This is a genomic window from Achromobacter insolitus (genome assembly GCF_002209555.1).
Taxonomy (GTDB): domain Bacteria; phylum Pseudomonadota; class Gammaproteobacteria; order Burkholderiales; family Burkholderiaceae_B; genus Achromobacter; species Achromobacter insolitus.
In genome coordinates this window covers 112,636-168,609 of the sequence record NZ_NJIF01000012.1, presented here as the reverse complement: position 1 = coordinate 168,609, position 55,974 = coordinate 112,636, and the positions used below count along the sequence as shown (strand labels likewise).

Here is a 55,974-nt window from a genome sequence, read left to right as displayed (position 1 = left end):
CGCTGCTGGCGTACGCCGTGGCCACCGGCAATGCCGGCTTTCGCTACACGCAGGCCGCGGTGCTCAGCGTCGCCTTCCAATCGGTGGTGGTGGCGCTTTCCAGCTATCTCGCGTGGTTCTGGCTGCTGCGCCGTTACCTGGCGTCGCGCCTGTCCATCCTGTCGTTCATGACGCCGCTGTTCGGCGTGAGCTTCGGGGTGATCATCCTGGATGAATCCCTGGACGCCGGCTTCGTGCTGGGCGCCCTGCTGGTGCTGGGCGGTATCACTCTGGTGAGCGGCGCCGAGCTGCTGCGCGAAAAACTCCGCCGCCTGCGCTGACCCGCCAGTCCGCTGCGCCCGCTCAGCGCTGTGTTCGCTGCGCGGGCGCAGCGCCCAGGTTCAGCACGATCAGCGCCGCGCCGCTCAAGACGAGGCCGAAGCCCCACCAGTCCATGGCCGCGGGCCGGTCACCCACCAGCGCCATCGCGCCCAGCACCCCCACTACCGGCACCATCAGGGTGGTCAGGGCGGCCACCGTGGCGCTGACGCGCTCGCTCAGCACGAACCATAGCCAATACGCGACGGCGGTGCCCAGGATGATATGGAACGACAGCGCCGCCACCACACGGCCGTTCCAGCCCTGCGTCGGAAACGATTCGCCCGCGATCAGCATGCCCACCAGGGCGCAGGCCGCACCCACGGTCAACTGCCAGGCGGTAATAACGATGCGGTGCCCGGCCACGGGCCAGCCTTTCAGGTAGACCGTGCCAGCGGCCCAGCCAAAGGCCGCCACCAACGGAAAGACCAGGCCCTTGGCCGCGGCCAGGTCGCGTTCGCCAAACACCGCGCGCAGCACCGGCCAGGCCAGGATGGAGACCCCTGCCGCGCCCAGCAGCAGCGCCAGCGCCCGGCGCCGGTCCAGGCGTTCGCCCAGCACCGCCCAGGCCAGCACGGCCGACATCATGGGCATGGTGAAGGTCAGCACCGCCGCGCGCGACGTGCTGGTGCTCAGCTGTGCCCAGGCCACCGCCAGGTTGAAGACCGCCACGGCCAGCAGGCCGCCCACCACGATGCCCGGCCACGACTCGCGCGGCGGCAACAAGGCCACCCGTTTGGCGCGCGCCAGCAGCAACAGCAGCACCGCGCCGCTGCCCAGGCCAAGCAGGCGCAGCGTGAATGGCGGGAAGATCGACAGGATGATCTTCACCGCCGGCCAGTTCAGGCCCCAGAACAGGGCCAGCGCTACCGGAATCAGGCGCACGCGGACCGGGCCTGCGCCGTCAGTTCGGACAAGCCCTGGCGCTGGCGGCCTTGCGCATCGAAATTGTCCGGGCTCAGCCAGCGTTCATAGGCGGCGCGCAATACAGGCCATTCGCCGTCGACGATCGAGAACCAGGCCGTATCGCGGCTGCGGCCCTTGTACACGGTAGCCTGGCGGAAGATGCCCTCGAACTGGAAACCCAGACGGGCGGCAGCCGCGCGCGACGGGGCGTTCAGGCTGTCGCACTTCCATTCGTAGCGGCGATAACCCAATTCATCGAAGGCCCGGCTCATCAGCAGGAACTGCGCCTCGGTGGCGATCCGCGTGCGCTTGAGCTGGCGCGAGAACGACACGAAGCCCACTTCGATCACGCCGTTGGCCGGATCGATGCGCATCAGTGCCAGCGTGCCGATGGCCCGGCCCGATTCCAGGTCGATGATGGCGTGGTGCAAAGGGTCGTGCCCTGCCTGCGCCTTCTCCGCGAACTCGCGGTAGGCCGCAAGGTCCGCGAACGGGCCCACCGACATATACGTCCAGTCGCTGTCATCCGGCGCCAGGCTGAAGGCGTGGTACAGGTCCTCGGCGTGGCGCTCGGCCGACAAGGGCTCCAGCCGGCAATAACGGCCAACGATCGGAGTCAGGGGCGGACGCGGGCGCGGCGTCCAGCCCGTCATGTCCGGGCCGATGGGTTGCTGGAAAGCGTTGACGCGGGGTTGCATGCGACGGAGCCTCATCAGGGTTGGCGCGCCGCCCACACAGGCGGACGCAGGATGCATGCCCTCACGATATCGGAATCGTGGCATCATAAAAAGCACCACGATCATAGATTTTAATAGGGCCATGACAACCCCGACCGCCCTGCTGTCCAGCCCGCTCACGCGCGGCCCCGGCGCCCTGCCGCGCCAGCGCCAACTGATCCAGCGCCTCAAGCAGGCCATCCTGGCCGGCCAACTGCCCGCCGGAGGCAAGCTGCCTTCATCGCGGGCGCTGTCCGAGGAGCTCGCCATCTCGCGCAATACGGTGCTGATCGCCTACGAACAGCTCACGGCCGAAGGCTATGTGATCGCCGACCGCCAGGGCACCCGCGTAGCCCCATTGTCCGCCGCCGCGGCCATCGCCGCCAAGCGCGCCGCACCGCCCGCCCCCCAGCCATCGCTCACGGCCAAGCGGCTGACACGCATCGTCTCCACGCGCTACGCGCACGATGGCTCGCTGCCCATGACGCCCGGCACACCGGCGCTGACGCAGTTCCCCATCAATGCCTGGCGCCGCGCGCAGGACCGCGCGCTGCAGGCCGCGCCGGCCACCGCCTTGGGCTATGGCCATCCGGTGGGCGAGCCAGCCCTGCGCGAAGCCATCGCCCAATACCTGCGGGTGTCGCGCGGCGTGCGCTGCGACGCCTCGCGCATCGTCATCACCGAAGGGGCACAGGGCGCGCTGGCGCTCTGCGTGCAGCTTCTGACCAACCCGGGCGACACCGCCTGGCTGGAAGACCCGGGCTACCGCGGTGCCAAGTCGGCCTTTCACGGCGGCGACCTGGACGTGGTGGCCATGCGTGTGGACGCGGACGGCATCGTCATCCCCGAAAACGCCTGGCATGAACGTCCCCCCCGCCTCATCCAGACCACGCCCTCGCACCAATACCCCACCGGCGCGGTGCTATCCCTGCCCCGCCGCCTGGCGCTGATCGAACGCGCCCGGCAGGCCGGAGCCTGGATCATCGAAGACGACTACGACAGTGAATTCCGCCATCAGGGCGAGCCGATAGCCGCGATGCAAGGGCTGGTCGAGGACGCGCCGGTGCTCTATGTCGGCACGTTCAGCAAGACGATGTTCCCGGCGCTGCGCCTGGGCTTCCTGGTGTTGCCCGAGGCCATTGCCTCGCAGGCGATGCCGTCCATCATCGAAATGATGCGCGGCGGCCATCGGCTGGAACAGCTGACCATGGCCGCCTTCATGGAAAACGGCCAGTTCTCGCGCCACCTTGGCCGCATGCGCCGCCTCTACCGCGAGCTCCAGGCCGCCCTGCGCGAAGCGCTGGCCACGCACCTCGGTATCGAACATGAAGTGCTGGGCGGCCATTCCGGCCTGCACCTGACGGTGAGGCTGCCGGCGCAATACCCGGACAAAGAGATCGTGCAGCAGATGCGCAAGCTCGGCATGAATCCGGGCGCGCTGTCCTCGTTCGCGGTAACGCCTCGCACGGAGGACAACGGGCTGGTGATCGGCTACGGCAACACCGGGGCCGAGCGCTTTGCCGGCCTGGTACGGAAGATCGGCGAAGTGGCGCTGGGACTCAAGGGCTCCCGTAGCGCACCATGATCAGCCAGTCGGCATGCACCGACGGCCTGGGCGCGCCCTCGGCCTGGACTGCGACCTTCCAGGCGCAGCGGGCCGCGCCCGGGCCGGTCTCCACGACCTGCGCCAGGGAAAAGCTGGCCGCCACGCGCAAGCCGCAAAGCACGGGCGCCGTGAAGCGGACCTTGTCGAAACCGTAGTTCAGCAGCATTGCCGCCCCCGGAAAGGCGATGCAGCTTGTCTGCCAGTGCGTCAGCAAGGACAGTGCCAGGAAGCCGTGCGCGATGGTGTCGCCGTAAGGGGATTCCGCCTGCGCGCGCGCCTGGTCCACGTGGATCCACTGCCTGTCGAGCGTGACCTGCGCGAACCTGTCGATCATGTCCTGATCGATAAGCACTGCATCCGAAACAATGGGAGGCTGTCCCACGGCGTCCACGAGCGACTGGACCGATACGAACGAAAGGGGCTGGGAAACGGGATCTCGTGCCATGGATTCAAAGACGCTCGAAGATGACGGCAATGCCCTGCCCGCCGCCGATGCACATGGTGACCAGCGCGTACCGGCCCTGGATACGCTGGAGCTCATGCAAGGCCTTGACGGCGATGATCGCGCCGGTTGCGCCCACGGGATGTCCTAAGGCGATGCCTGAGCCGTTGGGATTGACCTTGGCCGGATCAAGATCGAGCTCGCGCGCCACGGCGCATGCCTGCGCCGCAAAAGCCTCGTTGGACTCGATCACGTCCATGTCGGCGGCCGACAGGCCGGCCTTGTCCAGGGCCGCACGCACAGCGGGCACCGGCCCCATGCCCATATAGCGCGGATCCACGCCTGCATGGCCATAGGCGACCAGCCGCGCCATGGGGCGCGCGCCACTGGCTTGCGCCTGCGCGCGATCCATCAGCACCAGCGCTGCTGCGCCGTCATTGATGCCGGACGAATTGCCCGCCGTGACCGTGCCCTCCTCGGAACCGAAGACGGGCATGAGACCGGCAAGATCGGGCGGCGCGATATCGGCGCGCACATGTTCGTCTCGGGCGAACACGATGGATTTGCGGCCCGGCGTCGTAATGGCCACGAGTTGCGCGTCGAAACGTCCCTCGGCCGCAGCCCGCGCGGCTCGGCGATGGCTTTCCAGCGCAAGCGCATCCTGCGCGTCGCGCGTAATGCCATAGCGCTTGGCGACGTTTTCCGCCGTGACGCCCATGTGGATGCGATGAAATGGATCATGCAGGGCGCCAAGCAGCATGTCCGCCATCGGCGCATCGCCCATGCGCGCGCCAAAACGCAGCGCCGACGTGGCGTACGGCGCGCGCGACATGCTCTCGGCCCCGCCCGCCACCGCGATACTGCAATCGCCAAGCAGGATGGACTGCGCTGCGGAAACGACCGCCTGCAATCCCGAGCCGCACAGGCGGTTGACGTTGAATGCCGGCGTGCCATCGGCGCAGCCGGCCTCCAGCGCCGCGACCCGGGACAGATACAGGTCGCGCGCCTCGGTAGTGATGACCTGCCCGAAGCAGACGTGCTCCACATGCGCAGGTGCGAGGCCCGCGCGCGCCACGGCGGCCTTCAGCACCTCGGCGGCCAGCGCGGTGGGAGGCACGTCCTTCAGGCTCTTGCCGAAACTGCCGATGGGCGTGCGCACGCCCGACAGGACTACAACTTCTCGGTTTGGCATGCCTGGGCCTTGGCGATCTCGTGGCGCAACTGGTCAAACCCAGTCGCGGGAACGGTTTCCTCCGCACGGTCGGAAACCTGATCCAGGCGGTCGATCAGGACATTGGCGGACAAGTCCTCGCCGTCCAGGTAGATGCCGCGGGTCATGGTGATGTTCGCCTGCTCGAAACTGCCGGCGCCCGCCATCAGGATGGTCCGGGTTGGCGCATTCTCCGACACCAGGGCCACCAAGGCGGGACTGACTGACCCCGGCGTCAGCAAGGCCAGCGACTGCTCATCGAGCAGGCCCTCGGTCATGGCCGTGGCGGCCGTGGGCGCCAGGCAGTTCACGCGCACGCCATAGCGCTCCCCCTCCAAGGCAAGGGTCTGCATCAAGCCGACCAGCGCCATCTTCGCCGCGCCGTAGTTGGCCTGGCCGAAGTTGCCATACAGCCCCGAGGACGAGGTGGTCATCACGATACGGCCGTAGTTCTGCTCGCGCATGGCGTTCCACACCGCTTGGGTGCAATGCACCGCCCCCATCAGGTGGACCTCGATCACGAGCCGGAAATCCTCCAGGCTCATCTTGGCGAAGGTCTTGTCGCGCAGGATGCCCGCATTGTTTACCAGGATGTCGACGCGCCCCCACCTTGCGGTAGCCGCCCGCACCATCGCCTCGACCTGCTGCGGCTTGGTCACGTCGGCGCCATGCGCCAGGGCATCGCCTCCGGCCGCGCGGATGGCGTCCACCACGGCCTGCGCGGGCGAATCCGGTTGGTCGGCGCCCATGTCGTTGACCAGCACCTTGGCGCCGTGTTGCGCCAGTTCGAGCGCATGCGCGCGGCCTAGTCCACGCCCCGCTCCCGTGACGATGGCGATGCGGCCTTGCAGAAGTTGAGTCATAGAATCTCCGGATATAGGGTTGTTCAGGGTATCAGGGGCAGGACCGCGTCGGCCTGGGTGCGCAAGACCCCGGCACGCTCGAGTTCGGCAATCGCCGCGTCGTCCAGGCCCACGCGTTTGAGCACCGCGCGCGTGCTCTCCCCCAGCGCGGGCGCGCCGGCCTGGGTTGGGCCACCGTCCTGTTCGAAGGCAAAGCCCAGACCATGCGTGCGCAGTTCGCGCCCGCCCTGCCGGAAGCGATGGTCGGGCAAGTTCACGCAACCCGTGGCGTCCGCCTCGTCCAGGAATTCCTCGAGCTTTCGGACTTTGGCCGCGGGCACGCGGGCCTGGCTCAGCAGCTCCTCGAGTTGCATCGCGCTACGGGTCGAAAAAGCGGTTCTCAGCTGTTGCACGACGTACTCGCGATCATTCGGCACCACGAATCCGTTGGGCAGGTTAAAGGCATCGAGATCCAGCGCCCGGGCGTCGCTGCACAGCGACTCGACACCGATGGCGGCCGTCAGCTTGCGGAACTGGTCCGGCGTGTTCGCCGCTACCGCCAGCCAGCCGTCCGCACAGCGATAGGTGTCGGCGGCGGGACTGCCGGTGTAGCCGCGGTTGCCCACGCGGCGCGTCGGCGTGCCGTCGCTCAGGTAGGCGCAAGTATTGGTGTACATCAGCGCCAGCGAGGCCTGAACCATGGACGCGTCGATGTATTGCCCCGCGCCCTCGCGCAGTCTGCGGTGCAACGCCGACACGATGGACAGCGCTCCCAGCATGCCCACGGCCACGTCAATCACGGGAAAACCCACTTTCAGCGGAGGCGCGTCATCGCCCTCGCCCGACATCATCATCATGCCAGTCATCGCCTGGACCACATGATCGTAGGCGCCGCGCTGCGACCATGCCCCTTGTTGGCCAAAGCCCGAGATGGAGCAATACACGATGTCGGGCTTGACCGCCTTAATCGACGCATAGTCCAAGCCATAGCGGGCCACCACGCCGGGCCTGAAGTTTTCGATGAACACATCGGCCGAGGCGGCCAGCGAGCGAAGCAGATCCGCGCCTTGCCGGGTCCGGATGTCCAGCGCCAACGATTGCTTGCCGGCGTTGATGGCCGAGAATCCGGTGGGCGTGTCGGTATCGACGCCATTTTTCATCGAACGCAGGACTTCGCCCGCCAGGGGCGGTTCGACCTTGATAACTTCGGCGCCCAGCTGGGCGAGATAGAACGAAGCGAGAGGACCGGCGATCACGTGCGACAGGTCGAGCACGCGTACGCCTTCGAGAGGCTTGGCCATAGATTTCCTGCGGGTCAGCCGGCAGTGATGCCGGTCAGTTTGATGATTTCAGCCCACTTGCGGGCCTCGCTGCGCACGAACGCCGCCGCGGCCTCCGGACTGTCGCTCTGGATCACGCTGACGCCAGCCGCACCAAAGCTGCTCTTGACGCCCGGGTCCTTGAGCGACGCCGTGGTCGCGCCATAGAGCTTGTCGACCACCTCGGCGCTCGATTTGCGCGGCAGCCAGAAGCCGAACCAGAATTCCTGAACCGCCAGATCGCTGCCCAGGATCTCGCGCAGCGTGGGAACGCCGGCAAGCTCCGCCAAAGGTTCGCGGCTGGTGACGGCCAACGCGCGCAGCCGGCCGCCTTGCACCTGCGGAACGGCGGTCCCGGCAATCGTAAAAGCGAAATCCGTATCACCGCGCAGCAGCGAGGTCGGGATCTCCACCGACCCTTTGAACGGCACGTGCGTCGCCTCCGCCCCGAGCAGCGTGACGAAGGTCGCCCCGCCCAGATGCGCTGCCGAACCGATCCCGCCGGAGGCGTAATTCATCTTGCCCGGACGCGCCTTCAATGCCGCGATGAGATCCTGTGCCGTCCGGTAGGGTGACTTGGCCGGGACAACCAGGACGCTAGGCGAAGCGCCGATGACAGTCACCGGGAGAAAGTCGTTCTCCGGATCGAACATCAGGTTGGGCTGCAGGGCCTTCTGGATCAGGTGCGAATTGGAGCCCAGCAGCACGGTATAGCCGTCGGCTGCCGCCTGGGCCACGTACTGCGCAGCGAGCACGCCGCCCGCGCCGACCTTGTTTTCCACCACGATGGGCTGGCCCATCCTGGTACTGAGCACCGGGCCGAACTGCCGCACCATGATGTCGGGTCCGCCGCCTGCGGCGTAAGGCACGACCACGCGCACGGCGCGCGACGGATAGATCTCGGCGGCGTTCACCATGGAACGGAACATCATGCCGGCGCCAAGGGCGCCCAGGCAGAAAGTGCGGCGTTGCATGTTGTCTCCTTGTAATGCGGGCAGGATAAGTGATCGCAGCTAATAGAAAAATTGATATATTTTGATATAGCGATAACTTAAAGTTTTATGTCCAGCGACCCGATGGAACCCGACCACCTCATATCCAAGCTGCGCTTTCGCCATCTCCGCATGCTGCAAGTAGTTCAGGCCACGGGCAGCCTGCGGGCCGCAAGCCAGGCGCTAAACCTGACGCAGCCCGCGCTGAGCAAGGCGCTGACGGAAATCGAAAATGCGTTCGGCTTTGTCTTGTTCCTGCGCACGGCGCGCGGCTTGAAGCCGACTTCGCAAGGCGAGGTGGTGCTGCGCGGCGCCGCCCTCCTGCTCCAAGAACTGGGCCACCTTCGCGCCGACGCGCAGACCGCCGATCGGTACGCGGCGAAGATCCGGATCGGCGCGCCTCCTTTCGTCGCGCAAACCTACCTGGGCGGCGTGGTCGAAAAGCTGGTGAACCATGCAAGGCCGATGCGCGTGCAATTGCTGGAGGAACGGGTGCCTGCACTCCTCCACGCCCTGGAACTAGGGGAAATCGACGCGCTGATCTCCACCTTTCCGCTGCAGATGCTGGAATCCGAGGCGGCCGCCTTTCAGTACATCAAGCTGTTTGAAGTGCAGTTCGCGGTGATCGCGGCGGCGGCTCACCCGCTGGTCCGCGCGCGGCGCGTGGACTGGGCCAGCCTGGCACGGGAACGTTGGGTCATGCCAGCCGAAGGATCCATGGGACGCAAGCTGATAGAAGACTGCTTCACCCACGCCGGCCTGCCCGCGCCGCTGCCCGTGGTGGAATCCACCAACCCTACGACCGGCGTTCAGTTCGTCGCCAGCGGCCTGGGCATCGGCATCGTGCCGGACATGGCGCTCATCCGCCGCAACGTGGTCCCGGCGGGCATGGTCAGGCAGATACGCGTGCAACCCGAGCCGCCTTCGAGCGTGGTGGCCTTGATCACCCGGAAGGGACCCACGAATGCCCGCGTCACCCACTTGCGGGAAGCGCTGGAAGAAGCGCTAGGCGCCCAGTCCGCCCAACAGCAAAAGGGCCACGACCAGCCAGAACAGGAAGCCGATGATTGAACGACGCAGCAGCGCCTTGACCGCGGCCCACAGGCACATCAGCCCCAGCGCCAACAGGATGAAATTGAATATCGACGGGTTCATGCCCATCGCGCCGGCCAGGCCCGAATAGAAATCCCCGAACGCCTTGCCCAGTCCGCCCAGCAACCACTTGAGCCCGGCCACGACGCTGCGCAGCGCCTCTCCGAGCATGCTGCCCAATGAAGCGAAGAAACCGTCCTCGGTCTGCATCAGCGGCGGCTATCCATCAGCATGCGCACCGCCAACCCGGCCAGCACCGTCCCCATCAGCCAACGCTGCACCACCATCCACACGGGGCGGCCCGCCAGGAAACCGGCGATGGATCCCGCCATGATGGCGATCAGCGCATTGACCGTCAGGCTGATCGCCACCTGGGTCATGCCCAGCGCCAGCGACTGCGTCAGCACGCTGCCACGCTCCGGCTGGATGAACTGGGGCAGCAGCGACACGTACATGATCGCAATCTTGGGATTGAGCAGGTTGGTCACCAAGCCCATTGTGAACAACGTGCGCGGGCTGCTCTTGGGCAGGTCGCGCACCTGGAACGGCGACCGCCCGCCCGGGCGCAGCGCCTGCCAGGCCATGTACAGCAGGTACAACGCGCCGCCGATGCGCAGCACGTCATAGGCGTAAGGCACCGCCATCAGCAGCGCCGTGATGCCGAACGCCGCGCAGAGCACATAGAAAACGAAGCCGACCGCCACGCCCCCAAGCGAAATCAGGCCGGCCTGCGCGCCTTGCGAGATGGAACGGGAGACCAGGTAGATCATATTGGGCCCGGGGGTGAGCACCATGCCCAGGGCAACCAGGGCGAACGTCATCAGATGGGTAAAGTCGGGCATGATGGGCCGGCGCGAGGACGCGCGGATCGTGGATTCGTGAATCCACACCTTAGCGCAAAACTGTATCGGAACAGGGAATTTTCCCGGACGGGCTTGGCGTACGAGTGGCGCCGGCGATACAGTTGTCCGGTTCCTCAGCCTGGAGAGCCCGGACATGCCCCAAGCTCATCCTCATCCGAAAGACGGCGCCATCCGCGTAGGCATAGGGGGCTGGACCTACGCCCCCTGGCGCGGCGCTTTCTACCCCGAAAACCTGCCGCACGCGCGCGAGCTGGAGTACGCCAGCCGCCAGCTCACCGCCATCGAGATCAACGGCACCTACTACAGCACCCAGAAACCGGCCACGTTTGCCAAATGGCGCGATGAAACGCCCGAGGGCTTCGTGTTCTCGCTGAAGGCTTCGCGCTATGCGACCAACCGCCGCGAGCTGGCCGGCGCCAAGGACTCGATCGAGCGTTTCGTACACAGCGGCATTGCCGAACTCGGCCCCAAGCTGGGCCCCATCGTCTGGCAGTTCGCGCCCACCAAGGTTTTCGACGCTGACGACTTCGGCGCCTTCCTGGACTTGCTCCCGGATCGGGTGGACGGCCTGCCGCTGCGCCACGTACTGGACGTGCGCCATGCGAGCTTTGCCTGCGAGGAATACCTGGAACTGGCCCGGCGCCACGGCGCCGCCACGGTCTACACGGACAGCGAGGACTACCCGTCCATCGCCGTCCGCACCGCCGATTTCGTATATGCGCGCCTGATGCGAGCCAGTACCGCCTACAAGGCCGGCTATGCGCCCAAGGCGCTGGACGCCTGGGCGGACCGCTTGCGCGCCTGGGCGCGCGGAAGCCATCCGGATGACCTCCCGCTGGCGGGGGCTCCAGCGAAAAAGGCGCGGCCGGGGGAGGTTTACGCCTTCTTCATCAACGGCGCGAAGGAACTCGCGCCCATGGCCGCGCGCGCCATGATCGAACGCCTGTAGCGGCGCCGGGGCTTACTGCGCAACCGGCGTGCGCAGGGTCACGAACTCTTCGGCGGCCGTGGGATGGATGCCAATCGTCTCGTCGAACACCTGCTTGGTCGCGCCGGCCTTCAGGGCGATCGCGATCCCTTGCACGATCTCCCCGGCGTCCGGGCCTACCATGTGCACACCCAGCACGCGGTCGGTCTTGGCGTCGACGATCAGCTTCATCAGCGTCCTTTCCTGCGACTCCGTCAAGGTCAGCTTCATGGGCCGGAAGCGGCTTTCGTAGAGTTTGACCTCGTGGCCGGCCGCCCGCGCTTCTTCGGTGGTCATGCCCACCGTCCCGATGTTGGGCAGGCTGAACACCGCGGTCGGAATCAACTGGTAGTCGACCTTGCGGTATTCCTCGGGGCGGAACAGGCGCCGCGCCACCGCCATGCCTTCGGCCAGCGCAACCGGCGTCAGCGGCACCCGGCCGATCACGTCGCCGATGGCCAGGATGGAGGGTTCGGCCGTGCGGTATTCGTCATCCACCTCAATGAAGCCGTCCTTGCCCAGCTTGACCGCGGTGTTCTCCAGGCCCAGGTTGTCCAGCATGGGCCGGCGGCCGGTGGCGTAGAAGACGCAGTCGGCCTGGATCACGGCGCCGTCCTTCAGGGTCGCGGCGAGCGTGCCGTCCGCCTGCTTGTCGATGCGCGTCACTTCCGAGTTGAAACGCAGATCGATGCCTTTCTTCGTCAGCTCGTCGCGCAGATGCTCGCGCACGCCCTGGTCGAAACCGCGCAGGAACAGCGGGCCGCGGTAGACCTGCGTGGTCTGGGCGCCCATGCCGTTGAAAATGGAGGCGAATTCGACCGCGATATAGCCTCCGCCCACCACCAGCACGCGGCGCGGCAGCTGCTTCAGGAAAAAGGCCTCGTTGGACGTAATGGCGTGTTCCTTGCCCGGAATATCGGGCACCTGCGGCCAGCCGCCCGTAGCCACCAGGATGTTGGCGGCGCTGTAGGCCTTACCATTGACCTCGACCTTATGGGGATCCAGGATGCGGGCGTGGCCCTCCAACAGGGTTACGCCGCTATTGACCAGCAAATTGCGGTAAATGCCGTTAAGACGCTCGATCTCCCGATTCTTGTTCGCGATCAGCGTGGGCCAGTCAAAGCTGGGTTCGCCCGCGTTCCAGCCGAAGCCTCGCGCCTGCTCGAAGTCTTCGCTGTAGTGCGCGCCGTAGACCAGCAACTTCTTGGGCACGCAGCCCACGTTGACGCAAGTGCCGCCCAGATAGCGGCTTTCCGCCACCGCCACGCGCGCACCGAAGCCCGCCGCGAAACGCGCCGCGCGCACGCCGCCGGAACCCGCGCCGATCACAAACAGATCAAAATCAAATGCCATGATGTTTCCTTCGCGTCCCCTTGCGGGCCCGCGTTCACTGTCCGGGAAAACCGTATTTAACACTACCCGGCACAAGCATCCGTCCGGCCGCTGTTTGCAGGCGGCCGCGATTGCTTTACAGTGGCCCGCAAGCTGGCTGCAATGCCCGGCCCTCTCCCTGGAGCAGATCCCATGTCGCTTGAAACCTGGCTGGCCTTCCTGGGCGCGTCCGCTGTCCTCGTGATGCTGCCCGGCCCCACGATACTCACGGTCATCAGCTATTCCATCGCGCATGGCAGGCGCGCGCGGCTGCCGCTGGTGCTGGCGGTGGCGCTGGGCGATTCCACTGCCCTGGTGCTGTCGTTGCTGGGCCTGGGTGCGCTGCTGGCCGCGTCGGCATTCTGGTTCACCGTGGTCAAGACGGCGGGTGGCCTGTATCTCCTGTACCTGGGCTTCAAGCTGCTGCGCGCTGGCGTCTCGCCTGCGGCCTTGCCCGCCACCGCCGCGTCCGGTTCGCGCTGGAAGCTGTTCGCCAACACCTACCTGGTGACCGCGCTCAACCCCAAGGGCATCATTTTCTTCGTTGCCTTCCTGCCCCAGTTCATCGACCCGGCCGGCGACGTGACCCGCCAGCTCTGGATCCTGTCGGGCACCTTCGTCGCCTGCGCCGGCCTCAACGCCACGGCCTACGCCGTATTCGCGGGCTCGGCCCGCCGCCTGCTGGCCTCGCCCCGCGCCCAGCGCGGCTTCAACCTGGGCGGCGGCGCACTGCTGTCTGCCGCCGGGGTCTGGGCCTTGCTGGCGCGGCGCGTCTAGCCTTACGGCAGGGCGGCCGAGACGGCCTGCGGATCGATGCCGTAGCGGGCAATAGCCTCGGCCGCGCGCTCGCGCGGAACCAGGCCGTCGTCCGCCAGGGCCTTCAGGGCAGCCAAGGCAATATGGTGACGATCCACGCCGAAATGGGCGCGCAGGGCTGCCCGCGTGTCGGACCGGCCGAAGCCGTCGGTGCCCAGCGTGACATAGCGACGGCCCGCCATGAACGGACGTATCTGCTCGGGCACCGTCTTCATGTAGTCGGTGGCGGCCACCACCGGACCGGCACTGCCGGCCAGGACCGTTTCCGCGTAGCCGCGGCGCGGATCCTCCAGCGGATGCAGGCGGTTCCAGCGCTCGGCCTCCTGGCCGTCGCGGCCCATCTCCGAATAGCTGGTCACGCTCCAGACGTCGGCCGCCACGCCGAAGTCCTGCTGCAGCAGGTCCGCGGCGGCCAGGGCTTCGCCCAGGATGGCGCCGCTGCCCAGCAGCTGCGCCCGCAGCGTGCCGTCCCCGCCTTCGCGCAGGCGGTACATGCCGCGCAAGATGCCCGCTTCGGCGCCTGCCGGCATCGGCGGATGCGCGGTCTTCTCATTGATCAGCGTCAGGTAGTAGAAGACGTCCTCTTCTTCCTGGTACATCCGGCGCATGCCGTCCTGCACGATCACCGCGATTTCGTAGGCATAGGCCGGATCGTAGGCCACGCACGAGGGAATGACCGAGGCCAGCACGTGGCTGTGGCCGTCGTCGTGCTGCAAGCCCTCGCCTTCCAGCGTGGTGCGCCCGGACGTCGCACCCAGCAGGAAGCCGCGCGCGCGGATGTCGCCTGCCGCCCACGCCAGGTCGCCCACGCGCTGGAAACCGAACATCGAATAGAAGATGTAGAACGGAATCGTAGTCACGCCGTGCGTGCTGTGGGCGGTGGCCGCGGCAATCCATGAGGCCATCGCGCCCGACTCGTTGATGCCTTCCTGCAGGATCTGACCCCGGCGGTCTTCGCGGTACACACTGAGCTGGTCGGCGTCCTGCGGCGTATAGAGCTGTCCCACGTGCGAATAGATGCCCACCTGCCGGAACATGCCATCCATGCCGAAGGTGCGCGACTCGTCGGGCACGATGGGCACCACGCGCTGGCCGATGCCCGGGTCCTTGAGCAATTGCGCCAGCACCCGCACAAAAGCCATGGTGGTCGAAAACTCCCTGCCGTCACTGCCCTTCAGGTGCGCGGCAAACGCTTCCAGCGCTGGCGTCGCCAAGGGGCCGGGACCCGCCGGCCGCCGGGGCAGATGGCCGCCGGCGCGCGCGATCGCGGCATCGAAGTAAGCGTGTTCGGCGCTGCCGGGCGCGGGTTTGATGTACGGAATCTCTTCGAGCTGCTCATCCGGCACCGGAATGGAAAAGCGGTCGCGGAACGCGCGCACCGCCGGGTCAGCCATCTTCTTCTGCTGGTGGTTGGTATTGGCCGCCTCGCCCGCCGCGCCCATGCCATAGCCTTTGACGGTCTTGGCCAGGATGACGGTGGGCTGTCCGCGATGGGCCAGCGCCGCAGCGTACGCGGCATAGACCTTGGCCGGATCATGCCCACCCCGGTTCAGCGCGCCGATCTCGGCGTCGCTCAGGTGCGCCACGCGTTCCAACAGCACCGGATCGGCGCCGAAGAAGTGTTCGCGCACATAGGCGCCGCCACGCGCCTTGAACACCTGGTACTCGCCGTCCACGCATTGCATCATGCGCTGGCGCAGCCGGCCGTCATGGTCCTGGGCCAGCAAACTATCCCAGCCGCTGCCCCAGATCACCTTGATGACGTTCCAGCCGGCGCCGCGGTACACGCTTTCCAGTTCCTGGATGATCTTGGCGTTTCCGCGCACCGGGCCGTCCAGGCGCTGCAGATTGCAGTTCACCACGAAGATCAGATTGTCCAGCTTTTCGCGGCCCGCCATGGCGACCGCCGCCAGCGTCTCGGGCTGGTCCTGTTCGCCATCGCCCAGGAATCCCCAGACCTTGCGGCCCTGCGCCGAGATCAGCTCGCGGTCTTCCAGGTAGCGCATGTAGCGCGCCTGGTAGGCCGCCATCAGCGGCCCCAGGCCCATCGACACCGTGGGGAATTGCCAGAATCCGGGCATGGTGCGCGGATGCGGATAGGACGCCAGCCCGCCGCCGCCCGTCTCGCGCCGGAAGCGGTCCAGCTCGGCTTCGGAAATGCGGCCCTCGAGATAGGCGCGCGCATAGATGCCGGGCGCGGAATGGCCCTGGATGTAGAGCATGTCCCCCGCAAAGTCCGGCGAGGCGGCGCGGAAGAAGTGCCGATAACCGGTTTCGTACAGCGTCGTGGCCGAAGCATAGGTCGCGATGTGCCCGCCCACGCCCGAGGTCTTGCCTGCGCGCAACACCATGGCCATGGCGTTCCAGCGCAAATAGGCATCCAGCCTCAGCTCGATGCCCATGTCTCCCGGAAACACGCCCTGCTCCGCAGGGCTCAGGGTATTGACGTAAGGCGTGGAGTTAGGCGCCGCATAGCCGCCGTTGCCAGCGCGGTCCTGGCCAATCAGCTGATCGAGCAAATAGTGGGTGCGTGGCCGGCCCTCGTGGGCCAGCACCGCCTGCATGGCTTCCAGCCATTCCTGGGTTTCCTGCGGATCGGCATCGCTCGGTTCTATCGGGGTGTCCATGGCGTCCTCCTGGTGGGCGCGAAGGCGGCATCCCCGTATACGGCGGCCGCCATTTCGCATTGTGAATTGCAATTGCATCATGTGCAATTGCAATCGTATGGAGGAATTTTAATAATTGCAAGTGCAACTATATTTTGGACGCCCCTGATGCTTCCCTAACCGCGTGCCGGCTTCGCCTGCAGGCGCGGCTCGGCCTGCGCGGGCTTGCCGCTCACGAGACCGAGGATCACCTGCGTCACGATGGCCAGCGCGCCCAGCAGGAATACGACGTCGCCGAAGGTGCGCCCCCAGCGCAGGTTCTGCAGCAGTTCCTGTTGCATGAAAGCTTCGCTGCGGGCGTACCACATGCCCTCGCTGATGCTGGCGTGGAACTGGATCAGCCCCACCGGCAGCAGGCTGGTGAAGATCATCAGCGCCAGGCCCAGGTTCATGCCCCAAAACGCCAGCTTCATCAGTCCGGGGCTCAGCGCGTATTGCGGACGGATGTAGCGCAGCACCAGCAGCGTGAAGCCCAGCGCCAGGAACCCGTACACACCGAACAAGGCCGCGTGCGCATGGACCGGCGTCGTGTTCAGGCCCTGGATGTAGTACAGCGATACGGGCGGATTGATCATGAAGCCGAAGACGCCGGCGCCCAACATGTTCCAGAAGGCCACGGCCACGAAACACATCAGCGGCCACTGCAGGTTTTCCATCCAGGGCGCGCGGGTCTTGAGACGCCAGTTTTCCCAGGCCTCGTGTCCCAGCACGATGAGCGGCACCACTTCCAGCGCCGAGAAGCTGGCGCCCACGGCCATGACCGGCGTGGTCGTGCCGGCGAAATACAGGTGATGGAAGGTGCCCGGTATGCCGCCCAGCATGAACAGCGAGGCCGAGGCCAGGCTGGCCGTGGTGGCCATACGGCGCGACACCAGCCCCAGGGTAGAGAAGATGAAGGCCAGCGCCGTCGTCGCGAAGACTTCGAAGAATCCTTCCACCCACAGGTGCACGATCCACCAGCGCCAGTACTCCATTACCGTCAAGTGGGTGCGCTCGCCGTAGAAAAAGCCCGCGCCGTAGAACAGGCCGATAGCGGCGACCGAGGCGGTCAACAGCGCCAGCAGGTTTTTGTCGCCGCCCGGCGTGCGCAGCGCGGGCACGATGCCGCGCAACATGAGCACCAGCCAGAAGCAGATGCCCGCGAACTTGCCGATCTGCCACAGGCGGCCCAGGTCCACATATTCATAGCCCTGGTGGCCCAGCCAGAAGTTCAGGTCGGGCGGCATGATCTGGGCGATCGCAAGGTAGTTGCCGGCAAACGATCCCACCACCACCAGCACCAGCGCCCAGAACAGGATGTCGACGCCGGCCTTCTGGAACTTCGGGTCGCGCCCGCCGTTGATCAAGGGCGCGAGGAACAGGCCCGCGGCCAGAAACCCCGTGGCGATCCAGAACAGCGCGCTCTGGATATGCCAGGTGCGCACCAGCGAATACGGGAACCACTGCGACAGGTCCACGCCATAGAACTTCTGCCCTTCGACCGTGTAGTGCGCCGTGAACGCGCCCAGCAGCACCTGGAACCCGAACAAGGCCACCACCAGGAACAGGTACTTGCCCAGGGCGCGCTGCGAAGGCGTCAAGGCGAAGGCGGTCAGCGGATCCTTGGCCGGCGCCTGCGGTTCATCGTCTTCCTTGCCCCGCAGGAAGGCCCAGGCCCACACCAGCAGGCCGATGCCCGCCAGCAGCACCACCACGCTGATGATGGACCACATCACGTTCTCGGCGCTGGGCACATTGTCGATCAGCGGTTCATGGGGCCAGTTGTTGGTGTAGGTGACCGCCTTGCCTTCGCGCTCGGTGGCCGCGGCCCACGCCGTCCAGAAGAAAAAGCGCGTGAGCTGCGCGCGGCGTCCGGCATCCGGCAATGTGTTTTCCTTCATTGCGAAACTCTCGCGGCTGCCATGCAGCGCGGGCGCATCGGAAAACAGCTGATCATAGTAGGCGGCGGTCTGCGCCATGGCGCGCGCGCGCCGCGGACTCACCACCAGGGTGTCGGTTGCCGCAACGCTGCGGTTGGCGCGGTATTCCGCTTTCAGGTCCGCGCGCAACGCAGCCTGGGCGCGCGCGTCCAACTGCGCGTAATCCTCGCCATGCCGCTCGCGCGCGGCCAGGTCCAGCCAGGCCGTCAGCTCGCGGTGCAGCCAGTCCGCCGTCCAGTCGGGCGCCTGGTAGGCGCCATGGCCCCAGACGGATCCCAGCTGCATGCCGCCGACCGACTGCCAGGCTGTCTGGCCATCCAGGATGTCGTCGCGGCCAAATAGCGGCTTGCCGTCGGTCGTGACGACCTGCCCGGGAATCGGCGGAGCCTGGCGGTAGACTTCGCCGCCATAAAAGCCCAGCAGTGCGAAGGTGACCGCCAGCACGGCGATCAGCGTGAACCATAATTTCCGATACGGACCCATGATGGGAACGCCCTCCAGTGTTTCGGTTAGTGGGGTACGTTCACCTATGCGAATTCCGTGCCAGGAAAAATCCCCATTGAATCATCATGTTGTGATTGACAGGGTGAATTCCACCGCCCTGCGCCTGGGTATAAATCACTACAAAAGGGTGATTCATACCCTCCACAAGACGCAGCGCCCTCTTACAATCCCCCGCTGTATTCGCGCCTCTTTTCAAGGAATCGACCGCATGGCCACGGGCAAGCCCGACGCATGGAGCCTCTTCCTGACCGCGCACGCGCTGGTGGTGGAAGAAATCGAAAAGCGCCTGACCGCCGCCGGCCTGCCGCCGCTGGCCTGGTACGACGCGCTGTGGGCGCTGGAGCGCGCGCCCGGCGGCACTGCCCGGATGTTCGAGATCGCCGAACGCATGGTGATTGCGCGCTATAACCTGACGCGTCTGATGGACCGCATCGAGGCCGAAGGCCTGGTCGAACGTTTCCGCTCGGACGAGGACCGTCGCGCCACCTATGCTCGCCTGACCCCCAAGGGACGCGCGCTACGCCGCGAAATGTGGAAGGTGTACGGCCCCGCGGTCGACGAACTGTTCCTGTCGCGGCTGCCGCAAGCGCAACAGAAGTCCATGGCGGCAAGCTTCCTGGACATCGCCCGCCATGTGCGCGCATCGCGCAAGGAGACTGCCGAATGACCGCCACGCCCTTGCACATCGGGATCGTCGCCTGCTCCGCGGAAGGCGCCGCGCTTTGTTATCGCACGCTGTGCGCGGAAGGCGCCCAGCATCTGGGGCCTCATGCCCACCCCGAGATCTCGCTGCACACGCATTCGCTGGCGGACTACGTGGCCTGTCTGGACCGCGCCGACCTGGCCGGCGTGGCGGCGCTGATGCTGTCCTCGGCAGGCAAGCTCGCGCGCGCGGACGCGGACTTCCTGATCTGCCCCGACAACACCATCCACCAGGCGCTGGAACACGTGCTGCCGCAGTCGCCCCTGCCCTGGCTGCACATCGCCGAAGAAGTGGCGGCCGAAGCCGAGGCGCGCGGTTACCGCCGCATCGGCATCCTGGGCACGCGCTGGCTGGTGGACAGCAACGTCTATCCCGATAAGCTGGGCAACCGCGGCCTGCAATGGCTGCGGCCGTCCGAAAGCGACCGCGATACGCTGGCGCGCATCATCATGGACGAACTGGTGTATGGCATTTTCAAGCCGGAATCGGTTGCCCTGCTGCAAGCGGTGATCGAACGCTTGCGCGATGCGGGCTGCGATGCGGTGGTGCTGGGATGCACCGAATTGCCGCTGGTGCTGAACGACGGCAACGCCGCCCTGCCCACGCTGGATTCCACCCGCATCCTGGCGCGCGCGGCGCTCAAGCGGGCCCTGCGCGGCGCCTGATCCGGCGCGCTCAGATCTGGTCCAGTCCGTACTGGCGCAGGCGGTCCAGGTCCAGCACCTTGATCTGGTTGTAGGCCAGCGCCAGGATCCCCTGGTCCGCCAGCGTCTGCAGCGCCTGGTTGACCCGCTGGCGCGACAAGCCAGTCAAATAGCCTAGCTCTTCCTGTGAAATCGCCAGCGTCAGATCGGTGGACGGGTACAGCTGCGGATTGAACAGTTGCGCCAGCGACTGCGCCACCCGCGCATCCGCATCCAGCAATCGGTGGTTCTGGATAGAAGCGATGAACTCGCCCATGCGGTTATTCAATTGGCCGATGACGAAATGCGAAAACGGCAGGCTGGCCGACAACAGCGCATGGAAGGTGGCCGTGGGCACCAGCATCACCAGCGACGGCTGGATCGCCACGACGTCGTACTTGCGCAGTTCCCGCTTGATGACACTGCCCTCGCCAAACCAGCCGCCGGGCGGCACGCCCGAGAACGTACAGCTGCGGCCCGACTCGTTGTAGATGGCCAGCTTCAACAGGCCCGAATGCACGCCCAGCCAATAGTCCGAGGGCGCGTTGCGCCGCGCGATCCACGCCCCGTTGGCCACGTGCTCGGCGCGTGAGGTCGCCAGCACCAGATCCTGGTGGTCGGCTTGCAGCGCAGCAAACCAGGCGCAAGTCCCGAACAGGCCGGACAGCTCCGCGGCGGAAACGATGTTTGAAACGTCGGACATGGAAATTACCGTGTAAAACTGCGAGATACGGGGTCGGCCGGCGGTCTGTCATGCAGGCGACAGACAGCATTTTCGGCGCCCCCGTAAGCTAGGGCAAGCGACGGGGATCAAACTCCCCGCACACGGATAAGGGACGCCTGCGCGTCCCGACAGGAGACAAGCATGAGCGGAATGTTCGATCGCGGCCTTGCGCGCCGCGACGCCAACTACGAAGCCCTGACCCCGGTGGACTTCATCGCCCGCGCGGCGCAGGTCTATGGCCAACGGCTGGCGATCGTCCATGGCAAGGTGCGGCGCAACTGGGCCCAGACCTATGAACGCGCCCAGCGCCTGGCCGGCGCGCTGGCGCAAGCCGGCATCAAGCGCGGCGACACCGTGGCAGTCATGCTGCCCAACATTCCCGCCATGGTCGAGGCTCACTTCGGCGTGCCCATGCTGGGCGCGGTGCTCAATACCCTGAACACCCGCCTGGATACGCCCAGCGTGCTGTTCATGCTGGGCCATGGCGAAGCACAGGCGCTGATCGTGGACACGGAGTTTGGCGAGCTCGCCCAGCGCGCCCGGGCGGAGTTCCCGCAGCTAAAGCTCATTTCCGTGCACGACCTGGACACCGCGCCGGCGGAACTGCCCGGCGCAATCGACTACGAAGCATTCCTGGCCGGCGCGCCCGAGCGCTACGACTGGAAACCGCCCGCCGACGAATGGGACGCCATTGCGCTGAACTACACGTCGGGCACCACCGGCGATCCCAAGGGCGTGGTCTACCACTACCGCGGCGCCTACCTGAACGCCATCAGCAACATTCTTGAATGGGACATGCCCAAGCATCCGGTGTACCTGTGGACGCTGCCGCTGTTCCACTGCAATGGCTGGTGCTTCGCCTGGACGGTGGCCGCGCGCGCCGGGGTTAACGTGTGCCTGCGCAAGTTCGACCCGCAAACCGTGTTCGACCTGATCCGCGCCGAAGGCGTGACGCACTATTGCGGCGCGCCCATCGTGCAGAGCGCGCTGGCCAATGCGCCGGCCGACATGCGAGCCGGCATCAGCCACACGGTGCGCACCATGGTGGCCGGGGCCGCGCCCGCACCGGCCGTCATCGCCAAGATGCGCGACATCGGCTTCGAGCTGACCCATGTGTACGGGCTGACCGAGGTCTACGGGCCAGCGGCCGTTTGCGCCCGGCAAGAGGCCTGGGACGCGCTGGACGAGGAAGAACGCGCGCTGCGCAATGCGCGCCAGGGCGTGCGCTACCACCTGCAGGCCGGCGTGTCCGTGCGCAACCCCGACACCATGGAAGAAGTGCCCGCCGACGAGCAGACCGTGGGCGAAGTCATGTTCCGCGGCAACATCTGCATGAAGGGCTACCTGAAGAACGAGCGCGCCACCGAGCAAGCCTTTGCCGGAGGCTGGTTCCGCACCGGCGACCTGGGCGTCATGACGGCCGACGGCTACGTCCGCATCAAGGATCGCAGCAAGGACATCATCATTTCCGGCGGCGAGAACATTTCCAGCATCGAAGTCGAAGATGCGCTCTACCGCCATCCCGCCGTGGCGGCGGTGGCCGTGGTGGCCATGCCCGATCCCAAATGGGGCGAGACCCCTTGCGCCTTCGTCGAACTCAAGCCGGGCTGCAGCGCCACCGCCGAAGAGATCATCGCGCACTGCAAGCTGCTCCTGCCCGGCTTCAAGGTGCCGCGCGCGGTACGCTTCGGGGAACTGCCCAAGACCTCGACCGGCAAGATCCAGAAATTCGAATTGCGCGCCGCCGTCGGCGCGACCAAGGCCATCGACGTGGCCGGTTCCGGCAAGGCCGGCTGATACCCACGTCTCCATCCATCCAGGAGCTCCGACGCCATGACGTACCAAGCCCCCGTGAAAGACATGCTGTTCGTGCTGAACCATCTCGCCGGCCTGCCGCGCGTCGCCGCGCTGCCCGGTTTCGAGGAGGCCACGCCCGACACCACCCAGGCCGTGCTGGAAGAATCCGCTCGCTATGCCGGCGATGTGCTGGCTCCGTTGAACCACCCCGCGGACCGCGAGCCCAGCGCCTGGCGAGATGGCGCCGTGACTACGTCGCCGGGATTCAAGCAGGCCTTCCGCCAATACGCCGACGCCGGCTGGCAGGGGATGACGCATCCCGCCGAATATGGCGGCCAGGGCCTGCCAGGACTTATCGGCTCGCCCTGCTCTGAAATGCTGAATGCCGCCAATCTTTCGTTCGCGCTCTGCCCGCTGCTGACCAACGGCGCGATCGAGGCGCTGCTGACCGCCGGTTCGCCCGAGCTGAAGGAACGCTTCATCGGCCCCATGATTTCCGGACAGTGGACCGGGACCATGAATCTGACCGAACCGCAGGCGGGCTCGGACCTGGCCATGATCCGCTCGCGCGCGCAGCCGGCAGGCGACGGCACTTACCGCATCTCCGGCACCAAGATTTTCATTACCTACGGCGAGCACGACCTGGCCGAGAACATTCTGCACCTGGTTCTGGCCCGCCTGCCCGATGCGCCCGAAGGCGTCAAAGGCATATCCCTGTTCCTGGTGCCCAAGTTCCTGGTCAACGAAGATGGCACGCTGGGCGCGCGCAACGACGTCCATTGCGTGTCCATCGAACACAAGCTGGGCATCAAGGCCAGCCCCACCTGCACCCTGCAATTCGGCGACGCGGGCGGCGCGCTCGGCTATCTGGTGGGCCAGGAGAACCGCGGCCTGGATGCCATGTTCATCATGATGAATGCCGCCCGCTACGCGGTGGGCGTGCAAGGCGTTGCCATCGCAGACCGCGCCTATCAACATGCGCGCGCCTATGCGGCCGAACGCGTGCAGAGCCGCCCGGTGGACGGTTCATCGAAGGACGCGGTGCCCATCATCCAGCATCCCGACGTGCGCCGCATGTTGGGCACGATGCGTGCACTGACCGAGGCCGGCCGCGCGCTGGCCTACTACACCGCGGGCCACGCCGACCTGGCGCATGCCAGCCCGGACGCCGAAGCCCGCAAACGCCATCTTGCGGTTCAGGAGTACCTGGTTCCCATCGTCAAGGGCTGGTGCACCGAGATGTCCATCGACGTGGCCAGCCTGGGGGTGCAAGTGCATGGCGGCATGGGCTTCATCGAAGAAACGGGCGCGGCGCAGTACTACCGCGATGCGCGCATCCTCACCATCTATGAAGGCACGACCGCCATCCAGGCCAATGACCTGGTGGGCCGCAAGACCCTGCGCGACGGCGGCGCGGTCGCCCGCGCCCTGCTGGCCGAAATCGGCAAGACCGAAGCCGCGCTGGAAGCCCGCAGCGAACCTGCCGCCCGCCTGATCCTGACGCCGCTGCGCCAGGCCCGCGCGGCGCTGGCCGACGCCATCGACTTCATCCTGGCCAACGCCGCGGCCCGTCCGAATGCGGTATTCGCCGCCGCCGTGCCCTATCTGATGCTGGCGGGCACCACGCTGGCCGGTTGGCAAATGGCGCGCGCGCTGTTGGCCAGCCTGGACCTGCGCCAGGAAGATCCGGCCTTCCACGACGCCAAGATCGCCACCGTGCAGTGCTACGCGCTGCATAAGCTGAGCCAGGCGCCGGGACTGGCGGCGGTGGTCACGGGGTCTGGGGAGTATGAGGTGCAGGCGTGACAGCCGCTGAGTGACGGGCTTGGTCTGAAATAGTTAGGCTGTCGCGTTCCAGTGCTTCGTAGGCCGCCCGTCGGCGCGGGCGCCTGAGGAGCGGGCGCCCACGATTGCGGTCCGGAGCGTTCGCTCCGGACTTCCCCCTTGTCATCTTCGTCCAGGCCTGCGGCCTTCCCTTCAGATTCCCGCGGGCGCATCGAGGTTGCCCACCCCTCAGGCGCCCGCGCCGACGGGCTACTTGAATCTTGGACTGATGCGCTGCTGGAGCCGTGATCAGGGGCGAGTCTTGCGTTGCCCGCCATTCTCGGCCGCGCGGGCGGCCGGGAATGGCATACATGGTTTCTTGAATTTCGATTGTGTCCGCTTGCGCGAATGCGACAAGTGGCTTGCTATTGGTCGCCAGCTATTGGGGGGTGGGCGGTGATGGGTGGCGCGCGACGGGCAGCCGCTAGCGCATGCAGACCCGGACGCGCGCCACCCATCCGGCATCCGCGTTGAGTGGCGATTACTGGCAGACCGGCGCACTTGGCCATCGCCCCCAACGCAGCTCAGCAAACTCAGACCCGACGATCACCTGCCATGCGCGTCACCACAAGTACGCCCCATCACCAGCGCGGCAGCGCCATCGCGCGACGCAAAACACGGCGTAAGCCCCAAAAGGCCGCCCGCGCGGCCGGCCTGGGGCGGGCCCCGCAAGACACGCCAACCCCACTCGTTCGTGGCCAGAACGCCAAGCACACCGCCCGCCCCAGCGCCCGTGAAGTTTCAACCAGCCGAGCCTGTCGCGTCGGCGGCCTGCGGGGCGCGGGGCGTCGATAAGCCCGAGGGAATCCGTAGGCAGCCGCCGCAGGCGGCAACGAGGATGACAATGGGGTAGTCCGGAGCGAACGCTCCGGACCGCAATCGTTGCCCCCCGCCCCGCAGGCCGCCGACGCGACAGGCGTCTCAAGAACCCACCAACCAGCAACCTAAGAACCAACCAACAAACGCTCCCCCCGCGGCACCGTCACCACCCAGAACACCAACGCCGCAACACTGATCCCCGCCCCCAAAACACACACCCCCAACCAACCCGCCTGCGCATAAACCACCGTCGATGCGATAGACCCCAGCCCACTCCCCACCGCATAGAACATCATGTAGGCGCCGACAAGCCGGCTATGCGCCTGCGGATTCACGCTGAAGATCATGGCCTGGTTGGTCACGTGCAAGGCCTGCAAGGCAATATCCAGGACCAACACTCCCAGGGCCAGCAACCACAGACTCTGCTCCAGGAAGGCGATGGGCACCCAGGCCAGGCACAACAGCGCCAGGCCCACTGCAGTCGTCCGCTCGCCCTGCCCGCTATCGGCAAGACGGCCGGCTCGCGCCGCCATCAGCACGCCCGCCACGCCGACCAGCCCGAACGCGCCCACCGCGCTATGCGTCAGCGAATGCGGCGGCGCGCTCAGCGGCAGCACCAGTGCAGTCCAGAACGCGCTGAAAGCCGCAAACATCAGCAGCGCGATCATGCCGCGCACGCGCAGCACGCGTTCGGTGGCAAGCAAGCCATAGAGCGAGCGCAGCAGCGCCCAGTAACCCAGATCCACCGAGGGCAGCCGGCGTTGCGGCAAACGCCGCGCCAGCACCACGGCCAGCACGGCGGCCACAGCCGCCGACACCACGTACACCGCACGCCACCCCCACAGGTCCGCCACAGCCCCGGCGAGGGTGCGCGCCAGCAAGAGACCTATCACTACCCCGCCCTGCGCCGCGCCCACCACTCGGCCGCGCTCGCCCGGCGCGGCCAGCGCCGCGGACAGCGCCAGCAGACCTTGCGTCATCGCCGTTCCGAGCAGCCCCAGGGCCACCATTCCCATCAACAGCCAGGGCGTGCCCGCCGACAAGGCGACGCCCGCCAAGGCCAGCACCAGCAACGCCAATTGGCCCAGCATCAGGCGCCGGCGGTCCAGCAGATCGCCCAGAGGCACGACAAACAGCAGCGCCAGCGCACAACCCAACTGCGTCGCCGTCACCACGATGCCCACCGCGCCTTCGGCGATACCGAACTCGCGGCCGATGGCGTCAAGCAGCGGCTGTGCGTAATACACATTGGCCACGCTCAAGGCGCAGGCCACCGCCAGCAGCATCACCAACGATCTAGGCATGGGCTCTTGAGGCCCCGATTGGGCAGGTTCAGGTCTGGCTGGCATCGCTCACTCCATTCTGGTTGCTTTATAAAACCAGAATAATAGTTTTTGAGGTTTTATAATGCAACCGAAATCTAGATAAGCCCGCCGTTGCCCCCCTAAGCGTCACTTTCCTCGACAAGGATCCGACATGGTCAAACGCACTAGTCTCGAAGGCGCCGCCTGCCCGGTTGCGCGCTCCCTGGACGCGATCGGCGACTGGTGGTCGCTCTTGATCGTGCGCGATGCCTTCGACGGATTGCGGCGTTTCGGCGAACTGCAAAAAAGCCTGGGCGTGGCCAAGAACATCCTCAGCGACCGGCTGCGTACATTGGTTGCGCACGGCATCCTGGAGGTGGCGCCTGCCTCCGATGGCAGCGCATACCAGGAATATGTGTTGACGGATAAGGGCCGGGCGCTGTTCCCGGTAATCGTCGGCTTGCGCCAATGGGGTGAAGACCACTATTACGGCCCCGCCGAGCCCCATTCGACCCTGATAGACCGCAAGCGCGGCCAGCCGGTGCGCAGGCTGGAAATCCGGGCGCAGGACGGCCGGCTGCTCGGCCCGGACGACGCCGTCGTCCAGAAGACCGCCATTCCCGGCTAGCGCGAATACGCTACGCCGCCCGCGGCCACTGCCCCGTCGCCAGCGCGGTGGGAGAATACGAATCGAAGCGCCAGCGCAAGGCCAACGCCCCCGGCCGGCGTACCACGCGCCGCGCCCGTACCCGCCACAATCGCTCGGCGCCATCGAACCGCTCGATCTCGGGGCTGTCCAGGATCACTTCGGCAGCGCCCGTCAGCTGCAGTACGTCGCCGCGCTCGAAATCGATGAACAGCAGGCCGGCCCGCGGATTGAGCATCATATTGCCCAGGGTGTTGAAGAAGCGGTTGCCGGAAAAGTCCGGAATGGTCAGCACGTCGCCATCGATCCGCACGAATCCCGGTTTGCCGCCGCGGTGCGAAACATCGACCGCGCGGCCGCCCTCGTCCGCGTAGGTCGCCACGAAAAATGTGTCGGATCTCGCAATCAGCGCCCGCGCGACATCGTCTAACCCCTCTCGCTCCTGCGGCGCGCCAGGAAAGCGCAAGGCGGGCGAACGCGAAAAGTGGAACTCCCGCGCCTGGATGTACTGCGGACAATTGCCAAAGGACTGCGCCACCGCTACGTCGAAGCGCTTGCCGTCCCAGGCCGCGATGCGACCGTTGGCGCGGTTGCGCCGCCGGGTGTGCAACTCGATTCCCAGCAGGCCCACCTGCCGGTCCGGCCCCAGGCCGGCCAGCAGTGGATCATCGGCATCCGGCACGGCCGCCACGCGCAGGCTGCGCGGATCCGGCGAGGACACGAAACCCGGCAGGCCTTCCAGCACGCCCGCCCAGGGATCGCCCTGCTCATCCACCGCTCCCGCGACCAGGAAGGGCAGCTGCTCGAAGAAAATGCGATGCTGCTCCGGCATGTAGTCGCGGATGACTTTGCGCCCCGCCACTTCCATGCGTTCGGCGACACCCGCCTGCTGTTGCAGCAAACGTTCACCGGCATGCCAGGGCGCGGACGACGCGGAGGCGGGTTCTACGTTGGTCATGGCATTCTCCTTGCGGGCGGCGCCCGTGTCTCAGGCGGCCGCCAGGCCCACAGGCGACGATGGCATGGGCGCAAAGCGCGGCAAGGCTTCAATGCGGCTAAGCCACGCACGCACGTGCGGGTAGGCATCCAGCGATACATTGCCTTCCGGCGCGTGCGCTACGTAGGTGTAGCAGGCGACGTCCGCGATGGTGGGCGCCTCGCCCGCCAGAAACGGGCGTCCGGCCAGCTCGCCATCCATGACTTGCAGCAGGGCATGCGCCCGGGCCAACGTGCTGTCCACGTCATAGGCGGCGCCAAACAGCGTCACCATGCGCGCCGCAGCCGGGCCGAACGCCACCGGGCCCGACGCCGCCGACAACCAGCGCTGCACCGCCGCCGCCCCCACCGGATCCTCGGGCAGCCAGGCCTGGCCGTTGTAGCGTTTGGCAAGATAAACCAGGATGGCGGTCGAATCCGCGACCACCACGCCATTGTCATCGATGACCGGCACCTGCCCGAAGGCATTCAGCGCGAGGAATTCGGGACGCTTATGCTCACCGCCGCGCAGGTCTACATCCACCCGCCGGTGGGGCACTTCGAGCAGGGACAGCATCAGGGCGACGCGGTGCGCGTGGCCGGACAGGGGAAAGCTGTAGAACGTCAGCGCCGGGGTCTGGGCGGTTTGCATGAGTAGGCTCCAAGTCGGATACAGCCTCCATCTTGGGCCGGCGGCCGCCGCCCGTGAACGGCCAGCGCTCGCAAGACACTCTTGCAATGCCTGAAAGAAACCCCGCTACGCGGGCAGCGTCGCCAGGTCGCGACGCAGGGCCTCGACGCAGAATTCGACGAAGCTGCGCACTTTCGCCGAGCTCTTGCGGCCTTCCGGATACACCACGTGCACGGGCAGCGGCGGCTGTTCGAAGTCGCGCAGCACCACTTGCAAGGCGCCGCTGGCCAGATGCCGCGCCACTTGGTAGGACACGACCTGCGTCAGGCCCCAGCCCTCGCAGGCCGCCAGCACCGCGGCCTGGAAGGACGTGACGGTCAGCTGCGAATCGACGCGCAGGCTCCTGGGCTGGCCGTCCTGCTGGAAGCGCCATTGTGGCGTCCTGCCCTCCATGGCCGCGGTAACCGTGCAATAGCGCTGCAGGGACTCCAGGTCCTGCGGCACGCCATGCTCGCGCAGGAACGCGGGCGCGGCGCAGACCACGCGGCGCACCTGGCCCACCGGCACCGCGGTCAGCGTCGAATCGGGCAAGTCGCCGATGCGCACCGCCACGTCCACGCGCTCATCCAGCAGGTTCACCACACGGTCCACCAGCAGCGTGCGCACCGACACTTCGCGGTGCGCGCGCAGATAGCCCAGTACGGCCGGCATCACATGCAACTCCCCGAAGAAGGCCGGGGCGGTGATGCTGAGCGCGCCGCGCGGCGCGGCCATGGCGCCGGCGACCGCGTCGTCGGCCTGCTCAACCTCATCGAGAATGCGACGGCAATCATCGGCGTAGCGCTGGCCGGCCTCGGTCAGGCGCAGGCTGCGCGTGGTACGCACCAGCAGCAAGGCACCCAGCCGCCGCTCCAGCGCCGAAACGCTGCGCGTGACCGAGGGCGCCGACATTTCCAGGCGCCGGGCCGCCGCAGCGAAGCTCTGCGCCTCGGCCACCGCCAGGAACACACTCATTTCATGGAATCGATTCACGCCTGGCGGCCTCCGCGCTGATGGTCGGCAAAGAGTAGAAGCGCGCACAGGGCGCGTCAATCCATCCCGGCTCCCGAGCCGGCATGAACGCCTGGCCGGCGTCAGGCCAGCCCGCGCGCGCGCTCCCCGATGAAGCCGAGCAAGGCCAGCGCCCTATGCCCCGCTTGCACGGCGCCATCCATGTCGCCGCGCACGTACAGCGGGCGCAGTTCCTCGATTTCCTCCAGGGCTTCGATCAGGGCGGGCTCGGCCAGGCGGTACTTGCGCAACACGCTGACCATGCACATCGAGGCATGCACCATGTCTTCCGAGTGCTCGCTTACCCCTGCCCGGTGCAAGGCAAGGTTGAGCCAGTGCGTGCCCGCCAACATGGCCGCCTCGATCCGGATCTCCCAGTCCTCGTCGGTGAGTTTGGCCAACGTCGCTTCGATGCGTAGCGCCTTGTCGCGATGATGTTCGGGGGTCATGGACGGGCCTCGGAGGGAAGAGCCTGCGGACGGACCACGGTCCGATAGACGGAAAGCGCCCGCGACAAAGCCTGGCGGCATTCATCGACGATGGCCTGCGTGGGCTGGCGGTCTCCTCGCAAACAGGGATCCCGGTGTTGTTCGAGCGCATGCAAGGCGGCCTCCAGGCATTGCAACGGCTCGGGCAGATCGCCGGGAATGGCTGGCCAGCCGACATGGCTTACGTCGCCCGGGCCGCGCAACTCGCGGCGCCAGCCGCCACCCGCCAAGGGAACGACGTGCACGCCCGGTATGGTGGAAAAGGCGCGATCCTCGCTGGTCAGCCCCACGGCGTGCAATGAGGCGTTCCAGATATTGGTGCCCGCAGTCAGGCAGGTCCAGTACCAGAGCTCGAAGTCCGGCAATGGATCCAGCCTGTCCTGCAATCGCAGCAGGCGGCCTATCTTGTCCGCATGGGAGGATATCTGCATGATGGTTCATTCTGCCTTGATGTTGCCGTCGACCACCACCTTGCGCCAGGCCGCCAGGTCCTGCGTGATGGTCTGGGCAAACGCCTGGCGGCTGACGGCGGCCGAGGCAGGCACGTTCGCTAGGCGCAACGCTTCCAGGAAGGCGGGCTGTCCCAGTTCATGGTTGATGGCCGCATGCAGCCGCTCCAGCACATCCTGCGGCGTGTTCCTGGGCGCGAACACCCCTTGCCAGCCCGCGGCGGTAAAGGGATACCCCTGCTCCGACAACACCTTCACATCCGGCAACCGCGGGCTGCGCACGGTACCCGTCAAGGCGATGCCGCGCAGCTTGCCCTGCTCGATGAACCCCAGCGGCGACACGACGTCGACCCAGCCCACGGGGATCTCGCCCGACACGATGTTGGTCAGCAGCGCGGGCGTGGTTTTGTAAGGCACGTGATTGATGCTCAATCCCGCGCGCTGCTTGATCCACTCCATGGTCAAGTGTCCGTTGGATCCTATTCCCCAGCTGCCATAGGACTGGTACTTGTCGGGCTCGCGGCGCAGCAGCTCCACAAGTTCGGGCAGCGTTTGCGCCGGCACCGATGCATGCACCACAAGCAGCACCCCGCCCACCGAGGACAGCGCCACGGGCTCCAGATCGCGCAGGGTCTTCACTGGCAACGCGGGATTGAGCGCTTCGGCCATCACCATGGACGACGCTGTGCTGTGCAGGATGGTGTAGCCGTCGGGCGCGGCGTTCTTGACCGCGGAAGAGCCGATCAAGCCGTTCGCGCCCGGGCGGTTCTCTATGACAAACGGCTGGCCGAGCGTTTCGTTGAGCCGGGCATAAAGCTGCCGGGCCAGCGTGTCCAGCACGCCGCCCGCGCCGCCCGGCACGATCACTTTGACGGGCCGGGCAGGCCACGCGTTCCCGCCCTGCGCAAACACCAGACGGCTCGCCAGCGACGCAGCCGCGCCCAGCAAGAGTTCCCTACGGGTCAATGAGATCGTCATCTTGTCATCCTGGATCGTTGTGCGGATGCGCGCCGCCCGCCGGGCGGCCGTAACGTTGCCGCGTCAGACGGGCTTGCGCAGGAAACCCTGGTTGCCGCCATTGCGGTTGGGCGCAAAGCCGTTGGCCTGCAGAGTCTCTTCCGCGGTTTCGTAGAAAACGCCGATCTTCATGATCTCGCGCGCCTGCTGCGCCGTCGCGATGGGCCGGCCGAATTCGCCGGAGATGCGGACCAGTTGCTTGATCTGTTCGACGGAGCTCATCTTGCCAGTGCGGGTCTGGTTCCAAAGCACGTCCTCGATGCCGCAGCGCACGTGCAGGCCCAGGGCAATGCCGATCATGTTGATGGGCAGCACATTGAGCACGGAGCTTTCCACTGTTACCACGGCGCCATCGGGCACCGCGCGGAGCATGTTGGCCAGGTTGTAGATGTTGGCCTGGTCCATGCCGCCGCTGATCGCCACCCAGTTCATCACCAGCGGGCCCTTGTAGACGCCACGGCGGATCATCCGCTCTATGGTTTCGAAGCTGTTGATGTTGTAGCACTGGAATTCGCTCTGGATGCCAGCTGCCGTCAAGCGCCGGATGTGCTCCTCGACCCAGCTGGGATTCGCGGGCACGACCATGTCCTTGTAGGTGGAATACAGGTGGGGAAAGCCGCGGGACACGCCCCGGAAGTCGTCTTCACCGGCATGCTCGGTGACGTTCATCTGCGAGGTATTGACGGTCACCGTCACCTGGTCGGGCTTGGGCGTCAGTTCGGCCAGCATGTGCCGGGTATCGTCGCTCAACCATTTCGCGGCCTGCCCTTCTTCCGGCGCGAAGCTGATGGAGCCGCCTACCTGGATGATCATTTCGGGCACGGCCTCGCGCACCCCGGCGATCAGTTCGTTGAATTTGGACAGACGCTTGCTGCCCTTGCCGTCGGCCTCGCGCACATGGAGATGCAACACGGTGGCGCCGGCTTCGTAGCAATCCACCGCCTTCTGGATCTGGTCCTCCATGGACACCGGAATGTCTTCCGGAAAGTCCGACGGTATCCAGCCCGGCGCATAGGGCGCGGCGGTGATGATCAGGGGCTGCTGGTTTTCGGGATACAGGTGGCCGTCTAGGAAATTCATGGCGTGGGTTCTCCGGCTGGGTAGGTGAAAAATGGGTCGCGCTGCATCGAGCCAGCGCGGCGACGCGGGCGCGCGTTGACCACGGACGTGCCGGCTCGTACCGGCGGCCCGAAAGGCGCGGCGCTGAAAGGAAAGAGGAAGCGGGTCAGTTGGCCCGGATGTCGAACTTTTTGACGATGGCGGCGTTGCGCTGGGAGGTCTGCCTGTTCTCAGCCAACAGTCCGGAGGTATCGGTGTTCACGTCGGGTTCCAGCCCTACGTCGGACAGCTTTTGCTGCACTGCCGGGACCGCAGCCGCCTTGCTGATGACAGCCTGTAGACTGGCCAGGACATCGGGCGGCAACTTGCTCGAACCGTAGAAGCACACCTGTCCCTGGAACTGGATCTCCGGATAGCCGAGTTCCGTCATCGTCGGCACATCGGGCAGTTGCCTGTAGCGGCTTTTCCCGGCTACCGCATAGGGGCGCAGCCTGCCGCTCTTGATCAAGGGCAAGGAAGTCACCATGCCGTCGAACATGATGTCGACCTGGCGCCCGATGACGTCCTGCAGCGCCTGCGGCGACCCTGTGTAGGCCACGTGCTGCATGTCCAGCCCGGCCTGGCTGCTGAAGATCAGGCCTGAATACTGCGACACCGTGCCTGTGCCGTAGCTGGCGAAAGACGTCTTGCCTTTGCGTGCCTTCAAATGCGCGACCAGACCCTGGAAGTCCTGGGCCGGATAGTCCGCGGCGCTCACCAGCGCATAGCTCGTGTAGGCCACGCGGGCGATGGTCACGATGTCCTTGAGAGGGTCGTAAGGCACTTTCATCACTTGCGGCGCTTCGACCAACATATTGCTCGGGCCCAACGCAATCGTGTTGCCGTCGGGGTCGGCCTTCAACATGGCGCTCAGCCCGATCGATCCCGTCGCGCCGGGCCGGTTCTCGATAATGACCGGACGCCCGGTATCCGCCGACATCTGCTGTCCGATCACCCGGGCGGCGGTATCCACGGTGCCGCCTGCGGGCCCCGGAACGATGACGCGCAAAGGCTTGTCGCTCGACGCCCAAACACTGAATGCCAGCGACCATCCGGCCAGCGCCAACGCCGTGCGCGCGAATTGCTGCAGTTTCATCTTTGTCTCCTTGCTCATTGTCGGACTGCTGCGCCCGCTTGGGTTGCTGGCTTGGCGCAATGTCTGATCTGTGGGCACAAGTATCCGCCGCCCCTGGCATTGATACTTGCCTTTTTGGGACATAAGCTTGCTAATTTGGGACTGTATTCAGGCTCCTGATTCGGCGGCCTGCTTGCTCCACTGAGAGGCGCTGCATCCGAACCGGACCAGGAACCAGTGGCTGAAGCTGCTTGGCCGGGAAAAACCGAGCAGCTCCGCCACTTCGCCCAGAGGCAGGTCGCTTTCGCGCAAATGGTGCTTGACCAGATCCGAGCGCACCTCGTCCAGCACACGGCTGAAACTCAGTCCTTCCGCTTCAAGGCGGCGGTGCAGCGTGCGGCGGTCGATGTGCAAAAAGCGCGCCACCTCCGGCGCGGAACAGGCGCCGCCGGGCAACAATGCCAGGATGATCCGGCGGCAGGTTTCCTGCGCGCTTTCTCCCTGGCGGGTCATGGCCGCTTCGAGATACTTCCTGGCCAGGCCTGCGGCCACCTGGTCGCCCTGCTCCTGCGGCCTGGCCAGATCGGCGGCCGCGCAGACCAGACCGTTGAATTCCTGGTTGAATTTGACGCCGCGCCTGAAGAAGGCGCGATGCGCAGCGACGTCCTTGGGCGGGCGGTGCGTGAAGCAAACGTCCAGGGGCTGCCACTGCTGCCCGATCAGCTCGCGCAACAGGCAGAACATGGTGCCTACCGCCAGCTCCACCGATTGCCGCATCTGCAGGCCGGGCGTGGGCAGCAGGTCTTCGCGGATGATCACCACGCCGCCCGCGTCCTCGACGCGGATGATGAGCGAGGCGTTCACCAGTTTCAGGTAGCGGCACAGCGTATCGAGCGCCTGCCTGGGCGTGGGCTCTTCCCGCAATACCAGACTGATGGGGCCTAGCGCGGACAATTTGCGCCGCGCCGCCAGGCGTAGCGCGAAGTCTTCGATGCGCGTGGCGCGGGCCGTGATTTCCAGCAACTCGCGCGCTGCGTCGCGCGGGATCAACATCTCCGGATCTTCCAGGAACTTCGCTTCCAGCCCGACGCTGCGCATGAAGGCATAGGGATCCCGGCCCAGCGATTCGACCAGTTCGACGTAGCCGTTCAAGCTGCCGCTGCGCATCAGTTGGGAGATCTGCCTCATGCCTGGCCCTCGAATTCCTTGCGCAGCCAGTCAAGAAAAGCCCTGACCGGCGGATGCCGTTCGCGGCCCGGCGCGCACAACGCCGTATAAGCCGCTCCGGCCACCCTCACCTCGGGCCGGTACGCCACCAGGGTCCCCGCGGCCACGCTGTCCGACACCATGACGGAGCTTGCCAACACCAACCCCTGGCCGGCGATCGCGGCCTGCAAGGCATAGTGCTCTTCGGTATAGGCGTGCAGCGCCGCCGGTTGCCGCCAGGCCGGCAGGCCGGCCGCCTCGCACCAGTCCAGCCAACCCTGATCGTACAACTGCGAATCGCGCCAGCGCACCGTCACCAGCGACGGCGCGCGCTTTGCCGGCCGGGCAGCCAACGCCGGCGAACCATACACGCCGAACCATTCCTGCAGCGAGCAGGCGGCGTGCAGCCCCGGCCAGTGGTCGCGGCTGTAGCGGATGGCCAGGTCCACGCTGGCTTCGCGCAGCAGGTCGATGGGTTCGGGGTTGGTGTTCAGGTTTAGCTGGTACTGCGGAAACGCCGCGTAAAAGCGACCCAGGCGCGGCACCAGCCACAGAGCCGCGAACGAATGGGTGGTGGATACGGTCAAGGCGCCCGAGGCCGGCGCGGCGCGCAAGGCATCCAGGGTTTGCGCCACATCGAGCAAGGCGTCATGCACGCCGGCAAACAGGCGCGCGCCCTTATCGGTCAGGCGCACGCCGCGCGGCACACGCTCAAACAGCGCAAACCCCACATGCCGCTCCAGCGCCTTGACCTGATGGGACACTGCCGTGGGCGTTACCGCCAGCTCGGCCGCGGCCAGCTTGAAGCTGCCAAGCCTGGCCGCCGCCTCAAATGTGCGCAGCGCGGTAACAGGTAGCGTGGCGAACATTGAATTCCCGCCCGAGTGATGAAATTAATTCATCTTACTGAAGGATTCATCGTTTGTCGCCAATGACGGGAAGTCGCTAAATTTTCTGGCAAGCATGGAACCATCCATGTTCAGAATAGGGATCAAACATGAATTCAGATCATCCAATCAAGCGCCTGCTGATCCTGGTCGGCAGCCCTAGGCGCGACGGCAACAGCGCAGCCTTGGGCGCGGCCGCGCTGCGCGGCGCCGAGGCGGCGGGCACTGCCGCCACGCTGCTGTTCCTGGACGACTACATCCAGTCCTTCCTCCCGGATCTGCGCCACGCATCCGCGCCGCCCGACCGCTATTCCGAGCTGTTCCTGGAACACTTCCTTCCCGCGGACGGCGTGCTCATCTGCACGCCGATCTACTGGTACGGCATGTCGGCGCAGACCAAGGCGTTTTTTGACCGCTCGTTCAGCCACTATGCCGGCCAAGGCCCGGAGCCGGAACGCGTCAAAGAGCGCATGACCGGCAAACGGCTGGGCTTGGCGGTGGCGTCCGAGGAAACCTATCCTGGCGCGGCGCTGGGCATCGTGCACCAGATCCAGGAATACGCCCGCTATACGCACTCGGATTTCATCGGCTATGTGCACGGCGCCGGCAACCTGCGCGGCGAAATCGCGGCGGACCCACGCCAGCCCTTGCAAGCCGCGGCGGACCTGGGCGCCGCGTTCTTTACCCAGAAATATTCGGACTACCGGGTGGAAACGCCGCGCGCCCGCAACGTCTGGGAGTCCGGCACCCCTGCCCTGCGCAGCACGCCCGGCGTGCTGCCGTAAACCTGCTTGAATACGCGGGTCAGATGAGCTTGATCGGCAAAGCCCACGGCGTGCGCGGCGTCCGCCAGCGCCAGGCCGTCGCGCAGCAGCACGCGGGCGCGCGCCACCCGCCAGTTGCGCAGCCAGGCCAGCGGTGGCAGGCCGTAGCGCCGGGCGAATTGCTTGACCAGGGTCGTGCGGTGGCGGTCCTGCGCCCGGGCCAGAGCCTCGAGGTCCGGCGCGCAAGCCGGGTCCAATGCCATGCGTTCACGCAGCATCGCGCAGACATCGGGCGCGTCGTCTGTCGGAGCCGGCCGGGCCTGCGCATGCGCCGCCAGCAGCCCGAACAAGGCGCTGGAAATGCGTGCACGGCGTTCGGCGTCGGAAATGGCGTCGGGCGTAAGCGCCTCCAGCCAGGACCGGCATAGCGCCGGGTTGCGGATGACCGGACCGGCCAGCGAGGCGCCGCCGGCAAACAGGGCAAGCTCGTGGTCCTTGAACCAGGCGGGATCGATATAGGCCATGCGATAGGCCAGCGGCGCGTCCGAGGTGCCGCCAGTGTGGACCTGCCCCGGCGCGATCACCACCAGATCGCCCTCGCCGGCAGTTTCCGGTTCGCCATGCACGGTGAAAGCGCAGTGGCCCTGCGCGATGGCGCCGATGGACCAGGCATCGTGGAAATGCGGCGCATAGCGATAGGCGCGCAAGTCGGCGATCAGCACGTCGCCAGGCAGGCCGGCGCCGCAATGCCAGATGTGTTGGGAAACCGCCATGGTTGGATTTGGGTGGGGCGCCTAGCCGAAGTAGCTCTGGTCCGAAGTCAGCGTGCGGGCCAGCAGCCATGCGTTGCGGGGATTCTCGCCCACGCGGCGCACGGCATAGGGCCACCAGTCGCCGCCGAAGGGCAGATAAACCCTGACGTTATAGCCCAAACGGCGCAGCGCAAGCTGCCAGTCCGGGCGCACGCCGTAAAGCATTTCAAATTCAAAGGCTTGCGGCGGCCAGCCTCGTTCCCGCGCCATTTCCATGATGACGCCCGCCAGGCGGTCGTCATGGGTGCCGAAGACGGGTTGGAACCCGGATTGCAGCGCCTCGCGCGACAACATGATAGAGGCGGCGTCCAGATAAGCCTGGTCGATGCGCGCGCGGCCGTGGTGGTCCAGCGCGCGTTCGGGAAACGCGCCTTTTACCAGCCGCAGCGAGGTGCGTTGGCGGATCGCCCAGGCCAGGTCTTCCGGCGTGCGGCGCCGCTGCGCCTGCAGGGTCAGGCCAGCCGGCACGCCTGCTTGCAGCAATTCGCGGTGCAACGCGCAGGTGCGGTCGCAAATGGATGAATCTTCCATGTCCAGCACCATCCAGTCGCGCCCCAGCCCGACCGGCCGGCGCACCGCCAGCCCGATGCGCCGGGCGTTGGCCTGGCCCAGCGTGTCATCCCGCATGTAGCCGATCGCCGTGGGATCGACCGATACGTGCACGTCCAACCCCGCCAGATCCAGCGCCTGGCAGGCGCCGACCGCCTGCGCCACGTTGTGTTCGATGGCGTCGGGATCATCCACATACTCGCCCAGGTAGAACAAGGACGCCCGAATGCCGTGCGCCTCGCGCAGCCGGACGGCCGTCCGGACCGCCGCGTCCACGTCCGCGCCGCCGACGAAACGGGCCGCCAGCGGCGTGCGGGCGGCCATGGCCCGCATCGCCCGCCCCACGCCGGGGCTGCGCGCCAGCGCAATGGCGGTTCTCTGGAACATGCTCATCGACTCTCTCCCGTCAAAGAGAGCCACTGTGCCGGCGCAGGCTCGCACCTGTCTTGAACGCCAGTGAACTGCCCCCGGCCCGGCACCCGTGCAAAGCGCCTTGCGGCCGGGATGCGTCCTAATCCAGCGCCAGCGCGCGGGCGCGGCCAAAGAGCGGGCGCTGCACCGTCTGCGCCAGCAACACGCCGGCCAGCGTCACCGCGCCGCCCAGCAGGTGATACAGGTGCAGTTGCTCGCGCAGCATGATGAAGGCGGCCAGCGCGGTAAACAGCGGCAGCAAATTGATGAAAATGCTGCAGCGGTTCGGCCCCAGCCGGTGCACGCCTTCGATCCACAGGAAAGACAACAGCACCGACGAGAAAATGCCGGCGTAGAGAATCAGCGGCACGGTGTTCATGTCCAGCGCCGCCTGCGCCGCCGGCACGCGCAGGTACAACGGCAGCATGTAGAGCAATGCGAAGATGGATTGCACCAGGGTGGATTGCCAAGCCGGCAGCGGCACTTTCCAATGACGCAGCAGCACGCCGTACAGCGCATAGGACAAGGCGGCCAGCAGCATCAGGCCATCGCCGACATGAATACCCTGCTGGAATACGCTCAGCATGTCTCCCTGGCCCACCAGGTACAGCAAGCCCAGGAACGACAGCGCGCCGCCGGCTGCCATGCCCAACGTCAGGGGATCGCGCAGGATCACCACGCTCAGCAGCATGCTCAGCAAGGGAATCAAGGCGGTCAGGATGGCCATGTTGGTGGCGGTGGTGGTTTCGGCCGCGCGGTAGGACAGCGCCTGGAACACGGCCGACGACAAGGCGCCGTACAGTGCCAGCTTGGGCCAATGGCGCAGGATGGTCTTGCGGTTGCGCCACGCGGGGCCGGCCGTGAACAAGCCCATCAGGAACACCGCCAGCACCAGCCGGTAGAAAGTGATGGCGGTGGGCGAGATGGCGCTGGCGGCCATCTTGGACACGATGACGTTGCCCGCCCAGAACAGAATGGCGAACAACGGAAACAGATAGGACATGGTGGTTGCGCTCGGAGAATGAGGGGATAGGCTCCGGCCGCGTTCGTCGCCCTGAAGCGGCGTGCGCGGCGGAGTATCAACATCCTATTGAGCGCGATCTGGCCCGTCTGCCGATGGAAAGGCAGCGACTATCGCAAAATGGACATCCCCATTACGGGCGGAACGGCGCCGGATCCAGCGGCAGCTCCAACCCGCCCATCTGCGCCGTCAACAGCGCGGCACTGCCGCAGGCCAGGGTGAAGCCCAGCGCGCCCTGCCCGATGTTGAGCCAGAGGTTGTCGGCCGCGTGGCTGCGCCCGATCAACGGTTTGCTGGTGGGCGTGGCCGGACGCAGGCCCGCCCACGGCACGGCCTGACGCAAGTCCAACGCGGGGAAAGCCTCGTGAACCTGCCGCTTAAGCAGCCCGATGCGCGCGGAATCGATGCCGGCGTCGGCGCTGCCGATATCGACCATGGCCGCGATGCGCAGCACCCCGCCCACCCGGGCGTAGACGATGCGCCGCTCATAATCGGTCACGCTGATGCGCGGCGCCACCGCGTCGTCGTCCTCGGCCAGCGGCACGCTCAGGCTGTAGCCCTTCAGGGGATACAGCGGCACGTCGTGGCCAAGCGGCTTGAGCAGCGCGCGCGTGCCGATGCCGGTCGCCAGCACGATGGCGTCGGCGCCGATGTCCCCGTCGCGCGTGTTCACCGCCACGATGCGGCGGCCTTCGCGCTGCAGGCCCGACACAGGGTTGGACATGGCGCATTGCACGTTGGCCATGCCCTGCAGGCGGTCGAACAGGGACTCGGTGAACTGGCGGCAATCGCCCGCTTCTTCGCTGGGGGTATAGATGGCGCCTGCCAGGCTGCCCCCCATGCCGGCAAGCGCCGGTTCCAGGGCCAGCGTCTGCGCGGCGTCCAGCACCTGCTGCTCGGCGCCATGGGCGGCCTGGTAAGCCACCAGTTCGCGCGCCTTGTCCAGCAAGGCCGTGCTGCGGTAGGCAATGAGCTTGCCGTTCTTCAGATGGCCGAAATCCAGATTTTCCTGCTCCAGCAGGGAATGCATGACGTCCCGGCTGAGATAGGACAGGCTGGACAGCTCGGCGGTGGAGGCCTTGGCCACCGAGGCCCGGCATGCCAGCGCGAACTGCAGGCACCAGCGCCATTGGTGGGGATCCAGCCTGGGCCGGAAACGCAGCGGGGAATCTTCGCGCAGCAACCAGCCCGGCACGCTGGGCAGCACGCCGGGACCGGCCAGCGGCGCCACATAGCTATAACTGAGCTGACCGCCATTGGCGTAGCTGGACACTTCCGCCGGACGCGCCTGGCTGTCCACCAGCACCACGTCATGGCCCTGGCGCGCCAGGAAATAGGCCGACGTGACGCCCACGACGCCCGCGCCGATTACGCAAACCCGCATACTTATATCCAGAAAGACAGGGAATTCACGCTATTCTGGGACGCGTCCCCCCCTGCGGCAAATGCCAAACTCCGCAGGGTCCATAACAAAACATCATGCCCCGTCTCAGGCGGCGCGATGCAGCCTGATGATGGCCGCGGCCGTGGGATCGCGCACCAGGTCGGCCAGGGTATGGCCATTGAGCGCTTCATAGAACGCCTGCAGGGTCTGCGCCAGCACGCCGGACAGCCGGCAGGAGCCGTCCAGCGCACAGGGAGGCTCGCGGCAGTCGATCAACGGCCCCTGCTGTTCCAGTTGCCGGATCAGGTCGCCCAGCCGATAGCTGTCGGCGGATTGCGACAGGCGTAGCCCTCCGCCCTTGCCGCGCGAGGTGCTGACCCAACCCTGCTGCGCCATGAAGTGCACCACTTTCACCAGATGATTGCGCGACACGCTGAAGCGGTCGGCGATCTCCGGAATGGTGACTGCGGCGGGCCGGTCCCGGCATTGCGTCAGGTACATCAGGACGCGCAGGCCAAAGTCGGTAAATCGGGTCAGTTGCATGGCAGGGACGGAAGGTGGGGCTGGCGGCCCGAGAGTTCAGGCCGCCAGGATACACCGCTCAGGCGGGCGCGCCGCCGCTGCCAAAGGCTTCGGCGTGGATGCGGTCGGCGGGCACGCCCAGGCCGGTCAAGGCCTCGCGCTGCGCGCGCATGAAGCCGGCCGGGCCACACAGGTAGTAGTCCGCGCCAGGCACGATGACTTCATCGCGAATGGCATGCAGATCCACCCGGCCGGCGTAGTCGTAGTCGCGGCCCGGCTGGTCGCCATGGCCGACCTCCTCATAGAACACCGCCTTGCGCACATTGGCGCGTCCGGCGGCGATGCTGTTGACGTGGTCGCGCATGGCATGGACCGAGTTATTGCGGCAGCCGTGCACGAAGCGGATCTGCCGGTCGTCGTTCAGGCCCACCAGGTGGTTCAGGATGGAAACCATGGGCGTCAGGCCCACGCCGCCGCTCAGCAGCACAACCGGCGCATTGCCTTCCTCGCGCAGGTAGAAGTCTCCTTGGGGCGGCGCCACGTCCAGCACCCCGCCCTCTTCCAGGCGGTCATGCAGGGCGTTGGACACGCGGCCGGCCGGCGTATCGGCGCTGGCAGCTTCACGCTTGACGGAGATGCGCAGCCGGTCCTGGCCCGGCGCGTCGGACAGGCTGTACTGGCGCGGCTGCATCAGGCCCAGTTCGGGCACGAATACACGCACCGACACGTATTGACCGGGACGGTAGGCCGGCACCTCGCCACCATCGGCGGGCGCCAGGTAGAACGACGTGATCTCGGCGCTTTCGCGCTGCTTGCCCACCACCCGGAACGCGCGCCAGCCGGTCCAGCCGCCCGGTTTGGCAGCCGACTCCGCGTACAGGCGCGCCTCTTCGGCGATCAGCAGGTCTGCCAACTGGCCGTAGGCGGCAGCCCAGGCAGCAATCAGCTCTTCCGTGGCCGCCTCGCCCAGCACTTCGCCGATGGAGGCCAGGAGATGCTTGCCCACGATCTGGTAGTGCTCGGGGCGGATGCCCAGGCTGACGTGCTTGTGCACGATGCGCGTCACCACCGGCATCAGCACCGAGGGATCGTCGATGTGCTCGGCATAGGCCGCGACCGCGCCGGCCAGCGCCTGCTGCTGCTCGCCGCCGGCCTGGTGGCCCTGGTTGAACACATGCTTGAGCTCCGGGTTGTGCTTGAACATGCGGGCATAGAAATGCCGGGTCAGCGCAACGCCATGCGTCTTGAGAACGGGAGCCGTGCCTTTGACCAGGGCGCGGATTTGGGGACTCAACATCTACTGCTCCTTGTGGCGCGATCGGAATCGCCATTAAACATGCATTCATAATACATCTTTAAATCCGCGCTTCAAAACGCGATGGCGCCGATCAGCCCTGCCGCGGTTTAAACTGCTTCTTTGCCGCAACACCACAAAGGTTTTCACCCATGAGCACTGCTACGCTCAAGACCCGTCTCGCCGATTCCGTCAAGGAGGCCATGCGCGCCAAGGCCGCCGAGCGCCTGGCCACGCTGCGCTTCCTGCTGGCGGCCGTCAAGCAGAAGGAAGTCGACGAACGCCGCGAACTGACCGACGCCGAGATCACCGCCATCATCGAAAAACAGGTCAAGCAGCGCCGCGAGTCCATTGCCGCGTTCGAACAGGCCGGCCGCACCGAAACCGCCGAGCAGGAAAAGGCAGAACTGGTCGTGCTGCAGGAGTTCCTGCCGCAGGCCGCAACGCCCGAGGAAGTCTCGGCCGCGATCGACGCCGCGCTGGCGGAAGTCGCTGCGCAAGGCGTTACCGGCGCGCCCGCCATGGGCAAGGTCATGGCTCTGCTCAAGCAGGCCCTGGCCGGCCGCGCCGACATGACCGCGCTGTCCCAGCAAGTGAAGGCTCGCCTGGCCTGATCCCGGCCGGCCCGCTTAGAACGCCCCGCCGAACAGATCGGGCTGGCGCGATAGTTCCTGCGGGTCGGCGAAATTGCTCATCCCGACCCCCGCCAGCCGATACAGCGTCTGTGCCGGCAGATCCACGCGCTCGCACAGCAGCCGGGCCACGGCGGCCAGTTCCTCCGCCGATCCTGGCGGATTCTGGCTGGTCTGGCTGCGGGTCAGGATGCGGAAACGGTCGGTCTTCAGCTTGAGCACCACGGTGCGGCCCAACGCACCCTTCTTCAACGCCTGATCCCACACGCGTTGCGCCATGCGGTCGAGGGCCTCGCCCACGGCTTCCAGCCGGACGTCCTGCGAGAACGTCGTTTCCGAAGACACCTGCTGCAAAGGCTGGTCGGTCTGCACCTCGCGCTCATCGATGCCGCGCGCCAATTCGTACAGCCGCCGGCCGTAGCGGCCGAAATAGTGCTCCAGTTCCTGGGCGCTGTGCGTGGCCAGATCGCCCACGGTATGGATGCCCATCTGCTCCAGGCGCGCCTGCGTCACCTTGCCCACGCCGGGCACCTTGCGCACGGGCAAAGGCTCCAGGAAAGCCAGGACCTTGGCCGGGCGGACGACGAACAGGCCGTCCGGCTTGTTCCAATCGGAGGCGATCTTGGCCAGGAATTTGTTGGGCGCAACGCCGGCAGACGCCGTCAGCCCGGTTTCTTCACGGATCTGGTGACGGATGACCTGGGCCACTTCGGTGGCCGAGGGCAGCCCCAGTTTGTTGACCGTGACGTCGAGGTAGGCCTCGTCCAGCGACAGCGGTTCGATCATGTCGGTGTGGCGGGCGAATATCTGCCGGACCTGGCGCGAGACCTCGCGGTAGCGGTTGAAATCGGGCGGCACGTAGATCGCATGTGGACACAGGCGCTCCGCCCGGGCCGCGGACATAGCGGAATGGATGCCGAACCGCCGCGCCTCGTAAGACGCGGCGCACACGACGGAACGCGGCCCCGTCCAGGCCACGACCACGGGCTTGCCGCGCAGCTCGGGATTGTCGCGCTGTTCAACGGACGCGTAGAACGCGTCCATGTCCACGTGCACGATCTTTCTTGGTTCAGTCATGAAAGCTGTTGTCCCCAACGCCGTGCACGCTACGCGAGCTTGCTGCCATTCATGTTAGGAACCCCCGAGCCAAAACATAATATTATGACCGCCGACAACCGACTTCCCATTCCCGTCCGCAACGGTCCATGACTGCATCCTCAACACCCCAAACCGACTACTTCGGCCTGACCATACCCTTCATGCATTTCATCGGCCTGGTGCCCGAAAGCATCGCGCCGGCTTATGCCCGCACCTCGTTGCCCTGGCGCGAGGACCTGACCAACAGCCGCGGCGACGTGCATGGCGGGACGTTGATGAGCGTGCTGGACTTCACGCTGAGCGCCGCCGCCCGCGGTTCCGCCGACGGCACCGAAGGCATGGCCACCATAGACATGAACACGTCGTTCCTGTCGCCCGGCACGGGCGACCTCGTGATCGAGGCGCGCTGCCTGCGGCGCGGCGCCTCCATCGCTTTCTGCGAAGGCGAGGTCCGGCGCGCCGACGGCGAGCTGGTGGCGCGCGCCACCGCCACGTTCAAGATCATTCGCCGCCGCCCGGGCGGCGACTGAGCGCCAGCGACGGCAGGCCGCCGGCGCCCGCGTATCAATTGGGCAGGTCGCGCGACGGTTTGACCGGCGGGCGCGGATCCAGCGGCATATAGCTGCTGCACGACACCAGACCGTAATAGACGGCATCCTGCATCGCGCGCATCGCGGCCGCATCCCAGGTGCCCTTGCCCCACACCGCGATACGCACGTCGGTGGTCTTGGGGCCGGCCGCCTTCAATTCGACCCGCGTCATCTCGTTGTCGCTATACGGCGCCAGCACCTGCACCACGCCGGACTGCGCGCCTTCGTTCAGCGTGTCCACCACGCGGTAGGCATTGTCCGTGCTGCGCAGGCAGGCATTGGCCTGCCGGATCGCCGTGTCGTAGGCGTCCTTGAAGCTCACCGGCGCCTTGAATTCGCTGTGCGGCGACGTGCCGGACGAAATGCCCATCGAGCAGCCTGCCAGGCCCAGGGCCAACGCCGAAGCCGCGACCAGTTTCCAGTACATGTGTATCTCCAGATCAGTGCCCGCGATTATCCCGCATATCCGCGGCGCGCGATAAGCGCCCCCTCGCTCACATGATCCCGATGCGGTACTCGAGGTTCTTGACCAGGGTCCGCAGGCGCGGCCCCAGGGTCTCGTATACGTGCTTTTCGTCCAGGTTGTCCGCCGGGATCGTCACATTGAAGGCCAGCGGCAGGTCATTGGAGCGATAGCGCATCGGCGTGGCGATGCCGCACAGCTCGGCGCGCCAGTCCTTGCTGACCACGCAGAAACCGTGCTCGTCGATGGCATCGAACGCCGGCTGCAGGGACGCCCCGAAACGTTCCCAGTCCTCGGGAAACTCCTCGGCCAGCCGTCCGCAGATGAGCGTGCGCTCATCGGCCGTCTGCGCATACAGCAACGCGCGCCCGGTAGCCGTGCGCAGCAAGGGGCGGGCCGAACCGATATCCGGACGCGACGCGTTCGATGCCCCGTCGTGCACCGTTTCCACGTAAACCACCTGCAGGCGGTCGCGGATCGCCATGGATACCGGCCCCTTGGCGTACCGCGCGAGTTCGATCATGTCGTGCGCCGCCAGCTGCCGTAGCGTCAGATGCACCAGCAAGGGATAGCCCAGCGTCAGCACCGCCGGCCCCAGCGAATACTTGCCGGTGCGTTCGTCGCGCCGCAGATAGCCCAGCCCTACCAGGGTGAATGTCAGCCTGGACACCGTCGGGCGCGTCAGGCCGAGCATTTCGGCGATCTCCTTGTTTCCCAGCTGCGGCTCGGCCGCGGAAAAACACTTGAGCACGTCCAGTCCGTTGGACAGCGTGGACGCGAATCGCGGGTGCGCTTCGAGGGATGCGCGGGATTCGAGTTCGTAGTTGAGCGGAGTTTTCGAGTGCATGGGTGGGCTAAGGCCTGGAGCAAGGCTCCGTTTCAGTGTCGACTGGCCCCCGGGTTCCGGAGCATTGACAGTATATCGCCTGCCGAAATACAAACATTCCGTTCACTATAAACAGTTGAATTCCATTTATTGAAATTGAAAGGACGGATTGATGACGAATTCCCGCTTTTCCCGCGAGCCGCTCGGCGCCCGCCTGTTCAGCTTCGCCGTCGTGGCCGACACGCACGTCAACGAATCCGAAGACACCTGCGCCTCCCCCTTCGCCACCAATGCCCGCGCCAACGCCCGCGCGCGCCATGTGTTCGCCGACATCGCCAGCCTGGCCCCGGCGCCCGCGTTCACCATCCATCTGGGCGACATCGTCCATCCGGTGCCGAGCATGCCCTCGTTCGAGGAGGCAGCCCGCCGCTTCAAGGCCATCGCCGGCCAGATCGATATGCCGCTGCATCTGGTGCCCGGCAACCACGACGTCGGCGACAAGCGCATCGACTGGATGCCCGCCGACATCGTCTGCGACGACTATCTGGACAAGTACCGCCAGGTTTTCGGGCCGGACTATTACGCGGTGGACCATGGCAGCGTGCGCTTCCTGTTCCTGAATGCCTTGCTGTTCAACTCCGGGCTGCCAGCCGATGAAGCGCAGCGCGCGTGGATCGACGAGCAACTGGCCAGCGCCGCTGGCCGCGTATTCGTGTCGCTGCACTACCCGCCTTACCTGCACGACGCGCAGGAACGCGGTTCGTACGACAACATCGACGAGCCCGGCCGCGGCTGGTTGCTGTCGCGCCTGGCGGATCCTCGCGTAGAGGCCGTTTTTGCCGGCCACGTCCATAACTTCTGGTACGACGTCATCGGCAGCGCGGAGATCTACATGCTCCCGTCCACCGCCTTCCTGCGGCACGACTTCTCCGAGTTCTACCGCGTGCCGCCGGCGGACGAATTCGGACGCGGCGACGTCGAGAAATTCGGCTACTTCATCGTCGATGTCCATGAACAGGGCCATGTGGCCAAGCTCATCCGCACGCATGGCGCCATGCGCGGCGAAGCCGAGCCGGGCCGGGCTGCGGCGCGCGCCCTGCCCACCGTCCATACCAAGACCGCCGCCTGCGATGGCATCGCGGTCGAGATGCGCCATCCCTGGGCCGAGATCGTCGAGATCCCCTGCACCGGCGGGGTGCAGGAATTCGGCCGCAAGCTGGCGCGCAATGACTACCCCCTAATGTCCATGTGGGAAATGGGACTGCGCACCCTCAAGATTCCGGTACAGGACCTGCGCGACGACAAGACGTTGCGCCGCGCCCGCCTCATGTCCGACGTCGGCCACCGCTTCGTGCTGACCTCGCTCGGACTGCCGGACGCCCGGCTGCTGCAACAGGCGCGCGAGCACGGCATCGCGATCTCGGCCATCGAAGTCAATCTGAATGCCCAGGCGCTTGACGAGGCAGGCGCGGCCTTGCAGCGCCTGCGCGAGCACACTTCCGCGCGCCTCATCTATTGCAAGATCCGGACGGGCGCGGACGACGCTCACTTCGACGGCAAGCACTACAGCCATTTCGTCAACACCGGACTGCGAGCTTCCGAGCTGGAGGCCGCGCAAGCCACCTTGCTGCCGCATTTCACGCAGAAGAACCTGGACGGTTTCACCGTGCGCCTGGACTGGGGTTCCGACCTCGTCGCCACGCACCTGCAACTGGCCAGGCAGGCCCGGGACTGGGGCGCCAGCGTGAACGTGGGCGTCAAGCTGGCCGACCGCCTGGCGGCAGCCAATACCGACGACATCGCCATCGCCGCGCTGGTTGCCGAAGCCTTCCTCGCGGCCCGGACCTCGGACGCGGTGAGCTATTCCTTCGACACCTTCATGGACGTGGACCGCGGCTACTTTCCGCGCAATGGCCTCATCGACCGGCGCTACGATCCGCGGCCGGCCGGGCTGGCGCTTGCGGCGCTGAACGCGGTTTTCGCGGACCAGGCCGCGGACACCGGATCGGTCGAACGGATCGACGGCGAAACTGGCGCGCGCCTGTGCCGCTATCAATCCGGTGGGCAGGTATATGAGCTCGCCTACGGATCCGGCCCTGCGCTGAACCGCCACGTCCAGGGCGGCGCGTTCAAACGCGTCATCGACCTGACGGCCCAACGCGTTCTGCAAGAGCGGGACGATTGGACGGACTACGCGCGCCGGCACCTGCCGGACCAGGCGCTGCTGCTCATCCAGCGCAACTGACCCATACCCCAGCACAGGAGCCATCCCATGTTTCGATACGCAGTCAAACTCGCGGGCATGCTGGCCGCGGCCTGCATCCCGCTGTCCGCCCAGGCGGCGCAGGCCTTTCCCGACAAACCGGTGCGCCTGATCGTCGCCTACACGCCGGGCGGCGCCACGGACGTGATCGCCCGCATCCTCGCGGCGCAGCTGACCGCAAGCTGGGGGCAGCAGGTCATCGTCGAGAACCGTTCCGGTGCCAGCGGCATGATAGGCGCGGAGCAGGTCGCGCGCGCCAAGCCCGACGGCTACACCCTGCTGCTGGCCTATACGCCTGAGGTGTCCATCAACAAGCTCGTCTACAAGCAGATGCGCTATGACCCTTTGAAAGACCTGCAGCCCATCGCGCTCGTCGCCGATGCGCCGCTGGTGCTGGTCAGCGGCCCCAAGCTGCCCGTCACCACCTATGCCGATCTGAAGCGTCAGGGCGCGCAGGCCCCGCTGGTCTACGGCTCGCCGGGCACGGGGGGCCAACAGCACTTGGCGGGCGAACTGCTGCGGGCGCGTTCCGGCATGAACCTGACGCACGTGCCGTACCGCGGGACGGCCCTGGCCGTCGCCGATCTGGTGGGCGGCCAGATCGACATTTTCTTCGCCACGGCGCCGGCCATCATCGGCCAGATCGGCGCCGGCAAGCTACACCCGCTGTTCATCGCCGGACCGCGGCGCCAGGATGTGCTGCCCGCGACGCCGACGGCCAAGGAGGTCGGGCTGGACGACTTCGACATCTCCAACTGGTTCGGCCTGTTCGGCCCGGCCGGCATGCCTGCCGCCCTGGTGGACCGCATTTCCCAGGACACGGCCCAGGCGCTGCAATCCACCGACGTCAAGGAAAAGCTGCAAGGCCAGGGCCTGGCCATTTCCTATAAGCCGCCACAGGAATTCAAAGCCTACATCGGCGCCGAAATGGCCAAGTACGGCGCCATCATCAAGGCGACCGGACTGGAGCCGCAGTAGGTTCTGCACGCATGCAGCGCGGGCCGCGGGCGGTTCGACACCGCCCGCGGCCCTATGGCATTATCGACGGACCACCTGGCGGCGGGCGCTGCGCGCTCGCCGCGGCAACCTCGGAGGTCCTCCCTTGTTTTCATTCCTCAAGCGCACCGTCCTGGCCGCCAGCATCATCGGCGTATCGCTGGGCGCCAGCGCCGCGCAACCGCCGCGCGCCTATCCCCTCAAGGATTTCTTCCGCAACCCCGAACGGGGCTTCTTCCGCCTGGCCGACGACGGCCGGACGCTGGGCTTCATGCAGCCCACCAGCGTGGACGGCAACCCCGCGCGCATGAACATCTATGTGCAGCCCTTGCAGGGCAGCACGCCGGTGGGACAGCCCCGGCAGCTGACCAGCGAAACCGCGCGCGACATCAGCAACTTCTTCTGGAAAGGCGCCGACGTGGTGCTCTACCAGAAGGATTTCGGCGGCGACGAAAACTTCCACGTGCTGGCCGTCAACGCCAAGACCGGCAAGATCACCGACCTGACCCCTTATGACGGCGTGCGCGCCGGCATCGAAGACGACCTGGAAGACGATCCCGACCACGTCCTCATCAGCCACAACCAGCGCAACCCCGAGGTCTTCGACGTCTATCGGGTCAATGTGCACACGGGCGCCGCCGTGCTGGTGGCGCAGAACCCGGGCAACATCGTCGGCTGGCAGACCGACCATGCCGGCAAGGTGCGCGCCGCCGTCACCAGCGACGGCCTGAACACCACCCTGCTCTATCGCGACAACGAGTCATCCGAATTCCGTCCGCTCATCACCACGGATTACCGCACCAACGTGAGCCCGGCGTTCTTCACCTTCGACGACAAGAAGTTCTACGCCCTCTCCAACCGCGGTCGCGACAAGCTTTCGCTGGTGGTCATCGACCCCGCCAAGCCCGAAGCCGAAGAAGAAATCTTCACGCCCGAGACGGTCGACCTGGACTCGGCGGGTTACTCGCGCAAGCGCCGCGTGCTGACGGTGGCCGCCTACCAGACCGACAAACCGCAATACAAATTCTTCGACAACCAGACCGAAACGCTCTTCAAGAAGCTGTCGGCCAAGCTGACCGGCTACGACTTCGCCATCCAGGGCTCCAACCGCGACGAAGACAAGTTCATCGTCGCCGCCTACAACGACCGCACGGCCGGCTCGCGCTACATCTACGACGCCGCCGCCGACACGCTGACCAAGCTGGCCGACATCAACCCCGCCATCCCGGAAGCGGACATGTCGCGCGTGCAGCCCATCAGCTACCAGGCCCGTGACGGCCTGACCATCCACGGCTACCTGACCTTGCCCGCCGGCCGGGAAGCCAGAAACCTGCCTTGCATCGTGAACCCGCATGGCGGTCCCTGGGCGCGCGACGGCTGGGGCTACAACCCCGAAGTGCAGTTCCTGGCCAACCGCGGCTTCTGCGTGCTGCAGATGAACTTCCGCGGATCGACCGGCTATGGCCGCGCTTTCTGGGAAGCCAGCTTCGGCCAATGGGGCCTGAAGATGCAGGACGACATCACCGACGGCGTGCAATGGCTGATCGGCCAGGGCATCGCCGACCCGAAGCGCATCGGCATCTATGGCGCCAGCTACGGCGGCTACGCCACGCTGGCGGGCGTGGCGTTCACCCCCGACCTCTACGCCGCCGCGGTCGATTACGTGGGCGTGTCCAACCTGTTCACGTTCATGAAGTCCATTCCGCCGTACTGGAAACCCATGCTGGACAAGATGTACGACATGGTGGGCGATCCCGAACGCGACCGCGAGCGCCTGGCCGCCACCTCGCCGGCGCTGCACGCGGACAAGATCACGACGCCGCTATTCGTGGCCCAGGGCGCCAAGGATCCGCGCGTGAACAAGGACGAAAGCGACCAGATGGTCAAGGCGTTGCGCGCGCGCGGCGTGGAGGTCGAATACATGGTCAAGGACAACGAGGGCCATGGTTTTCACAACGACGAGAACAAGTTCGAGTTCTACGAAGCCATGGAGAAATTCCTGACCGAACACCTCAAGCCCTGACCTGCTCCTCCAGCACGGCCGGACCGCGCTCCTGCGGCCGGCCCGCCGCGCGGCCGATCCAGGCCATCTCCACGCGGTCGCGGCCCTGTTCCTTTGCGCGGTACAGCGCATCGTCGGCACGGGCCAGGATGCCCTCCACGCTGTCTCCCGGCTGATACGAAGCCAGGCCGCCACTGGTGGTCATCCGCAGCTCGCGCCCTTGCGCATGGAAGGGCGTATCGCGCAAGGCGTCGCACACACGCTGGGCCTGCACCAGCGCCCGCGCCGGGTCGCAGTCATACATCAACAGCACGAATTCCTCGCCCCCCAGCCTGCCGAAGCGGTCGCTGGCCCGCACCGCCCGCTGGACCACCTGGGCGAAATGGCGCAAGGCCGCATCGCCGACCGCATGGCCGTAACGGTCGTTGACGGACTTGAAATGGTCGATGTCCAGCACCAGCACGGCCAGCCTGCCGTTCGCGCGCTTGCAGCGTTGCAGTTCACGCGCCAGTTCATCCAGGATGCTGCGGCGCGAATAGGCGCGCGTCAGGCCGTCGAAGGTCAGCGCTGCCTGCATCTGCTCGGACAGGCTGGTCTGGATCAGCAACAGCAGCGCGAGGAACAGTCCGGGCACCGTCACGGTTCCACAAACGATGAAAAACAGGCCCCACGGGGTCGGGTCAAGCATCGAGGAAGGCGCCTGGCCGCCTACGGTATAGACCAATACACGCAAGGCGTGCAGCGCGGCGAGGCTGAAGCTGGCCAGCATCAGGTACAGCATCACGCCGCGCGTCTGGATCCGCTTGCGCTCACGGAAGAACACCAGGCCCGTCGCCACCATGGCCCCGAATGTGTAGGCGGACAAGAGCAGCATGCGTCCGCGCAAGTCATCGACCAGATACTGCATGAGCGCGAACGCCACGATGCAGAGCGCGCCCAGCACGGCCGTACGCCGCGCCAGCGGTCGCAGCCCGAAGAACTTCCGCACCCCGGTGTACACCAGGCCGATCGCGCACACCCAGGCGGTGTTCGATACCATCACGTAGACGCCGGGCGGCAGGAAGTGCGAGGACGCGTAGGCCAGCAGCGACAGCACCGCCAACGCATTGCCCATGATGAACTCCCGGATGCCACCGACGTCGCGGGCACGAAACGGCGCCAGCAAGGGCAACGCCAGAGCCGTGGCCAGGCCCCACATCAGAAAGAAAAGAGAAGTCGTCATGGTGTTTGCCGGCTTGCGCCCCGCGGACGCCCGCCGTCGCTGTTCATTGCTGTTGCACTGGGTTCACGCGCCTGGACCGGTTACATCCCAGCATCCCTGACGCTTTTTGTTACCCGCGCGGCGACAGACAGGCACAACCTGGCGCCCGTCGTCGTCGCACGCCGTTTCGCCCTGAACCTCTACTGCCCGCGCCAAGACGATTGCGCGGCAAGCGACGAAGAATACGCCAAGGCGGGCCTTGCGCCACAGCCCTTTGCACTAATTGACAGTTGACTGACAGTTAACACACTTATAATTCGGCCCATTGACGGTGCCGCAAAGAGCGCCGCAATCGCGCCCTACGGGCGTGGCGCGTACTAGCCATGCACTCCCATCGCGCGAGTGCGAAGGTCCCCGCAGCGGGCGCCGCGCAGTCCTAACCAAAAAGTGTTCCTTCCCGTGCCGCCGGCGCCTTTGTGCTGCGCGTCGCCTCGGCTCGCGCCGAAAAAAGGCATGCCCACGGCCCGCCGGACCAGGAACGCCCCCGAGTCGCAACTGCGGAAGTAATACAGATGCAAAACAGAGGATCGACACCCCCGGGTGCCGTTGGGCCGAGACTGAGCTTGCTGGTGGCCTGCGCCATCCTGGCTCCCGCCATGGCGTTGGCGGGCCCCGGCAACGACTATGACGCCTTGATCGCGCGAGCGCGCGCCGGCGACTACGAACCCGCCCTGGCCATGCTGCGCCAGCAGGGCCAGAATGGCGGCAAGCGCGCCATCTACGACCACATCATCATCGCAGGCTGGGCCGGCAATCCCGCCGAAGCCATCACCGCCTACGAACAGTTGCCGCGCGGCGCGGCGCTGCCCGCCGACATCCAGCTCGCCGTGGCACGCGCCTACCGCGACCTGCAGCGCTGGCCCGAAGCGCTGGCCGCCTTCCAGGCGGGAGCGCAGCGCCATCCCGGGCAATCCGCCTTCCAGGCCGGCGAGATCATGACGCTCGCCGACGCGGGCCGCTATCCTGAAGCGCGCGAGGCGGCCGCGCGCTGGCTCAAGCGCCACCCCCGCGATGTGGATGCACGGCTGGCCTTGAGCTATGTCCATGCCCGCCAAGGCGAACCTTACGAAGCGCTGCATCAGGCCGACCTCGCCCTGGACGCCGCGCCCGGCACGCCTTACGTGTTGCGCGAGTACATCCACGCCTTGCAGCGCGCGCGCATGGCGGACGTGGCGCTGGAACTGGCGCGCCGCCACCAGGACTTGTTCGACGCTGGCCAGATGCGCGGCTTCGAAGCCGACGCGCTGGCCCAGCAGGTGCGGTTGGCGGCCATGCCCACGCGCTCGGAAGCCGAACGATTCGTGCTGGCCGACCAGGCGTTGGCCCGCTATGCCGAACTGATCCCCGCCTGGCAACAACAGGAAGGCGGCCAGGCCGACGCGCTGCGCGCCCGTATCGACCGCCTGCACGCGCTCCACGTCCGGGTGCTCATGGCCGATCTGGTCCGCGAGTATGAAACCTTGCTGGCCGAGGGCGTGAGCGTGCCGCGCTACGCCCTGAACGACGTGGCCTCGGCCTATCTGTATCTGCGCCAACCCGAACGCGCCCGCGACATCTACCGCCAGGTCGCCGCCGACGACGCCCTGCGCGGCGACGACGCCGAACAGCGCCTGGCGACGGAGACCGGCCTGTACTACTCGCTGGCCGAGGGCGAACAGTTCAGCGAGACCGGCGCGGTGACCGACGACGTCGAATCGGGCTATGCCCCCTGGCTCTACTACAAGGGCCAGTCCACGCGCATGCCCAACGATCTGAACCTGGAAAGCCGGCAGACCCTGGCTTCCGCCCACCTGCAGGCCAACGACACCGTCGCCGCTCAGCAGCGCCTCGAGGACATGGTCGCCAACGCGCCCAACAACTCCGGCCTGCGCAGCGACCTGGCGACCGTCTACCGCGCCCGCTCCCTTCCCCGCGCCTCGGAAGTCGAACTGAAGATGGCCGAAACCTTGGCGCCGCGCAGTCTGGGCGTGGAGAACGGCCAGGGCTTCACCGCCCTGGATTTGCAGGAATGGCGCCAGGCGGAAGCACTGTCGCAAGACACCATGGCGCGCTCGCCCGAGAACCTGACCAGCCGCCGCCTGGCCCGTGAGTGGGAAGTCCACAACAAAGCCGAGCTGCGCATCAACGGTTATCGCGGGCTGGCCTCGGACAGCCCGGTCAATGGCAGCGGCGATTTCGGCATCGACGCCGTGCTCTATTCCGCTCCGCTGGACTACAACTGGCGGGTCTTTGGCGGCGGCGGCTATGCCGCCGGCGACTTCGAGGAAGGCCGCGGCAACTACCGCTGGCTGCGCACCGGCGTGGAATGGCGCGGACGCGACCTCACGGTGGAAGGCGAGGTCTCCACTCACGACTACGGCCATGGCGTGAAGCCCGGCGCCCGCCTTTCGGTCGCCTACGACGTGGACGACCATTGGCAGGTTGGCGGCTCGGGCGAAATCATGTCGCGCGAAACCCCGCTGCGGGCCCTGACCAGTGGCATTTCGTCCAACAGCCTGTCGGCTTTCGTGCGTTGGCGCGCCAATGAACGCCGCGAGTGGACGTTGGCGTTGTCGCCCTCGCACTTCAGCGACGGCAACAACCGCTGGGCGTTGGGCCTGGCTGGACGCGAGCGCGTCTACACCGCCCCGCACCTGCTCGCGGATCTGGAGTTCGAGGCCTCGACGCAGCGCAACAGCCACGACAGCAACGTGCCTTACTTCAACCCGCGCTCGGACCTGATGCTGCTGCCCGGCGTGCGCCTGACCCACACGCTGTACCGCCGCTACGAGACCGCGTGGGAACAGATCGGCACCCTGGGCGCGGGCACCTACACCCAGCAGGGCTACGGCACCGGCGGCGTGATCGCGCTGGGCTACGGCCAGCGTTACCGCGCCAACGACGTCCTGGACATGGGCGCCATGATCACCGGCACCAGCCGCCCGTACGACGGCGAGCGCGAACGCGAACTGCGCATCGCGTTCGACCTGACGTACCGCTTCTGAACCCGGCACCGAGTCAACACCATGATGCTTAAAACTCATACCCGCCTGATTCTCGCCGGCCTGTTGCTGCTCGCGATCCTGGCGCTGACTGCTTGCGCCAAGGACATCCCGGTCTATACCCCGCCGGGCGAGCGTCCG

Annotated in this window: 52 protein-coding genes (2 of these 52 cut by a window edge); 18 read left to right on the top strand and 34 right to left on the bottom strand. The window is 66.4% G+C overall.

Translation table 11 applies throughout. The annotated features are described in order from the left end of the window. Positions 1–320 carry the 3' portion of a DMT family transporter gene (locus CEY08_RS27000; protein ID WP_063640413.1) on the top strand. Its footprint begins 619 nt before the window's first position, so 320 of the gene's 939 nt are visible here — the last part of the coding sequence; the start codon falls outside the window, past its left edge; it ends in the stop codon at positions 318–320. A gap of 22 nt (positions 321–342) precedes the next feature. Here CEY08_RS27000 and CEY08_RS26995 read toward each other — a convergent pair whose 3' ends face one another. Both CEY08_RS26995 and CEY08_RS26990 read right to left on the bottom strand, forming a co-directional pair. Next, the gene (locus CEY08_RS26995; protein ID WP_076812632.1) at positions 343–1,242 is read right to left on the bottom strand and encodes a DMT family transporter; all 900 of its coding nucleotides are present in this window, start codon (positions 1,240–1,242) and stop codon (positions 343–345) included. After that, entirely contained in the window at positions 1,233–1,961 is a 729-nt protein-coding gene (locus tag CEY08_RS26990; protein WP_063640415.1) for a GNAT family N-acetyltransferase, read from the bottom strand. Before CEY08_RS26990 ends, CEY08_RS26995 begins: the two co-directional genes overlap by 10 nt. 121 nt (positions 1,962–2,082) lie before the next feature. Between CEY08_RS26990 and pdxR the strand changes: the two genes are divergently transcribed. After that, complete coding sequence (gene pdxR, locus CEY08_RS26985; RefSeq protein ID WP_076812629.1) at positions 2,083–3,564, top strand: MocR-like pyridoxine biosynthesis transcription factor PdxR; 1,482 nt, start codon at positions 2,083–2,085, stop codon at positions 3,562–3,564. Here pdxR and CEY08_RS26980 read toward each other — a convergent pair. Genes CEY08_RS26980 through CEY08_RS26960 form a run of 5 tightly spaced genes read right to left on the bottom strand, consistent with a single transcriptional unit; the run spans position 3,539 to position 8,372 of the window. Continuing rightward, on the bottom strand, positions 3,539–4,030 hold the full coding sequence (locus tag CEY08_RS26980; RefSeq protein WP_076812626.1) for a MaoC family dehydratase: 492 nt from the start codon (positions 4,028–4,030) through the stop codon (positions 3,539–3,541). The two genes, pdxR and CEY08_RS26980, sit on opposite strands and share 26 nt — an antisense overlap. 4 nt (positions 4,031–4,034) lie before the next feature. Further along, positions 4,035–5,219, bottom strand: coding sequence for a beta-ketothiolase BktB (gene bktB / locus CEY08_RS26975; RefSeq protein WP_076812623.1), 1,185 nt, complete (start codon positions 5,217–5,219; stop codon positions 4,035–4,037). Beyond that, positions 5,198–6,100, bottom strand: coding sequence for an SDR family NAD(P)-dependent oxidoreductase (locus tag CEY08_RS26970; protein WP_076812620.1), 903 nt, complete (start codon positions 6,098–6,100; stop codon positions 5,198–5,200). Before CEY08_RS26970 ends, bktB begins: the two co-directional genes overlap by 22 nt. 23 nt (positions 6,101–6,123) lie before the next feature. Continuing rightward, a complete protein-coding gene (locus CEY08_RS26965) occupies positions 6,124–7,380 on the bottom strand; it encodes a CaiB/BaiF CoA transferase family protein (RefSeq protein WP_076812616.1) in 1,257 nt (418 codons plus the stop codon). Between the two features lie 14 nt (positions 7,381–7,394). Further along, complete coding sequence (locus CEY08_RS26960) at positions 7,395–8,372, bottom strand: Bug family tripartite tricarboxylate transporter substrate binding protein (RefSeq protein WP_076812613.1); 978 nt, start codon at positions 8,370–8,372, stop codon at positions 7,395–7,397. Positions 8,373–8,459: 87 nt separating this feature from the next. Between CEY08_RS26960 and CEY08_RS26955 the strand changes: the two genes are divergently transcribed. Beyond that, on the top strand, positions 8,460–9,461 hold the full coding sequence (locus CEY08_RS26955) for a LysR family transcriptional regulator (RefSeq protein WP_341865759.1): 1,002 nt from the start codon (positions 8,460–8,462) through the stop codon (positions 9,459–9,461). Here the strand turns inward: CEY08_RS26955 and CEY08_RS26950 are convergent. Next, on the bottom strand, positions 9,396–9,692 hold the full coding sequence (locus tag CEY08_RS26950) for a hypothetical protein (protein WP_076812609.1): 297 nt from the start codon (positions 9,690–9,692) through the stop codon (positions 9,396–9,398). The genes CEY08_RS26955 and CEY08_RS26950 overlap by 66 nt on opposite strands. Then, entirely contained in the window at positions 9,692–10,324 is a 633-nt protein-coding gene (locus tag CEY08_RS26945) for a LysE family translocator (RefSeq protein ID WP_042796933.1), read from the bottom strand. The genes CEY08_RS26950 and CEY08_RS26945 overlap by 1 nt, the downstream gene beginning before the upstream one ends. A gap of 154 nt (positions 10,325–10,478) precedes the next feature. Here CEY08_RS26945 and CEY08_RS26940 point away from each other — a divergent pair, with 154 nt between their 5' ends. Further along, entirely contained in the window at positions 10,479–11,294 is an 816-nt protein-coding gene (locus CEY08_RS26940; protein ID WP_076812606.1) for a DUF72 domain-containing protein, read from the top strand. A 12-nt stretch (positions 11,295–11,306) separates the two neighbouring features. Here the strand turns inward: CEY08_RS26940 and gorA are convergent, their stop codons facing one another. Continuing rightward, positions 11,307–12,665 carry a glutathione-disulfide reductase gene (gene gorA, locus CEY08_RS26935; protein ID WP_063640418.1) on the bottom strand — a complete coding sequence of 453 codons (1,359 nt, stop codon included), beginning with the start codon at positions 12,663–12,665 and terminating at the stop codon, positions 11,307–11,309. A 171-nt stretch (positions 12,666–12,836) separates the two neighbouring features. Here gorA and CEY08_RS26930 point away from each other — a divergent pair, with 171 nt between their 5' ends. Then, positions 12,837–13,460, top strand: a complete 624-nt coding sequence (locus CEY08_RS26930; protein WP_076812602.1) for a LysE family translocator — start codon at positions 12,837–12,839, stop codon at positions 13,458–13,460. Between the two features lie 2 nt (positions 13,461–13,462). On the opposite strand, the gene aceE is transcribed toward CEY08_RS26930, so the two are convergent. Both aceE and CEY08_RS26920 read right to left on the bottom strand, forming a co-directional pair. Then, the gene (gene aceE, locus CEY08_RS26925) at positions 13,463–16,126 is read right to left on the bottom strand and encodes a pyruvate dehydrogenase (acetyl-transferring), homodimeric type (RefSeq protein WP_076812598.1); all 2,664 of its coding nucleotides are present in this window, start codon (positions 16,124–16,126) and stop codon (positions 13,463–13,465) included. 155 nt (positions 16,127–16,281) lie between these two features. Further along, the gene (locus CEY08_RS26920; protein WP_076812595.1) at positions 16,282–18,567 is read right to left on the bottom strand and encodes a nitric-oxide reductase large subunit; all 2,286 of its coding nucleotides are present in this window, start codon (positions 18,565–18,567) and stop codon (positions 16,282–16,284) included. A gap of 229 nt (positions 18,568–18,796) precedes the next feature. Here CEY08_RS26920 and CEY08_RS26915 point away from each other — a divergent pair, with 229 nt between their 5' ends. Further along, the gene (locus CEY08_RS26915; protein WP_076812592.1) at positions 18,797–19,255 is read left to right on the top strand and encodes a MarR family winged helix-turn-helix transcriptional regulator; all 459 of its coding nucleotides are present in this window, start codon (positions 18,797–18,799) and stop codon (positions 19,253–19,255) included. Further along, complete coding sequence (locus tag CEY08_RS26910; protein ID WP_076812589.1) at positions 19,252–19,956, top strand: aspartate/glutamate racemase family protein; 705 nt, start codon at positions 19,252–19,254, stop codon at positions 19,954–19,956. The genes CEY08_RS26915 and CEY08_RS26910 overlap by 4 nt, the downstream gene beginning before the upstream one ends. A gap of 10 nt (positions 19,957–19,966) precedes the next feature. Here the strand turns inward: CEY08_RS26910 and CEY08_RS26905 are convergent, their stop codons facing one another. Next, entirely contained in the window at positions 19,967–20,677 is a 711-nt protein-coding gene (locus CEY08_RS26905) for a Crp/Fnr family transcriptional regulator (RefSeq protein WP_076812586.1), read from the bottom strand. Positions 20,678–20,839: 162 nt separating this feature from the next. Between CEY08_RS26905 and CEY08_RS26900 the strand changes: the two genes are divergently transcribed. After that, positions 20,840–22,495, top strand: coding sequence for an acyl-CoA synthetase (locus CEY08_RS26900; RefSeq protein ID WP_063640422.1), 1,656 nt, complete (start codon positions 20,840–20,842; stop codon positions 22,493–22,495). A 36-nt stretch (positions 22,496–22,531) separates the two neighbouring features. After that, entirely contained in the window at positions 22,532–24,301 is a 1,770-nt protein-coding gene (locus CEY08_RS26895) for an acyl-CoA dehydrogenase (RefSeq protein ID WP_042793027.1), read from the top strand. Positions 24,302–25,263: 962 nt separating this feature from the next. On the opposite strand, the gene CEY08_RS26890 is transcribed toward CEY08_RS26895, so the two are convergent. Next, positions 25,264–26,442: an MFS transporter gene (locus tag CEY08_RS26890; RefSeq protein ID WP_088607843.1), complete on the bottom strand. Its 1,179-nt coding sequence runs from the start codon at positions 26,440–26,442 to the stop codon at positions 25,264–25,266. A 172-nt stretch (positions 26,443–26,614) separates the two neighbouring features. Between CEY08_RS26890 and CEY08_RS26885 the strand changes: the two genes are divergently transcribed. Continuing rightward, the gene (locus tag CEY08_RS26885) at positions 26,615–27,070 is read left to right on the top strand and encodes a winged helix-turn-helix transcriptional regulator (RefSeq protein WP_063959553.1); all 456 of its coding nucleotides are present in this window, start codon (positions 26,615–26,617) and stop codon (positions 27,068–27,070) included. 10 nt (positions 27,071–27,080) lie between these two features. Here CEY08_RS26885 and CEY08_RS26880 read toward each other — a convergent pair whose 3' ends face one another. From CEY08_RS26880 to CEY08_RS26835, 10 genes are all read right to left on the bottom strand, one after another. Then, on the bottom strand, positions 27,081–28,046 hold the full coding sequence (locus CEY08_RS26880; protein WP_076812579.1) for a pyridoxamine 5'-phosphate oxidase family protein: 966 nt from the start codon (positions 28,044–28,046) through the stop codon (positions 27,081–27,083). A 30-nt stretch (positions 28,047–28,076) separates the two neighbouring features. Further along, complete coding sequence (locus tag CEY08_RS26875; RefSeq protein ID WP_076812576.1) at positions 28,077–28,715, bottom strand: glutathione S-transferase family protein; 639 nt, start codon at positions 28,713–28,715, stop codon at positions 28,077–28,079. Between the two features lie 105 nt (positions 28,716–28,820). Continuing rightward, positions 28,821–29,726: a LysR substrate-binding domain-containing protein gene (locus tag CEY08_RS26870; RefSeq protein WP_063640428.1), complete on the bottom strand. Its 906-nt coding sequence runs from the start codon at positions 29,724–29,726 to the stop codon at positions 28,821–28,823. Positions 29,727–29,827: 101 nt separating this feature from the next. Beyond that, on the bottom strand, positions 29,828–30,193 hold the full coding sequence (locus CEY08_RS26865) for a hypothetical protein (protein ID WP_076812573.1): 366 nt from the start codon (positions 30,191–30,193) through the stop codon (positions 29,828–29,830). Next, positions 30,190–30,663, bottom strand: coding sequence for a hypothetical protein (locus tag CEY08_RS26860; protein ID WP_076812570.1), 474 nt, complete (start codon positions 30,661–30,663; stop codon positions 30,190–30,192). The genes CEY08_RS26865 and CEY08_RS26860 overlap by 4 nt, the downstream gene beginning before the upstream one ends. Positions 30,664–30,669: 6 nt before the next feature. Continuing rightward, positions 30,670–31,659 (bottom strand): Bug family tripartite tricarboxylate transporter substrate binding protein, encoded by a 990-nt coding sequence (locus CEY08_RS26855; protein ID WP_076812566.1) that lies wholly within the window; start codon positions 31,657–31,659, stop codon positions 30,670–30,672. A gap of 63 nt (positions 31,660–31,722) precedes the next feature. Then, positions 31,723–32,778, bottom strand: a complete 1,056-nt coding sequence (locus CEY08_RS26850) for a beta-keto acid cleavage family enzyme (RefSeq protein WP_076812562.1) — start codon at positions 32,776–32,778, stop codon at positions 31,723–31,725. Positions 32,779–32,923: 145 nt separating this feature from the next. Then, positions 32,924–33,892, bottom strand: coding sequence for a Bug family tripartite tricarboxylate transporter substrate binding protein (locus CEY08_RS26845; RefSeq protein ID WP_076812560.1), 969 nt, complete (start codon positions 33,890–33,892; stop codon positions 32,924–32,926). A 147-nt stretch (positions 33,893–34,039) separates the two neighbouring features. Next, positions 34,040–35,059: an AraC family transcriptional regulator gene (locus CEY08_RS26840; protein WP_076812557.1), complete on the bottom strand. Its 1,020-nt coding sequence runs from the start codon at positions 35,057–35,059 to the stop codon at positions 34,040–34,042. Further along, the gene (locus CEY08_RS26835) at positions 35,056–35,946 is read right to left on the bottom strand and encodes a LysR substrate-binding domain-containing protein (RefSeq protein WP_076812554.1); all 891 of its coding nucleotides are present in this window, start codon (positions 35,944–35,946) and stop codon (positions 35,056–35,058) included. Before CEY08_RS26835 ends, CEY08_RS26840 begins: the two co-directional genes overlap by 4 nt. Positions 35,947–36,074: 128 nt before the next feature. On the opposite strand from CEY08_RS26835, the gene CEY08_RS26830 reads away from it, so the two are divergent. Beyond that, positions 36,075–36,749: a flavodoxin family protein gene (locus tag CEY08_RS26830; RefSeq protein ID WP_042793024.1), complete on the top strand. Its 675-nt coding sequence runs from the start codon at positions 36,075–36,077 to the stop codon at positions 36,747–36,749. Here CEY08_RS26830 and CEY08_RS26825 read toward each other — a convergent pair. From CEY08_RS26825 to hmpA, 6 genes are all read right to left on the bottom strand, one after another. Further along, positions 36,665–37,501, bottom strand: a complete 837-nt coding sequence (locus tag CEY08_RS26825; protein ID WP_076812551.1) for a helix-turn-helix transcriptional regulator — start codon at positions 37,499–37,501, stop codon at positions 36,665–36,667. The genes CEY08_RS26830 and CEY08_RS26825 overlap by 85 nt on opposite strands. 21 nt (positions 37,502–37,522) lie before the next feature. Then, positions 37,523–38,482 carry a proline dehydrogenase family protein gene (locus CEY08_RS26820; RefSeq protein ID WP_076812548.1) on the bottom strand — a complete coding sequence of 320 codons (960 nt, stop codon included), beginning with the start codon at positions 38,480–38,482 and terminating at the stop codon, positions 37,523–37,525. Between the two features lie 118 nt (positions 38,483–38,600). Next, on the bottom strand, positions 38,601–39,503 hold the full coding sequence (locus CEY08_RS26815; protein WP_063640431.1) for a DMT family transporter: 903 nt from the start codon (positions 39,501–39,503) through the stop codon (positions 38,601–38,603). A 151-nt stretch (positions 39,504–39,654) separates the two neighbouring features. Then, complete coding sequence (locus CEY08_RS26810; protein WP_063640432.1) at positions 39,655–40,905, bottom strand: D-amino acid dehydrogenase; 1,251 nt, start codon at positions 40,903–40,905, stop codon at positions 39,655–39,657. A 105-nt stretch (positions 40,906–41,010) separates the two neighbouring features. Then, complete coding sequence (locus CEY08_RS26805) at positions 41,011–41,448, bottom strand: Rrf2 family transcriptional regulator (protein ID WP_042793019.1); 438 nt, start codon at positions 41,446–41,448, stop codon at positions 41,011–41,013. 58 nt (positions 41,449–41,506) lie between these two features. Next, on the bottom strand, positions 41,507–42,724 hold the full coding sequence (gene hmpA / locus CEY08_RS26800; protein ID WP_076812545.1) for an NO-inducible flavohemoprotein: 1,218 nt from the start codon (positions 42,722–42,724) through the stop codon (positions 41,507–41,509). A gap of 149 nt (positions 42,725–42,873) precedes the next feature. Between hmpA and CEY08_RS26795 the strand changes: the two genes are divergently transcribed. Beyond that, positions 42,874–43,335, top strand: a complete 462-nt coding sequence (locus tag CEY08_RS26795; RefSeq protein ID WP_042793017.1) for a GatB/YqeY domain-containing protein — start codon at positions 42,874–42,876, stop codon at positions 43,333–43,335. Positions 43,336–43,350: 15 nt separating this feature from the next. Here CEY08_RS26795 and dinB read toward each other — a convergent pair whose 3' ends face one another. Further along, entirely contained in the window at positions 43,351–44,430 is a 1,080-nt protein-coding gene (gene dinB, locus CEY08_RS26790; protein WP_063640434.1) for a DNA polymerase IV, read from the bottom strand. A 128-nt stretch (positions 44,431–44,558) separates the two neighbouring features. Here dinB and CEY08_RS26785 point away from each other — a divergent pair, with 128 nt between their 5' ends. Next, on the top strand, positions 44,559–44,981 hold the full coding sequence (locus tag CEY08_RS26785; protein WP_076812540.1) for a PaaI family thioesterase: 423 nt from the start codon (positions 44,559–44,561) through the stop codon (positions 44,979–44,981). Between the two features lie 34 nt (positions 44,982–45,015). On the opposite strand, the gene CEY08_RS26780 is transcribed toward CEY08_RS26785, so the two are convergent. Both CEY08_RS26780 and CEY08_RS26775 read right to left on the bottom strand, forming a co-directional pair. After that, positions 45,016–45,468 (bottom strand): BPTD_2524 family lipoprotein, encoded by a 453-nt coding sequence (locus tag CEY08_RS26780; protein WP_063640435.1) that lies wholly within the window; start codon positions 45,466–45,468, stop codon positions 45,016–45,018. A 67-nt stretch (positions 45,469–45,535) separates the two neighbouring features. Next, positions 45,536–46,351, bottom strand: a complete 816-nt coding sequence (locus CEY08_RS26775; protein WP_042793015.1) for an IclR family transcriptional regulator — start codon at positions 46,349–46,351, stop codon at positions 45,536–45,538. Between the two features lie 151 nt (positions 46,352–46,502). Here CEY08_RS26775 and CEY08_RS26770 point away from each other — a divergent pair, with 151 nt between their 5' ends. The 3 genes from CEY08_RS26770 (at position 46,503) to CEY08_RS26760 (ending at position 51,612) form a co-directional block, all read left to right on the top strand. Further along, positions 46,503–48,575: a metallophosphoesterase gene (locus CEY08_RS26770; RefSeq protein WP_076812537.1), complete on the top strand. Its 2,073-nt coding sequence runs from the start codon at positions 46,503–46,505 to the stop codon at positions 48,573–48,575. A gap of 27 nt (positions 48,576–48,602) precedes the next feature. Beyond that, complete coding sequence (locus tag CEY08_RS26765; RefSeq protein ID WP_088607842.1) at positions 48,603–49,571, top strand: Bug family tripartite tricarboxylate transporter substrate binding protein; 969 nt, start codon at positions 48,603–48,605, stop codon at positions 49,569–49,571. A 124-nt stretch (positions 49,572–49,695) separates the two neighbouring features. Continuing rightward, on the top strand, positions 49,696–51,612 hold the full coding sequence (locus CEY08_RS26760) for a S9 family peptidase (RefSeq protein WP_076812534.1): 1,917 nt from the start codon (positions 49,696–49,698) through the stop codon (positions 51,610–51,612). On the opposite strand, the gene CEY08_RS26755 is transcribed toward CEY08_RS26760, so the two are convergent. Next, positions 51,602–52,813 carry a GGDEF domain-containing protein gene (locus CEY08_RS26755; protein WP_063640439.1) on the bottom strand — a complete coding sequence of 404 codons (1,212 nt, stop codon included), beginning with the start codon at positions 52,811–52,813 and terminating at the stop codon, positions 51,602–51,604. The two genes, CEY08_RS26760 and CEY08_RS26755, sit on opposite strands and share 11 nt — an antisense overlap. 551 nt (positions 52,814–53,364) lie before the next feature. Between CEY08_RS26755 and pgaA the strand changes: the two genes are divergently transcribed. Next, positions 53,365–55,836 (top strand): poly-beta-1,6 N-acetyl-D-glucosamine export porin PgaA, encoded by a 2,472-nt coding sequence (gene pgaA / locus CEY08_RS26750; protein WP_076812530.1) that lies wholly within the window; start codon positions 53,365–53,367, stop codon positions 55,834–55,836. A gap of 21 nt (positions 55,837–55,857) precedes the next feature. Next, a protein-coding gene (pgaB, locus tag CEY08_RS26745; protein ID WP_063640441.1) for a poly-beta-1,6-N-acetyl-D-glucosamine N-deacetylase PgaB crosses the window boundary here: on the top strand, positions 55,858–55,974 show its beginning. 1,917 nt of this gene lie beyond the right edge of the window; the window shows 117 of its 2,034 coding nt (coding positions 1–117); it begins with the start codon at positions 55,858–55,860; its stop codon lies beyond the right edge, outside the window.

Excerpts from the sequence above, each read along its gene's own strand:
- CEY08_RS26990 (WP_063640415.1), bottom strand. The coding sequence starts at position 1,961 with ATGCAACCCCGCGTCAACGCTTTCCAGCAACCCATCGGCCCGGACATG.
- CEY08_RS26915 (WP_076812592.1), top strand. The coding sequence starts at position 18,797 with ATGGCCACGGGCAAGCCCGACGCATGGAGCCTCTTCCTGACCGCGCAC.
- bktB (WP_076812623.1), bottom strand. The coding sequence starts at position 5,219 with ATGCCAAACCGAGAAGTTGTAGTCCTGTCGGGCGTGCGCACGCCCATC.
- CEY08_RS26850 (WP_076812562.1), bottom strand. The coding sequence starts at position 32,778 with ATGAATTTCCTAGACGGCCACCTGTATCCCGAAAACCAGCAGCCCCTG.
- CEY08_RS26855 (WP_076812566.1), bottom strand. The coding sequence starts at position 31,659 with ATGACGATCTCATTGACCCGTAGGGAACTCTTGCTGGGCGCGGCTGCG.
- CEY08_RS26755 (WP_063640439.1), bottom strand. The coding sequence starts at position 52,813 with ATGACGACTTCTCTTTTCTTTCTGATGTGGGGCCTGGCCACGGCTCTG.
- CEY08_RS26945 (WP_042796933.1), bottom strand. The coding sequence starts at position 10,324 with ATGCCCGACTTTACCCATCTGATGACGTTCGCCCTGGTTGCCCTGGGC.
- CEY08_RS26980 (WP_076812626.1), bottom strand. The coding sequence starts at position 4,030 with ATGGCACGAGATCCCGTTTCCCAGCCCCTTTCGTTCGTATCGGTCCAG.
- CEY08_RS26905 (WP_076812586.1), bottom strand. The coding sequence starts at position 20,677 with ATGTCCGACGTTTCAAACATCGTTTCCGCCGCGGAGCTGTCCGGCCTG.
- hmpA (WP_076812545.1), bottom strand. The coding sequence starts at position 42,724 with ATGTTGAGTCCCCAAATCCGCGCCCTGGTCAAAGGCACGGCTCCCGTT.
- CEY08_RS26860 (WP_076812570.1), bottom strand. The coding sequence starts at position 30,663 with ATGCAGATATCCTCCCATGCGGACAAGATAGGCCGCCTGCTGCGATTG.
- CEY08_RS26820 (WP_076812548.1), bottom strand. The coding sequence starts at position 38,482 with ATGAGCATGTTCCAGAGAACCGCCATTGCGCTGGCGCGCAGCCCCGGC.
- CEY08_RS26780 (WP_063640435.1), bottom strand. The coding sequence starts at position 45,468 with ATGTACTGGAAACTGGTCGCGGCTTCGGCGTTGGCCCTGGGCCTGGCA.
- CEY08_RS26950 (WP_076812609.1), bottom strand. The coding sequence starts at position 9,692 with ATGCAGACCGAGGACGGTTTCTTCGCTTCATTGGGCAGCATGCTCGGA.
- pgaA (WP_076812530.1), top strand. The coding sequence starts at position 53,365 with ATGCAAAACAGAGGATCGACACCCCCGGGTGCCGTTGGGCCGAGACTG.
- CEY08_RS26920 (WP_076812595.1), bottom strand. The coding sequence starts at position 18,567 with ATGGGTCCGTATCGGAAATTATGGTTCACGCTGATCGCCGTGCTGGCG.
- CEY08_RS26835 (WP_076812554.1), bottom strand. The coding sequence starts at position 35,946 with ATGTTCGCCACGCTACCTGTTACCGCGCTGCGCACATTTGAGGCGGCG.
- CEY08_RS26840 (WP_076812557.1), bottom strand. The coding sequence starts at position 35,059 with ATGAGGCAGATCTCCCAACTGATGCGCAGCGGCAGCTTGAACGGCTAC.
- CEY08_RS26810 (WP_063640432.1), bottom strand. The coding sequence starts at position 40,905 with ATGCGGGTTTGCGTAATCGGCGCGGGCGTCGTGGGCGTCACGTCGGCC.
- CEY08_RS26785 (WP_076812540.1), top strand. The coding sequence starts at position 44,559 with ATGACTGCATCCTCAACACCCCAAACCGACTACTTCGGCCTGACCATA.
- CEY08_RS26795 (WP_042793017.1), top strand. The coding sequence starts at position 42,874 with ATGAGCACTGCTACGCTCAAGACCCGTCTCGCCGATTCCGTCAAGGAG.
- CEY08_RS26970 (WP_076812620.1), bottom strand. The coding sequence starts at position 6,100 with ATGACTCAACTTCTGCAAGGCCGCATCGCCATCGTCACGGGAGCGGGG.
- CEY08_RS26815 (WP_063640431.1), bottom strand. The coding sequence starts at position 39,503 with ATGTCCTATCTGTTTCCGTTGTTCGCCATTCTGTTCTGGGCGGGCAAC.
- CEY08_RS26885 (WP_063959553.1), top strand. The coding sequence starts at position 26,615 with ATGGTCAAACGCACTAGTCTCGAAGGCGCCGCCTGCCCGGTTGCGCGC.
- CEY08_RS26830 (WP_042793024.1), top strand. The coding sequence starts at position 36,075 with ATGAATTCAGATCATCCAATCAAGCGCCTGCTGATCCTGGTCGGCAGC.
- CEY08_RS26965 (WP_076812616.1), bottom strand. The coding sequence starts at position 7,380 with ATGGCCAAGCCTCTCGAAGGCGTACGCGTGCTCGACCTGTCGCACGTG.
- CEY08_RS26775 (WP_042793015.1), bottom strand. The coding sequence starts at position 46,351 with ATGCACTCGAAAACTCCGCTCAACTACGAACTCGAATCCCGCGCATCC.
- CEY08_RS26960 (WP_076812613.1), bottom strand. The coding sequence starts at position 8,372 with ATGCAACGCCGCACTTTCTGCCTGGGCGCCCTTGGCGCCGGCATGATG.
- CEY08_RS26895 (WP_042793027.1), top strand. The coding sequence starts at position 22,532 with ATGACGTACCAAGCCCCCGTGAAAGACATGCTGTTCGTGCTGAACCAT.
- pdxR (WP_076812629.1), top strand. The coding sequence starts at position 2,083 with ATGACAACCCCGACCGCCCTGCTGTCCAGCCCGCTCACGCGCGGCCCC.
- CEY08_RS26765 (WP_088607842.1), top strand. The coding sequence starts at position 48,603 with ATGTTTCGATACGCAGTCAAACTCGCGGGCATGCTGGCCGCGGCCTGC.
- CEY08_RS26825 (WP_076812551.1), bottom strand. The coding sequence starts at position 37,501 with ATGGCGGTTTCCCAACACATCTGGCATTGCGGCGCCGGCCTGCCTGGC.
- CEY08_RS26865 (WP_076812573.1), bottom strand. The coding sequence starts at position 30,193 with ATGACCCCCGAACATCATCGCGACAAGGCGCTACGCATCGAAGCGACG.
- aceE (WP_076812598.1), bottom strand. The coding sequence starts at position 16,126 with ATGGACACCCCGATAGAACCGAGCGATGCCGATCCGCAGGAAACCCAG.
- CEY08_RS26890 (WP_088607843.1), bottom strand. The coding sequence starts at position 26,442 with ATGCCTAGATCGTTGGTGATGCTGCTGGCGGTGGCCTGCGCCTTGAGC.
- CEY08_RS26900 (WP_063640422.1), top strand. The coding sequence starts at position 20,840 with ATGAGCGGAATGTTCGATCGCGGCCTTGCGCGCCGCGACGCCAACTAC.
- CEY08_RS26845 (WP_076812560.1), bottom strand. The coding sequence starts at position 33,892 with ATGAAACTGCAGCAATTCGCGCGCACGGCGTTGGCGCTGGCCGGATGG.
- gorA (WP_063640418.1), bottom strand. The coding sequence starts at position 12,665 with ATGGCATTTGATTTTGATCTGTTTGTGATCGGCGCGGGTTCCGGCGGC.
- CEY08_RS26875 (WP_076812576.1), bottom strand. The coding sequence starts at position 28,715 with ATGCAAACCGCCCAGACCCCGGCGCTGACGTTCTACAGCTTTCCCCTG.
- dinB (WP_063640434.1), bottom strand. The coding sequence starts at position 44,430 with ATGACTGAACCAAGAAAGATCGTGCACGTGGACATGGACGCGTTCTAC.
- CEY08_RS26910 (WP_076812589.1), top strand. The coding sequence starts at position 19,252 with ATGACCGCCACGCCCTTGCACATCGGGATCGTCGCCTGCTCCGCGGAA.
- CEY08_RS26940 (WP_076812606.1), top strand. The coding sequence starts at position 10,479 with ATGCCCCAAGCTCATCCTCATCCGAAAGACGGCGCCATCCGCGTAGGC.
- CEY08_RS26805 (WP_042793019.1), bottom strand. The coding sequence starts at position 41,448 with ATGCAACTGACCCGATTTACCGACTTTGGCCTGCGCGTCCTGATGTAC.
- CEY08_RS26955 (WP_341865759.1), top strand. The coding sequence starts at position 8,460 with ATGTCCAGCGACCCGATGGAACCCGACCACCTCATATCCAAGCTGCGC.
- CEY08_RS26880 (WP_076812579.1), bottom strand. The coding sequence starts at position 28,046 with ATGACCAACGTAGAACCCGCCTCCGCGTCGTCCGCGCCCTGGCATGCC.
- CEY08_RS26770 (WP_076812537.1), top strand. The coding sequence starts at position 46,503 with ATGACGAATTCCCGCTTTTCCCGCGAGCCGCTCGGCGCCCGCCTGTTC.
- CEY08_RS26930 (WP_076812602.1), top strand. The coding sequence starts at position 12,837 with ATGTCGCTTGAAACCTGGCTGGCCTTCCTGGGCGCGTCCGCTGTCCTC.